The following is a 57671-nucleotide window of genomic DNA, read 5'->3' as shown; positions in this document are numbered from 1 at the left end:
CACTGGAAATGCCATGGTGACCGAGTGTTATAATACCTGCTTCGCGATTAAAAATGGAAAAGAATATTTTATGGTGGACGCCGGAGGCGGAAACGGTATTCTCAGGCAATTGAAAAAAGCATCGGTCAACCCCGCGCATATTCACCATCTCTTTATCACTCATGGTCATACCGACCATGTGCTTGGCGTGGTTTGGCTCATACGGCAAATCGCCTCGATGATGCTGGATCAAAAATATAAGGGCACCTTTAAAATTTACTGTCACGATGCGCTCATTAAAACCGTAGTGACCATCTGCGACCTGACCCTTCAGAAAAAGCTCACAGCCCTTTTTGGCAGCCGTATCCTTCTGGTCCCGGTTCAAGACGGGCAGACCGAAAAAATCCTTGATTATTATGTCACCTTTTTTGACATCCACTCCACCAAGCTTAAGCAGTTCGGCTTTACCACCATGCTGAGAAACGGGCAAAAGCTGACCTGCCTTGGCGATGAACCCTTCAATCCGCTCTGCAAAAAATACGTTCTGGATACAGACTGGCTGCTCAGTGAGGCTTTCTGCCTTTACAGTGAACGGGATATTTTTGACCCCTATGAAAAGCACCACAGCACGGTCCGGGAGGCCTGCGAGCTGGCCGAGGAGATGAAAATTGCCAATCTGGTTCTCTGGCATACCGAGGAAAAAAATCTGCAAAACCGAAAGAAACGCTATAAGGCCGAGGGAAAGCAATATTTCAAAGGGAAAATCTATGTTCCGGAGGATCTTGACATTATTAAACTAAAATAAGAAAAGCGGCAGACGCCGCTCTTCTTATTTTTTGCCTTCTACACAAATCCAGTATTTTCCATCCTTTAAATGGATCTTTGTTTCTTTATAGCCTATCTTTTCAAAAAGTGCCTTAAACTCGTCAACTGTCAGGTTCCGCAGCTCAAATTTCCTGGCCATTTCAATGTGATGTTCATCCAGATCGTCATTTAAGTACATTTCTGCAATCAGCATAAAGGTGCCGCCCTCTTTAAGGACACGGAACACCTCACGCATATCTTCCTCAAGATCTGGCCAGAAGTAGTAGCTCTCTACTGTGATGATGGCGTCAAACTGATTGTCTTCAAAGGGCATTTTTGAGACAGAGCCCTGATGGATTTCCATTTTTCCGCTTTCAATATCCGCCTTATTCAGTTCCTTTGAGGCCTCAACCGATACTTCTGAATAGTCAATACCGTAGAGCCTGCCGCCGTCAATACGTCCTGAGAGACGTTTTAGCGCCGCTCCGCCGCCGCAGCCAACGTCAAGCACCTTATCGGTGGGCTTTAAGTTCAGTTTATCGAGCGCCCAGGCCGTCATTTCAGCATGGCTTTCATTCATGCGCTCAATCATCATTTTGCCCGCCTCGCCCTGGGGTTTTCTTGGGTTGCCAGCTTCGGTAACGGACATTCTCTCTTTACGTTTAGCGTCCTCATATTCAACCGCCAGCTTTTCATTCATCTCTGCGATATGCGTCTTATCTTCCTCGGTATAGCTTTCTTCATAATCCGGACTCATGATTTCAATGCTGTCCAGCTGGCTTTTCAAATTTGCCCGGACCGCCTCCAGATATTCGGCGCGCAGGCTCTGTTGCTCTTCCAGCTCCTCTGTGGTCAGGCCTTCGGCCTTTTTCTTTTTAGCTAAAAAATTAATGCGTTCTATTTTATCTTTATTGATCATATCCGACCTCCTGTAAATTTTTAATGATCCCTGCTTCCATCAGGCGCTGCAGGGTAAGCAGCAGACCAAGCTTTCCATGGTAATGGGTGAGCCCGCCCTGAAAATAAGCGATGTATGGTTCACGCATGGGGGCGTCAGCGCTGAGCTCAATGGACGAGCCCTGAATAAAAGCGCCGGCTGCCATGATAATCGGGCAGTTATAGCCCGGCATATCCCAGGGCTCTGGCGTCACAAAGGAATCCACCGGCGCAGCCTCCTGGACCGCGCGGCAGAATACCTTAACAGCCTCGGGGTCACAAAGCCTGATGCTCTGGATGATATCGCTGCGGTAATCTCCTACCCCTGGGCAGACCCCAAAGCCAAGCTTATCATAGACCGCCGCCATGAGCACAGCGGTTTTTATGGCCTGCGCGACTACTGTCGGCGCCAGAAAAAGTCCCTGGAGCAGAGTGCGGTTAATATCCAGCGTAGCGCCTGTTTCCTTGGCGACACCCGGCGCCGCCAGACGGCAGGCCGCCATATAGACATACTTTTCTTTCCCCGCAACATAGCCGCCAGTCGGAGCCAGTCCGCCGCCCGGGTTTTTGATGAGCGATCCGGCCATGAGATCTGCGCCCACGGCCACAGGCTCTTTATAATCGAGAAATTCGCCGTAGCAGTTATCCACAAACACCACCACATCCGGTTTAACGGCCTTTATCTTCGCGATAATTTCCTCCATATCCGAAATCTTAAGGGCCTTGCGCCAGCTATATCCGGTTGAGCGCTGCATATAAATCATTTTTGTGTTTTCATGGATACTGGACAGAACTTTTTCCTCGTCGATTTTTCCATCCTCTGTCAGCTCAATCTGCTTGTAGTTTACCCCAAAATCCTTAAGGGTACCATTTCCGGCGTCCGCTTCCTCAATACCGATAACGGTGCGCAGGGTATCATAGGGGCTTCCCGTAATGGATAGAAGCTCATCCCCTGGCCGCAGGACACCGTAAAGGCACAGCGAAATAGCGTGGGTGCCCGATGAAATATGGGGCCTCACCAGCGCGTCCTCCGCGCCAAAGATATCAGCGTAAATGGTTTCCACCACCTCGCGGCCCACATCGTCATAACCATAGCCTGTGGCCGGATGGAAGTGGCGGTCGCTCAGGTTTGCGCGCTGCATTGCCTTGATCACCTTATACTGGTGGTACTCTGCCTTTTCGTCGAGCTCTGCAAGGCGCGGTTCTATCTCTGCCTCCACCTGATCGACAAAACAGATAACATCCTTTGAAATATTAAATTCTTCTTTTAAATAAGCGTTTTTCGTGTTCTCCATATTTTCCTTCATTCTTGTACTCTGAACCAAATTCTCAGTTCAGTCTAACATATTTTTAGTTTTTTGTGTAGTCCCTTTTAGAATTCTTCATTGAGATCGCTGTCTTCTGTATAAAGCTGATAAAGGTCGTGATAAATACCGCCCCTTGCCATCAGCTCCCTGTGGGTTCCCTGCTCTACAATGCCATCCTCTGTGAGCACCAGAATAATATCGGCGTTGCGAATGGTGGTCAGGCGGTGGGCGATGGTAAAGGTGGTACGGCCGACGGTCAGTTTTTCAAGGGATTGCTGCACAATCCGCTCACTTTCATTATCCAGTGCTGAGGTGGCCTCATCGAGAATCAGGATCGGCGGATTTTTTAAAAAGACCCGTGCGATGCTGATACGCTGTTTTTGACCGCCGGAAAGTTTAACACCACGCTCACCAACATAGGTATCGTAGCCTTCTGGCAGGCCCATAATAAAATCGTGGGCGCCCGCCTGTTTTGCCGCCGTCTCAACCGCGTCTTTGTCCGCTCCGGGCAGACCGTACGCAATATTCTCAAAGACCGAGCCCGCAAAGAGGTAGACCTCCTGCTGTACCATACCGATTTCAGAACGCAGCGAATGCAGGGTTAAATCTTTAATGTCCTGCCCGTCAATGAGAATCCGACCAGAGGTCACATCATAAAAACGTGGGATCAGGTTACAAAGCGTACTCTTTCCGCTGCCAGAGGGGCCGATCAGGGCAATGTTTTTTCCCGGCTCCACATGCAGGTCAATGTTGGACAGCACCTCGGTATGATCGTCGGAATACATAAAGCCCACATGGTCAAACCGGATATCCCCTTTTACATTTTTCAGCTTTTTGGCGCCCGGTGTGTCCACAATTTCCAAAGGCTCGTCCATAATCTCGATAAAGCGCTCGATACCCGTCATGCCCCGCTGAAACTGCTCGGTAAATTCAACAACCCGGCGGATTGAGGTGAGCAGTGTCGTGACGTAGAGCAGATAAGCCATCAGGTCACCCGGCGTAATCTTTCCGCCGATCATAAACAATGAACCAGCTACAACGACCACAATATACATCACCCCGTCAAACAGACGGGTCATGGTCTGGAACCCGGCCATATAGCGGTACATCATTTTTTTAATGTTCAGAAATCCCGCGTTGCCCTCATTAAATTTTTCTTCTTCAATGGCTTCATTGGCAAAGGATTTAACGACCCTCACTCCCAGCAGGCTGTCCTCTACCTGCGCGTTGATATCGCCAGTGACCACACGGCCCATTTTAAAGGCCCGGCGCATCCGTTTATTAAACCAGATGGAGCACAGCAGCATAATGGGAATGACCGCAAAAATAATCAGGGTGAGTGTGACATTCACATTGGCTAAAATCACGAAAGATACGGTGATTTTCAGGGCGGCGATAAAAAATTCCTCGGGACAGTGATGGGCAAACTCTGTCACGTCAAACAAATCGCTGGTAATCCTGGCCATAATCTGACCCACCTTTGTATTGCTGTAATAGGAAAAGGAGAGCTTCTGAAGGTGCTCAAACAAATCCCGCCGCATATCCGTCTCGATCCTCGCGCCCATCACATGTCCAATGTTCGCCATAAAATAGTTGGCAGCCGCGTCAATCAGCCTCAAAATCAGATAAAAAAGCCCCACATATAGAATGAGCTTGACGGACAGGCTGGCCATATCATTCATGCCCTTGTCGGTAATAAAACGCACGATCAGCGGCAGCACCAGCTCACAGATCGTCGTCAGCGCTGCGCAGAAAAGGTCCAGCACCAGCACCCAGCGGTACTTCTTAAAATAAGGCGCAAACCTTTTGATCAGGTATCCTGTGCTTATTTGTCTTGTCTCTTCCATAGATTCTCCCTCCACTCCAGCATTAAAAAATTCCAAAGGCTGTCAGAGCCGTTGGAATTTTCAAATTAACAACAACCTGATTATAACACAAAAAACTTTTTTGATAAATGGTTATTCTTAAATAAGAGAGGGTATATATCATTGCAGATAAATTGAAAGGAGTGAACAGATTATGCCAGCATTTGGAGATCCGTTTGCAGGAAACGTAGAAAGAAAAATGACCAAGAAGGAATTGGCGCAGGCTATCCGTCTTGATCTCGCAGGAGAACTGGAAGCCATTTATTTATATGACGCCCATGTACAGGCAACTGACAATGTCGTTGCCAAGAAAGTACTGGCCGATATTCGTGATGAAGAAAAAGCCCACATTGGAGAATTAACCACTCTGATGCGTTACTTAGACCCTGAAGAAGCAAAACTTTTTGAAGATGGTGCCGAAGAAGTACATGAAATGATGGAAGAATTAGGCATCGCAACCGGAAGCAGCGACGCTCAGTCCCCTGAAGGTGCTACCATCGGCAGTCTCATTGAGTAGGAGGCGTTTTACATGGATTATTTAGCAAGAACAACTGCTCCCTTCGGAGATGACCTTTGGGAACAGATTGACAGCACTGTAGTGGAAGCCGCCAAGAAATGTATTGTCGGCCGCCGCTTTTTACCGCTTTACGGCCCTTTAGGCGCCGGAATACAGGGCGTTAATGTTGATGCCCAAACAAAAGAAGAAGAATTTGAAGATGACTTTGTGCGTACTACTGGCAGAAAATTTGTTGAGCTGCCGCAGCTCTACGCCGATTTTATGATTTTATGGCGCGATCTGGAAGCCAGCCAGAGAATGGGTACTCCCATTGATCTGTCCGCTGTCTCCAGAGCCGCACAGGCTTTAGCCAAAGCTGAAGACAAAATGATTTTCTTTGGCAACAAAGCCTTAGGCCTGGAAGGTCTTTTAAACGCTCAGGGCATTACCACCATGAAGCGTGAAGACTGGGGAACCGGCGAAAATGCCTTTTCAAACATTGCTGCCGCTGCTGCCCTTTTAGATGAAAAAGGCATCATCGGCCGTTATTCTCTGGCTATGGGTCCAGACCTGTATTACCAGCTGCAGCGTATCCAGCCAGGTACCGGAATGATGGAAATTGACCGTATCCGCGAGCTGTTAGGAGGACGTGTATTCAAGAGCAACACACTGGCAGGCAAGGCCCTTCTGGTCTGCTCCGAAGCACAGTACATGGATCTGGCCGTTGGTCAGGATATGGCCGCTTCCTATCTCGAGCTGGTTGACTTGAATCATCATTTCAGAATTCTCGAAACAGTTGCGCTCCGTGTTAAAAACGGAGAAGCCATTGTCGTTTTTGAATAACTTAAATTTAGCATACTACTTTCCCTTAAAGATTAAAAAAGCATGGACTCCCCCAAGTCCATGCTTTTTATTTATTTTTAGTTTTTCCATGTGTGTGGCGCAAACAGCATTAAAATCGGAAAGATTTCAAGGCGTCCAGCCAGCATGTTAAAACAGAGCACCAGCTTGGATACCACTGAAAAATCCGAAAAATTCTCAATGGGCCCAATGGCGTTAAAGCCCGGGCCGACATTATTAATACAGGTCGCTACCGCTGAAAAGTTTGTCAGAAAATCATACTGGTCAAGGGAAAGCACCAGCAACGAAGCCGCAAAGATCAGAATATAAACAGCCAGATAGGTGTAAACACTGGCAACCACCTGCGCTCCCAGAGGCTTGTCCTCAAATTTGACTGTTGTGACCTGGCGGGGACGGATCATTTTTTTAAGCTCATTGGCCGCTGTCTTAACAATAATCAGCCAGCGCGAAACCTTGATCCCACCGCCGGTGGAACCGGCGCAGGCGCCGACAAACATCAGGAAAAGCAGAATATATTTTGAAAAGCTCGGCCACAAGTCAAAATTGGTCGTGGCGAAGCCCGTCGTTGTGATAATAGAGGCAACCTGAAAGGATGAATACCTCAGCGTCTCCAAAACACGGTTTCCATACTGCGGCAGAAGGTCAATGGTAATCAGCGCAATGGCCACTGCCACAATGCCAATAAACCAGCGAAGCTCCTCGCTTTTGAAAAAGTCTTTTCCCTTTTTAATGAACACCAGATGGTAAAGATTAAAATTCACAGCGAACATGAGCATAAAAATTGTCAGGACCACATCAATATAAGCGCTGTTGTAATAGGCAATGCTGTCATTCTTTAAAGAATATCCGCCTGTACCGGCTGTCCCCATAGCGTTGATAATGCTGTCGAACAGTGGCATACCCCCGACAACCAGCAAAAGGATCAGCAGGATTGTCATTCCCAGATAAATCCCATACAGAATCCGCACTGTCGGACGCACCTTGGAAACCAGCTTTTCCACAGAGGTGCCGGGCATTTCCGCCCGCATGAGATAGATGGAATTCCCTTCTGTTTTCGGCATGATGGTCAGGACAAAAACCAGTATCCCCATGCCGCCGATCCAGTGGGTAAAGCTGCGCCAGAACAGCATGCTGTTGGGCAGAGCCTCTATGTTCGTCAAAATGGTGGAACCGGTTGTGGTAAAACCCGAAACTGCTTCAAAAAAGCTGTCGACCAGCGAGGGGATCTGGCCGCTTAAAAAGAATGGCAGCCCGCCAAAAAAGGACATGACAAGCCATGAAAGCGCCACCACCACAAACCCCTCTCGGGCATAAAAATTCCGGTATTCCGGCATTTTATTGCTGAGTATAAAGCCAAGGGATACCAGTATGAACATGGGAATAACAAACCAGACAATGGTGTCGGCCTCTCCGTAGACAAGCGCCACAATGATTGCCAGCAGCATCAGCGCCGCCTCGCTCTTCATCATATTCCCAATGACGTAAAAAACCATTCGATAATTCATATTGCCGTCCTATTCCCTGCTGTCCAGTATGTCCTTAAGATGCTTCAGGCTCTGGGTCGTGGTGACCACCACCACATTATCCCCCGTTTCCATGACAGCATCACCGTTCGGAAAAATAATGCGCCCCTTTCGGATAATACAGGCAATCAGGTTATTTTTACGGATATTGAGCTCGCGAAGAGGGTGGCCCACAAAGCCCGAATCCCGTGTTACCGGAAATTCGATGGCTTCGGCCTGCCCGTCGACAATTTTATACAGGGTACGGATACTGTTATCCTCTGTGGTCTCCATGGCCCTTACATAGCGGACAATATGGTTGGCCGTCAGCATTTTAGGCGAGATAACACTCTCGATCCCCACATCCTGCATAATCTTGAGCAGCGGAATCCGGTTGACCTTGGTAATAATCTTTTCAACCTTCTGGGTGCCTGCGTACATGGAAAGAATAATGTTTTCCTCGTCGTTATCGGTCAGCGCCACACAGGCGTCCACATTGCGGATCCCCTCCTCGGTTAAAACCGCCTGGTCTGTCCCGTCTCCATAGACCACGGTCGCCTTTGGCAAGAGCTCACTGAGCTCCCGGCTCCTCTGCTTGTTCAGCTCGATAATCTTGACATTGACCTTCAGGCTTATGAGCTGTCTGGCCAGATAATAGGCAATTTTTCCACCGCCGATGATCATCACCTTGCGGATTTTATGGCTGATAATGCCCGTTTCTCTAAAAAAGCGATCCAGCTCTTTAGAGGTTGCAGAAATAAAAATTTTATCACCGCACTGCATGACAAAATCGCCGTCCGGTATGATCACCTCACCCTTGCGCTCAACCGCGCAGATCAGGATATTGGCCTTAAAAAAGTTCGAAAGCTCAGCAATGGCCTTTCCGTTCAGCTTTGAGTTTGGCTGAATCCTCACTGCGACCAAATCTACTCTGCCCTTTGAAAAGGAGTCAACCTCCAGAGCCTGCGGCAGCCTTAAGACACGAAAAATTTCATTGGCCGCCTCAAATTCCGGATTAATGGACATACTGAGGCCCAGCTCGTCCCTCATGTAAACCAGCAGCTTTGTGTACTGTGGATTACGGACTCTCGCGATGGTGTGCTTCGCGCCCATTTTTTTGGCCAGCATGCAGCTTAAAATATTCATCTCATCGCCGGAGGTTACGGCTATAAAAAGATCGGCCGTTGCCACCCCCGCCTGCTGCAATACATCGTAAGAACCACCGTTGCCACAGATTCCCATCACATCATAGGCATTGACAACATTCTCAATAACCCGTTCATCGTTGTCGACGATAATAATATCGTGTCCTTCTCTTGCTAGCTGAACCGTCAGTGTGGTGCCGACTTTACCATTTCCCACAACGACAATTTTCATTCCATTCCTCCGTCATTTTTACGTTATTTTTATGCAATCTTTATATGATTTTCAATTTTCTTTATACTATCTTAACACAAAACAAAAAATAAACAAGGTATTGACAGCTACTACTTTTTTAATGATGATCCGAAAAAAGCCTGCCACTAAAAAAGACAGTGAAAACCATGTTCTCACTGTCTTTCTGTATTTTTTAAGAAGCCCGAAGCTCCCGATCCTGTGAATATCCCATTTTCCATTCTGGGATATGGCAGTAGCCACCGGGATTTTTATCCAAATATTTCTGGTGGTATTCCTCGGCGTCATAAAAGTTTCTCAGAGGTTTGATTTCTGTCGCGAGTGGCTTACGGCCTCCAAGCCTGCGGAAGGTCATGGTTGTCACATGCTCAATAACAGGTAAATCATCTGAATTGGTATAATAGATGCCACTGCGGTATTGTGAGCCCACATCAGGACCCTGTCGGTTAACACTGGTGGGATCTATGACATTGTAAAAAGCAATCAGCAAAGCCTCCAGGCTGATAACGCCAGGGTCATAGACGACCTTTACGGTCTCCGCAAAGCCGGTACGGCCAGTGCAGACCTCTTTATAAGTAGGTTTTTCCTTGTTGCCGTTGGCATAGCCCACACGGGTTTCCACCACGCCGGTAATATTTTCCATGAATTTTTCCAGGCCCCAGAAGCATCCGCCGGCCAGATATATTGTTCTCAATTTTTTCATCACTGTTCACTCCTTTCATCATTGTATCATCTCATATACCCTGAGTTAAGGATACCAAACATTCCTTAAAGATAAGTGAAACGTGTTTCAGTGTACTGAGAAATAAACGCTCATGTCCTCTGCCATATCCACCCTTGTGTCGTAGTTTTCCACCTCAAACCAGCGGATACGCTGGTCCTTTCTAAACCACGTCAGTTGGCGTTTGGCAAAGTGGCGGGTATCCCGTTTCAGGATATGCAAAGCCTCCTCAAGGGACATTTCTCCCTTAAGATAAGGGAAAATCTCTTTATAGCCAATGGCTTTCATGGAAAGGAGCTCCTCGGTATAGCCCTGGTCTAAAAGGGACTTCACCTCGTCTATCAGCCCATCCCTCACCATGAGATCAATCCGCCGGTTGATACGCTCGTAGAGCAACGGGCGTTCCATGGATATTCCCATCAATACATAATCGTAGGGCAGCTCCTCTTTGGCAGCTTCCATGTCCAGACAGGATTTAGGCTTTCCGGTTACCTCGTAAATTTCATAGGCGCGGATCATACGCTTGACATTGTTGGGGTGCAGGGCCGCTGCTGTGACGGGGTCGACAGCTTTCAGGCGTTCATAAAACGCCTCCCTGCCCATCTCCTCCACCTCCCGCGCCAGACGCTCCCGTACCTTTTCATCTGTATCTTTTTCGCGAAAACCCCAGGGCATCGTAAGCCCATTGATGTATAATCCCGTTCCTCCTGCCACGATTGGCTGTCTGCCTCGGAATAAAATATCTTCGATTCTCCTGAGGGCTTCCTCCTTAAACCGCGCGACACTGTACTCTTCATCCGGGTCCACACAGTCGATGAGATGGTGTGGAATACCCTGCATTTCTCCCTGAGTAGGTTTGGCGGTGCCAATGGTCATCTGACGATAAATCTGCATCGAATCCGCAGAGATGATTTCGCCGTCAAGCTTTTTAGCCAGCTCGACCGCTGTGTCTGTTTTTCCGCAGGCGGTGGGTCCCACCAGCACGGCAATCTTTGGTTTTGTCATTTATACCACCCGTTTAAATAATTTTTTAAGCTCATACTCACGCAGCTTCAGGATAATCGGCCGGCCATGGGGGCAGGTATAGGGATTGTCCAGACGGCTCATTCCGTCAAGCAGCGTCTCGATTTCTTCCCGCGAAAGCTCCTGATGCCCTTTTACAGCCCCTTTGCAGGACATGGTAATAATGCGCTCAATAAGATTTCTTGGGTCCGAAACGTCCTCATAGACGCGGCCCTCAATGAACGCTTTTAAAAGCGATACATCCTGGGGTTCTCCCAAAATAATAGGCACACTGCGGACCATAAGTGTATTTTCGCCAAAAAGGTCACAGTCAAATCCATAGCGCATGAGCTCAGGCTGCAGCTCATCAAAATGGTCCGCCTCCCGCACGGAGATCTCCACAGGCTGGGGGACCATGAGGCTCTGGGCCGGAAAATCGGACTTCTGGTCAAAGCGCTCCTTCAGCTCCTGGTATAAAAAGGCCTCATGGGCTGCGTGCTGATCAAGCATAATAATCTCATCGCCCTTTTCAAGCAGAATATAGGTCGAGAAAAGCTGACCGATAATTTTTGCGTTTTTGAAATCCGGCCCTTTTCGACGCGGGTATTCTGGGGCAGGCTCGGCAACCCTTGGCGTCTCATCCGCTGTGGACTGGGTCTCGGTAAACACCGGGAGCGGCTCTGGGACGTCCGGCTCAGGGGTACGCGCCTCCATTTTTTCAACCGCCGGCACTTTCTGCGTCTGTCTCTCTGCTTCCTCCCTTACAGCTCCCTGCCGGACCGCTTTGGTTTTTGGCAGCTGAGGCACGGGCGGGCGATGTTCCTGTGCCTTACTTGTTTCATCGACCGGGGTAAAGTTTTTGCTCTCTCCTGACAGAAAGCTGACTGGCTCCTCCACAAGCTTTGTCCGGGCGGTCTCCTCAGGCAGTTCCGTCGCTGCGGTCACATCGCTCACATCCACCACCAGATTCTGCGCTTTCAGACAATCCCGTATCCCCTGCTTAAACAGAATGGAGACCAGACTTTCATTGAGAATCTGGATTTCTGTTTTTGCCGGATGAATATTGACATCCAGCATGCGGCCGGGCAGATCCATAAACACAATGCCGACCGGGTGCTTGTGCACCATCATATAACCCTCATAAGCGTCCTCAAAGGCCCGCGAAAGACTCTTGTTTTTCACAAAACGGTTATTGATAAAGAAAATCTGTTCTTCTCTGGTAGAACGTGTCAGGGTAAGGTCGCTGATATAGCCCCTCAGGCGCATGGGCGAATTTTCCACATTCAGCTCCCGGAGCCCTTTAAAGAAATCCCGTCCATACAGGCTCTCGATCACATCCTTCAGATTTCCAGTACCCAGCGTTTTAAATACCTCGCGTCCGTCGCTGATATAGGTAAAGCTTATCTCTGGGTGTGAAAGCGAAAGCTTTTCCAAAATATCCCTGATCAGCTTTTCCTCGTTTTTATCCTTTTGCAGATGCTTCTGGCGGGCAGGCGTGTTATAAAAGAGGTCTGTCACCATAATCTCAGTTCCGCGGTCATAGGTGCAGACACGCTGGTTAATGAAAGCTCCGCCCTCAAAAAAGCTTTGGCTGCCGATTTCCTCCTCCGCGGTTTTCGTGGTGATCCGAACCCGCGAAATGGCCGAAATACTGGAGAGCGCCTCGCCCCTGAAGCCAAGGGTATCAATGCTTTCGAGGTCCTCAATCTTTAATATTTTGCTGGTCGCGTGACGTTTAAAGGCCAGAGGCACCTCATTATAGGCAATACCAACACCGTTGTCCGTCACGCAGATACTGGTTTTTCCGCCCTTCTCCACCGCTACGGAAACGCGGGTGGAATCAGCGTCGATGGCGTTTTCCACCAGCTCCTTAATAACCGATACGGGCCTGACGATCACTTCCCCGGCCGCGATCTTGTTAATGGTCTCATTATTGAGCATTTTTATTTTCATGTTTCACCTCTTGGCTGCGCGCCCTTAATTATCCTTCAGCTTGCTCTGCAGGCCGTAAAGCTGATTCATGGCCTCCATCGGGGTCATCTCATTTATGGACAGGTCTTTTATACTGTTGAGCACTGCTTTTTCTTCTTCTGACATAGCAGGAATCCTGTCGAAGAAATTTATCTGAGCGCTCTCAAAGGACGGTTTTTCAGCCGCGATCATTCCCTCGCGGTAGGTGTCCTCGCCCTGATCCAGAATATTCAAAATTTCCCTGGCGCGGTTGGTAACCGCCGGCGGGAACCCTGCGAGCTTGGCGACCTCGATCCCATAGCTCTGGTCGGCGCTGCCGGGCTTGATCTTTCTTAAAAAGACCACCCCCTCCGGGGTTTCCCTGACGCCAATGCTGAAATTTTTGATGCCAGACTTCAGATGCTCGAGTTCTGTGAGCTCATGATAGTGGGTGGCAAAAAGCGTTTTAGCTCCGATAATCTGCTCGTCCCAGAGATATTCCACCACCGCCCAGGCAATGCTGATACCGTCAAAGGTGCTGGTCCCCCGGCCGATTTCATCCAGAATGACCAGGCTGTCCCGGGTGGCGTTTTTGAGAATATTGGATACCTCGGTCATCTCAACCATAAAGGTGCTCTGCCCGGTCGCCAGATCATCGGAAGCTCCGACACGGGTGAAAATACGGTCGACAATACCGATTCTCCCGCTGTCTGCCGGGATAAAGGAACCAATCTGGGCCATAAGAGCAATGACTGCTACCTGGCGGATATAGGTGGATTTTCCGGCCATATTGGGTCCGGTGATCAGCATCATCCGGAGGTCCTTGCCGTCAAAGTGGCAGCCGTTGGTCACAAAATGATTGATACCGATGATCTCCTCTACCACTGGGTGACGGCCATTTTCGATTTCCAGCTCCGGTCCGTTTGTGATCTCAGGTTTTACATAGTTTCCCGCTATGGCAACCTGCGCCAGAGAATACAGGGCATCGATTTCGGCCACATCTCTGGCCCGTTTTTGAATTCTGGCGATCTGCGCGATGATTTTTTCCCGGACATCCTGGAAAAGCTCATATTCCAGCTGCGCCAGCCGCTCCTCTGAGCCGAGAATCCTGGTTTCCATTTCCTTGAGCTCCGGAGTGAAAAAGCGCTCTGCGTTGGCCAGGGTCTGTTTACGGATATAATCCTCGGGGGTCTGGTCCAGATTAGTCTTGGTAATCTCAATGAAATAGCCAAACACACGGTTGTACTTGACCTTCAGTGATTTGATGCCTGTGCGCTCCCGTTCTTTAAGCTCCAGGTCACGAATCCAGTCCTTCCCTTTTTCGCTGGCCTCGCGGTATCCGTCAATCTCCTCATTGTAGCCGCGCTTGATGACCTTGCCATCCTTCAGGGCAAAGGGCGCGTTATCATCAATGCTGGCATCGATGAGCTCGTAAATATCGGTTAACAAATCTGCTTCTCCGTAGCGCTTTCTGAAAACCGGAGCGTCGATGCCGGCAAAAAACGCCTGCAGCAGCGGCAGGGCAGAAACAGACTGCTTAAGCGACAGCATATCCTTGGGGTTACAGGTTCCAAAGGATATTTTCCCGCAGATACGCTCAAGGTCGTATACTTTTCCCAAAACGCCCTTTAAATCCTTCAGAGCTCCCGGATGGCGGTACAGCTCCTCCACCATATCCTGCCGGGCTTCAATGGCTTTTTTTTCGAGCAGCGGCGCTTCCAGCCATCTTCTCAGCATTCGCCCGCCCATGGCGGTGACCGTCTTATCCAAAACCCAGAGCAGGCTTCCCTTCTTTTCCCCGGAGCGTATGGTTTCGGTCAGCTCCAGGTTGCGTCTTGTGGACAGGTCCAGAATCATATATTCATCATTCTTATAGTAGGACACATGGTTAATATGTGTGAGCACCCGCTTTTGGGTCTCGTCAATATAGCGCAGGAGCGCTCCGGCAGCCCGAACACTGTGCTCCCGCCGCTCCAGATCCAGAGCTGTCAAAGAATAAACGTCAAACTGCTCCTTGAGCCTTGACTCTGAAGCCTTGAACTCAAAATATCTGGCCGGATATAAATTGGTCATAATCCCAAATTTTTCTTCCAGCGTTTTAATGGTTCCGGTGTCCTTAAAAAGCGTGGGATTGACTAAAATCTCCGAGGGGCCGATTTTTCCGACTTCATCCATCAGCAGCGCCAGCGTATTTTTCCCTGAAATTTCCGTGACAAAAAAATCTCCGGTGGAAATATCCAGATAGGCCAGGCCGATGGTGTTTTTTTCCTGGTACAGAGACATCAGATAATTATTCTTTTTTGATTCCAGCAGCTTCCCCTCAGCGATGGTGCCCGGGGAGATCACCCGGATAATCTCGCGCTTGACGATCCCCTTTGCCACCGAGGGGTCCTCCATCTGTTCGCAGATGGCTACCTTATAGCCTTTTTCCACCAGTTTGGTAATATAGCTTTCGGCCGCGTGGTAAGGCACCCCGCACATGGGCGCTCGCTCGTCCAGTCCACAGTCTCTGCCGGTTAAGGCGATCTCAAGCTCCTTCGAGGCCTTTAAGGCATCGTCAAAAAACATTTCATAAAAATCCCCGAGCCGAAAAAATAAAATCGCGTCCTTTACCTTCTCGTGGGTTTCCAAATACTGCTGCATCATTGGTGTCAGGCCCAAATGATCACCCCTTTCTTGATTAATTGAAAATGGAGAATGGAAAATGGAAAATTTAAGACCCCTTTTTCTATCGAAAAAGCGATTAGACAGCGGCCGGCGGGCCGCTATTTTATTCAAAATGCGAGAGCATTTTGTTCCTATAATTCTCCATTCTCAATTCTTAATTCTCCATTGCATTAAATTTCCACTCCGGTCAGGCTAAAGCTGCCGGCCTTGGTAATTTTTACATTTACGATCTTCCCGATGTTTTCAAAGCTCCCTTCAAAATTGACCAGCTTACCCGTTTCGGTGCGGCCGCTGAGGCGGTCGCTGTTGTTTTTGCTGGGTTCTTCCACCAGTACCGGGAGCACTCTGCCCTCATATTTACTGTTGAGGCCAAAGCTGATATCGCGCAGGACGTCCAACAGACGGTTTAGCCGGTCATGTTTGATTTCATCCGGAATCTGGTTCTCCATGGTGGCGGCCGGGGTGCCGGTTCTTATGGAATAAATGAAAGAAAAGGCGGAGTCAAATTTACAGGCCCGCATCACTTCCAGCGTATCCTGAAAATCCTCCTCGGTTTCTCCCGGAAAGCCCACGATAATATCGGTTGTGATGGCCACATCTGGTATTCTGCTCCGTACCCTGTCCACCAGATCAATGATCTGCTCCTTGGTATAACGGCGGTTCATGGCCTTTAATACCCGGGTGCTCCCAGACTGGATGGCCAGGTGGATCGCCGGGCAGACTTTGTCACACTGGGCGATGGCCTCAATGACCTCGTCAGTCAGATCCTTCGGATGGGAGGTCATAAAACGGATGCGCTTAATTTTCTCGATTTGGTTCAGATCCCTGAGAAGGTCGGCAAAATGGTAACCTGTTTTCAGATCGTTACCGTAAGAGTTTACATTCTGTCCTAAAAGTGTGACCTCAAGACAGCCCTCATCGGCCAGGCGGGTCACCTCTTCAATGATCTTTTCCGGCTGGCGGCTGACCTCACGGCCTCTGGTATAAGGGACGATACAGTAGGTGCAGAAATTATTGCACCCGTTCATAATGGTCACAAAGCTTTTAAAAGGATATTTCCGGTCCACTGGCAGATCCTCAATAATCTCATGGCTGTCGTCCCAGATTTCAAAAATCCGTTCGCCTCTTTGCAGATAATTTCCCAGCATCTGCGGAAACTGGTGAATATTGTGCGTTCCGAAAACCAGGTCAACCTGGGGATATTTTTCTTTTATTTTTTTGACGATCTCCGGCTGCTGCATCATACAGCCGCATACTGCCAGCACAAGATCAGGATTTACTTTTTTGACGGATTTAAAGGTGCCCAGATTTCCAAACACACGCACATCCGCGTTTTCACGCACGCTGCAGGTATTCAGGATAACGACTCCTGCCTTATTGACATCCTCCTCGGGCGTGTAACCCATATTTTTCAGCAAACCCGAAATCTTTTCAGAATCATTTTCGTTCATCTGGCAGCCAAAAGTCATTATTTTATATGTCTTATTCATTAACCCTCCTAATTGAGTACATATTTAAACGAATCAATGATATTTCTCGCTGTCAGGGTGCTTTCACCATAACGTTTAGCGTAGTAATCGCCAGCGGCGCCGTGGTAAAAAACGCCGGCCTTCGCCGCCTCAAGCAGGTCCACGCTCTGTCCCGCAAAGCCTGCGATCATCCCGGCCAGCACATCGCCGGAACCGGCGGTCGCCATTCCCGGGTTGCTGGTTGAATTAAAAAAGACCTCGCCCTCCGGACTGAATATCATGGTTCTGTAGCCCTTAAGCACCAGCACTACCTGGTATTCCTCTGCAAACCGACGGCCATAGCCGATGGGGTCTTCCAGAATGTCTTCCCGGTCTACGCCGGTAAGCGTCGAAAATTCTCCAAAATGGGGCGTCAGGATCACCGGTGTTTTAGACTCTTTGAGTACGTCCAGGTTTCTGGACAGGTGGAAAAGCCCGTCAGCGTCGATGACTACCGGGACTGTGGTATTGTACAGCAGGTCGTTTAAAATAATACTGTAATTCTTTTTGCGGCCAATCCCTGGCCCGATGAGCACCACGCGCTTGCGGTCATGCTCGATATCCTCCCCGGTAATATTGCAGTCGTAGGTTTTGATCATGACCTCAACCGGGGAGCGTGCCGCCACTGGCAGATAAACCTCCAACGGGACATAGCTGGTAACCAGGCCTGCGCCGCTCTTCAGGGCGCCTTCGGTGGCCAAAAGTCCTGCGCCAATCATCCCCTTTGAGCCTGCGATAATCACCACTGAGCCATAATCGTATTTATGGGAATTCTTTTTACGCTTTACCGGACAGCGCAGGTTTTGCTTCTGCACAAAATATTTGTTGTTTTCGATGCAGTTTTCGTCAATTCCGATGTCCACAAGCACCGGCTCGCCCACACAGTCCGGACCGTCGTTCAGCAGACAGCCCACCTTATAGTTCTGGATAATAATGGTCTGATCTGCCTCCACAGAGGCCTCCAGTGTCAGCCCGTTATCCCCCCGCAGGCCAGAAGGAATGTCAATGGCGACAATGCGTTTTCCACACGCGTTAATGGCGTTCAGCAGCTTTTCGTACCATTCTCCCAGCGGGCGGTCCTTAAGCCCTGTTCCAAAAACAGCGTCCACCACCAGATCTGCTCCGGCCAGAGAGGCCTCAAAGCCTTCAAGGCCAGCCTCATGCGACAAAAACTGGACGACTGCGCTGGTCTCCTGAAGACGGCTGTAGTTGGTCTGGCTGTCCGGAGACATCTTATCCGCGGGTTCGGTGAAGAACACCTGAACCGAAAAGCCCTTTTCGCTGAGCTGTCTGGCAATGACCTGACCATCGCCGCCGTTATTGCCTGGACCGCAGATTACACAGATCAGCATATCCTCTTTCAGCGTGCTTTCAATCACCTGGGTACACTCGGTACCGGCTTTTTCCATCAAATCAATTCCACTGATACCGGAAGCAATTGTTTTCTGGTCCATTTGTGCCATTTCCTGTGGCGTTACCACCTTCATTTTAGTCCTCTTTTCTTTATCGATCCTCCGGCCTGTAAGCTGTAAACGAAGTACGCGCAAACGCGTTTTTTTCATAAAGGCCGGGCGTCTTTATATCTTAAGATGATTAGATTATATCAGACTTTAACGTCTTGTAAAGCATAAAAAAGTAAGAACCGGTGAAAGTCCTTACTTCTCTTAAACAACCTTTATTTTTACTCGTTCTCTGCCGGGGTCGGCGTCGGATTTTCCTCTGGGGTGGCCTCCGGCGTCGCTGCTGTAGTCGGCTCAGGCGTTACCGTCGGCTCTGCTGTCGGCTGTGCTTTCTGTGTGGTCGTGCTCGAATTGTTTTTTTCCTTCACTTCTTCCACAAAGGTTGACTGGCCTATACTGGCCGCATATACTTCCTTCACACCTTCCGGCGTCATGACAATACGGTCTGCATAATTATAAACATCCTCCACAATAAAGGATGAGGTTAAAAAGACCATGACGAAAGCAATGATGATAAAGACCAGAAAGTCCTTACCCTTTCCCTGTTTCTTAACCTTTGGCTCTTTTACCGGCTTTTTTTTCTTTTTACTCATCTGGGTACCTCCAAATCGGCCCGCGGGTATTTATTCTTCGTTCCAGTTGTGCCATACTTCCTGGATATCATCGTTATCGTCAAACATATCCAGCATTTTTTCCATTTTTTTAGCGTCCTCTTCGCTTAATGAGGTTTCGGTAGATGGGATCATGGCAATCTCGCCGGATAACACCTCGATGCCGTTATCTCTCAAGGCGTCCATAACCGCCGCGAAATCCTCTGGGGTGGTGGAGATTTCGTAACCTTCATCTGAAGTTTCCATATCCTCCGCACCTGCGTCCAGGGCAACCATCATCAGTTCATCCTCGTCGATGGCGTCGCTCTTTTCAATCATGATACGGCCTTTTTTGGTAAACATAAAGCTTACACAGCCGCTGGTTCCAAGGTTTCCGCCGTTTTTATCAAAAGCGTGGCGCACATCGCCCGCGGTTCTGTTTTTATTGTCAGTCAGACACTGCACTATAACCGCAACACCTGATGGGCCGTAGCCTTCATAGGTAATTTCTTCATACACAGCGCCCTGAAGCTCACCGGCACCCTTTTTAATGGCGCGGTCAATGTTATCATTCGGCATGTTGGCAGCCTTTGCCTTTGCCACGGCGTCGCGCAGTTTCGCGTTCATTTCAGGGTCTGATCCGCCTTCACGCGCAGCGACAGCGATGTATTTTGCCATTTTAGTAAAAACCTTACCTTTGGCAGCATCCTGTTTCCCTTTTCTGTTTTTAATATTGGCCCATTTTGAATGTCCTGACATATTATTCCTCCGTTTAAAGTTCAATCATCACTGCAACAAAGCGCGTTATACGCCTTTACTGCAATGCTTTATATAAATTCTTGTTCCGACTATTAATTGTATCATACACGTTTCGGTTCATCAACGCTTAATTTAAAAAAGGTATGTCCACGTAGCGCTGTTCCACAACCGCGTAATCAAAACGCCCGTTGGTAGTTTCCCGGATCAGCGCCAGGAAACCCTCGGTTTTCTTTACCTCGATTTCAAAGTCCAGACCCACCTTTTCGCCAAAGCTTTCGGCGGCTGGCTTATAGCCTGCGGCGGCCAGTACATTCATCAGTCCGCCGTAGCTCGTATAGTCGATCTCAACTTTAATAATGTCAGAAAACTGCTTCTTGACCACCTCGCACTGGTTCAGAACTTCGGCCGCTGTCCCGCTGTAGGCCCGGATAAGGCCGCCAGCGCCCAGCTTGATCCCGCCAAAATAGCGGATGACCAGCACCAGTACATTTTTAACCGCGCGCTTGTTAATGACCTCCAGAATCGGCTTCCCAGCCGTTCCCGAGGGCTCGCCGTCGTCGCTTGCCTTCTGGCGGGCCGGAACCGTGTTCAGAACCCAGGCAGAGCAAACATGGGTGGCCTTGTAATGCTCTTTTTTTACCGCGGCGAGAATCGTATCCGCCTCGGTTTCATCCTGAATGGGGTAAACCCGCCCGATAAAACGGGATTTTTTAATCTCAAGCTCTGTCTCAAAGGGGGTGAGCACTGTCAGATAATCCTGCTGTTCCATTCTATCCTCCTGTTACTCAGCTTCTACTTCATACTTTTCATATTGATGCGCTGGAAAGTCTGCGTTTATGGAAACCCGGACCCGTGTGCCGCCCTCATCGTACCGGGTATCCAGAACCGTACTCTTTTCATGGAGCACGGCCATGGCGCGGCTGTCCTCATAAGGAATACAATAGGTCTTTTCAAGCGACATGCCCCTGAGATCACCGTCAATTATTTCTGTCAGTGCCCCGATATGCCATTTCTCCCTTGCAGAAATGCAGATGGCGTCGCCAGCCCGGGCGGCTCTGTTCTCAAAGCGCTCCCGCTCTTCAGGCGGCAGCCTGTCCATCTTGTTATAGACCATCAACACCTTCTTATGGCCTGACCCGATATCCCGCAGCACCTGATTGACCACCTCGATCTGGCTTTTATAATTAGGGTTGGAGGCGTCCACCACATGCAGAAGCAGGTCGGCGGTTTCCACCTCTTTCAAGGTCGTTTTAAAGGCCTTGATCAGCTCATGGGGAAGCTTCTCGATAAAGCCTACCGTATCGGATACCAGGTAGTCCCCGGCCTCGGGGCGTACCTTTCGGATGGTGGAGTCCAGGGTGATGAACAGGCCATCCTTGATGACCGCGTCGCTTTCTGTGAGCACATTAAACAGTGTGCTCTTGCCCGAGTTGGTATAGCCAATAAGGGAAACGGTACGGATATTGTTTTTCTTGCGTCCCTTGGCATTCAGCTCATTGGTCTGGTTGATTTTGGCGTTTTTGCGCTCCAGCTCGTCAATCTGCCTGCGGATATGGCGCCTGTCCGTTTCCAGCTTCTTTTCACCCGGACCGCGGGTGCCGATGCCCCCTCCGGTACGGGACAGCACAATCCCCAGGCCCTTCAAATGGCTGAGGCGGTACTTCTGCTGGGCCAGCTCCACCTGGAGCTTACCCTCCCGGGTTTTTGCCTGGCGGGCGAAAATATCGAGAATGATGGTGGTGCGGTCAATGGTTTTGACGCCGGTGATGCCCTCAATATTGCCGATCTGGTTGGAGCTGAGCTCATCGTTGGCCACAATCAGGTTAATATCCTTATTCTGGATTATTTTCAGAATTTCCAGAAGCTTTCCCCGACCAACATAAAAGACCGGATCAACCTGTGGCCGGTGCTGGGTTACCACCTCAGCCACATCGCCTTCAGCCGTTTCGACCAGCCGGGCCAGCTCTTCCATGGATTCCTCAAGGTCGATACCGCCGCGGCTGCCGTTCACCTCTACACCGATGAGAAGCGCACGCTCCCTCTCACCCTCAAGGTCGAAGCCCGCACCCGGATCCCGCCGCAGAGCGCGGTTAGCGGCCAGCACATAATTTTCCAGCGGGAAGCGGTTCAGCTGGCCCAGAGACTCGCAGATGCCCATGCCATAGACCACCTGCCCATCTTTGACCACCGGCGCGCCAATACCGAACAGTACGGGCTTATCTTCCCCCACGCCCACGCCCACCATACATTCCACTGACAAATGATCCGACGCTGAAAAATCCTCCTCTGACAGATGCGGGTTTCCGCCGGGATGGGTATGGATAACCCGGATGCGGTTCAGGCTTTTCCGGTTTTCCTGAACCCTGGAGTGGTCCAGAGGTACCTTGGATGCGTCGCCGATCCCCACATATTCAATTTTGCTTTTGTCATTGGTCATCACCAGAATTTCCCGTCCCAGGGTCTTCGTGAGCCGGACCAGCACTGCAAGCACATCCTCATCCAGGAGTACCTGGTTCTCCATGGTATAGCCAATCAGTTTATTCAGTTCTTCCAGGATGCTCCGGCGCACCCCTTCTGCCTTTACTTCAGTCATAAATACTTCCTTAATATATAGTAATCGCCGCTGCTGCCGCAGACAGTCTGCACAGACAGCGAGTTTATTATAACACGAATGCCTTAAAAAAAGGTCGGTAATTTACTTCATCTATTCTACCCTGGAATTCTCCATTGTCGATTTTATTGCTATTTTTTTCGTTTACAGATATAATAGTACGGTCAGAAACTTAAGTAAGTAGGAGGTTTTATAATGTTAGAAGATAAAACACCCCCTGAAAATGAACCCCGGAAAAAACAAAGTTCAAAACCGAAAACACCGCTCCGAAAAGACGCCGCCCCAAACGGCAGAAAAACGGAGAAACCAGTTTCCAAAAACCCTAAAAAAAAGAAAAAGGGCTGGGATGACCGGACCATTCCCCAAAAGGTCGGGTTGATTTTTATCATTCTTTTTGTTTTAGCGCTCGCAGGCGGCGGCGCTGCCTTTGGCGTGCTTTATGCCCAGACGCCGCCCCTTGACACCGACAATTTTAATTACATCGAAAACGCCCGTATCATGGATGTCAATGGCAATTTCTACCAGGACCTCCAGGGTGCTGAGCGGCGGGAGATCGTCTCCATCGACACCATTCCAGACCATGTGCAGAATGCCTTTATCGCCATTGAGGACCAGCGTTTCCGCAGCCACCACGGTGTGGATTACAAACGCTTTGGCCGGGCCCTGGCCGGTGTGCTTTTTTCGGGCGGAAGCCTGGACGGGCCGGGCGGAAGTACCATTACTCAGCAGCTCATAAAGCTCACGCACCTGACCTCAGAAAAAACCGTCACCCGCAAATTTCAGGAAATGGTGCTGGCCACTAAGCTGGAACGGGTCTATACCAAAGACCAGATTCTGGAGGCCTACCTGAACAAGATTAACCTCTCCCACGCATGGGGTGTTCAGGCCGCTTCCGAAATTTATTTCGGCAAAAGCGTCTCCGACCTGAATGTGGCCCAGGGGGCCATACTGGCCTCCATTGCGAACTCGCCGTCCTATTATGACCCTTATGTCTATACGACCGATGAGCAGGGCAATGATGTTTTTGCTACTGAGCCAGACGGCCGCTATACCCTGAACCCCAACAACATGGAACGCTCACTGCTGGTCATCGATAAGATGCTGGAGCTGGGTTATATTGACCAGGCTCAGTACAACGAGGCCAGTGCGGAGCTTTCTGGCAATCAGGTAGGGCTTGTCTATAATGAACCAGACAACACCTATTCCTATTTTACCGACGCCGTCTATGAACAAGTCGTAAATGATCTTCAGACAAAATACCGCTATACCGAAAACGAGGCGACGGATATGCTGCTTGGCGGCGGGCTCACCATTTACGCCACCGTCGACCCAAAGGTCCAGAGCGCCATGGAAGCAGAATCTCTGAACGAAGATCTCTACCCTTCCCAGTCTGGCTCGGCAGCGGCGGCCTCTGAGGCTAAAACGGCTGATACAGGCGTGGAAACAAACTATATTCCTGAAGTCGGCATGACCGTCATTGACAACAACACCGGCAATGTGGCCGGTATTGTTGGCGGCCGGGAAGAAAAGACCAACCTGTCTCTGAACCGGGCCACCCGGAAATTCCAGCCTGGCTCCTCAACCAAGCCCCTGACTGCCTATGGCCCCGGGATTGACACCGGAGCCATCACCCTCGGCACTGTTTTTGCCGATGTGCCAATCGCCTATCAGGGCTGGCGCCCAAACAACTCCAGCGGCACCTTTGAAGGCCTGACAACTGTGCGCGAGGGGATCACCAGCTCGGTGAACACCATTGCCGTCCAGGCCAATGTGGCGACCGGGCTCACCCAGTCTGCTCTCTACGGCACCCGTCTTGGCCTGGACATTGTACAGGACGGCGACGCCAATGACATGACGCCAGCAGCTCTGGCTCTCGGAGGCTATACCCACGGGCAGTCCTCACTGGCTATGGCCAGCGCTTATTCTACCTTCCCAAATATGGGCGTTCACAAAAAACCATCTTTCTACACAAAGGTCGTAGACCGAAGCGGAAAAACCCTGCTTGAAAAATCAGACAGCTCTGAACAGGTCTTTAAGCCCCAGACCGCCTATCTGATGACCGACGCCCTGAAAGGGGTTGTAAACGGCGGAACCACCAATATTTATGTGGACGGCCAGCCTGTGGCAGGAAAGACCGGTACCACCGATGAAAACCGCCATGCGTGGTTCTGCGGCTACACCCCCTATTATTCCATGGCGGTATGGTATGGCTATGATGAAAATGTCGTGGAAACCAACGAAGGCACCTATTATCTAAATATCGGTATCTTTGGCGGCAGCAAGCCCGGTCCCGCGTCCATGTTTGAGGCCGTGATGAACGATATTCACGAAAGCCTTGAGCCGGCTGCTTTCCCGGATAACCCTGGCGGCATTGTCACCGCGGCCATTGACCGCGTCTCCGGCAAGCTGGCCACCGATTTATCGGCCAGAGATCCAAGAGGGTCCATGGTGTTTAATGAAATGTTTATCGACGGCACCGCCCCTACCGAAAAGGATGACTGCCATACACTGGTTACGCTGGATGTCACCACAAACAGCTACGCGACTCCCTACTGCCCGGCCAGCTCGGTGCAGAGCGTGGTGCGCCTGCAAAAGGTCAACCGGAATTTCCCCCAGGGGATCACGCCGGTAGATTCGGACTATATTGCCTCCTCCGAGGCGTCCGTCATGGTCCCGCCCGAATCCCAGACCTGCCCGGTACACACCACCGCTCCCGGGGTTGAGATCACATTCCTGGTAAACGGCGGCGCTGTTGGGGGCACCCTCAACATGCAGTCTGGAAAATCCATCACCGTTACTGCCAATGGCCCCAACAACCCGGCCACAGTGGTTTCCGCAAGCGGCTCCTCCGCCTCGGTTTCCCAGAACGGCAATCAGATTCAAATTACCGCGGTCAGCCCCGGCGTTACCCAGGTCACTGTATCCCAGAAGGTCTCTGTCAACTATCAGCAGGGCAGCCAGGTGAAAACCTACGAAACCACCTATACACGCACGTTAAACATCAGCGTCACAAGCTAAAACGGCTTCTCAGCCCTTTTCAGGCTGTCAAAAAACCGAAAGCTTGATTCAAAGTTAAAGCAGAAAACTGTTTCAGGTGGAAATTGGAAGATGGAAGGTTCATGACCCCTTTGGCTGACGCCAAAGGGATTAAAAATGCGGCCATAGGCCGCATCACATCAAATCTTCCAGCGGCAGATTTGCACTTGAACTTTCCACTAGCCACTTTCAACTGAACCGTCCTCTCTTTAACGCTTCACCTCTTCATGACAACATTTGTCTACATGTTAAAAAGGGCTTTGCAGCCCTTTTTTTATTTCTTCAAAAGCCCGCCCATCAGTATAAAATAATCGGGCAGCCTCTCCTCAGACATCCACTGTATTTCCTGTTTCAGGTATTTCTTAACCGACAGCCCCACATTGCCGCCTACAGATTCTACCGAATGGCGCATTCTTTCCGGTCTCCTGCAGGGCTCTCCCAGAGGTCTGCTGCAACCTGCTTCTCCACAGACATCGCAGCTGCCCATCGACAGCGCCACACTGCCCGGATACTGGGCTTCAAGCTTTATGAGCTCATCCTCGAGAGCGTGGCTCTCTTTTTTAAGGATCTGCCTGGAAATCTTTTTAAAATCTTCCACCGCATATTTCCGCCCAAGCTCCTGGGTATCAAAGACAATTTTCTTGCCGCTCATGTAAAAGCTCCGGTAGCCCAGCCAGAAATCCTGAACCGAAAAATCAAAGGGCGGGCAGGCCCAGGTTTTTTCATAGCTTGGACAGGCCTCGCAATAACCCAAAAAGGTGGGAATATCCACGCAGCTTTCCATATATTCGGGAACGGGTACCTCAGCCACGTAGGCCTCCACCCGGTATTCCGGCAGCTCAGCCGTCTCAAAGGTCCTGTCTTTAGCGTTATCTGCCATTGTTTTTCCTCCTGTAATCATTTACCTGTACTCAGTATAGTGACAAAAAGCCCGCTTGTCAAACCTTTTCAGTTTTTTAAAAAACGCATAAGGAACCGCCTCAGACATAAAAAACACCCTCTGCCAAAAGGCAGAGGGTGTCTTAAATATTGTTTTATTCTCCCAGATCTTCCTTAACCGATACAATGACCTTGGTATCGTAGGATGCAAAGGCGTCGTCCACCAGGCGCTTTCTGGGCGCTTTGGTCAGAAGACTGATGACCGGCACAAAGATCAGGCCCATGATCATGGCAAAGGCGCCCGCGTTGATGGGTGACTGCAAAATCGACGGGAAAGCCGTGCGGAAGAGCATATTGCAGATCATGAGCACCGTGCTGAAAATAAAGGAAACCCAGACTGCTGCTTTGGTTGTCCGCTTCCAGTACAGGCCGTAAAGGAACGGCGCCAGAAACGCACCGGCTAAAGCACCCCAGGATATGCCCATGAGCTGGGCAATAAAGGTGACCGAGCTCTTGTACTGCACAATGGCAATAATCACTGAAATCAGGATAAAGACCACAATCAGGCACCGAATCGTAAAGACCTGCTTTTTTTCATCCATGTTCTTAATCAGGTTGTCCTTGATCAGGTCAAGGGCCAGGGTCGAGCTGGACGCCATGACCAGCGAAGACAGTGTGGACATGGACGCCGACAAAACCAGGATCACCACAATCCCAATGAGCAGGGACGGCAGATCCTCCAGCATGGTTGGGATAATGGCGTCATAGCCTCCTGTCGCAATGTCGATCCGGTCAGAGAACAGGCGGCCAAAACCGCCTAAAAAGTAGGAGCCGCCAGCGACAATAATGGCGAAAAAGGTGGAAATAACCATGCCCTTATTGATGGAGTGCTCATCCTTGATCGCGTAGAACTTACCGACCATCTGCGGCAGGCCCCAGGTTCCCAGGGAGGTCAGGATAATGACCCCCAGCAGCGACAAGGGGTCTGGGCCAAAGAAGGACGTGAAGGCCCCTGCCTGGCTGGAAACCGCCGGGTCATTGACATGGGACAGGGTATTGAGGGCCTCCATAAAGCCGCCGTTATTGCTGAGAACCACTGCCACTACGGCGATGATCCCAAAGATCATAATAATCCCCTGGATAAAATCATTGATGGCTGTGGCCATATATCCCCCAGCTATTACATAAATCCCTGTCAGCACTGCCATGACGACAATACAGACGGTATAGTCAATATTGAAGGCCATTCCGAAAAGACGGGAGAGCCCATTATAAAGCGAGGCAGTATAGGGGATTAAAAACACGAAGGTAATGATAGACGCCCCGATTTTCAGCTTATTTGATTCAAAGCGCTTGCCGAAAAATTCCGGCATGGTGGCGGTATCCAGATACTGGGTCATGATACGGGTGCGCCGCCCGAGCACTACCCAGGCCAGCAGCGAGCCCAAAACCGCGTTCCCCAGGCCAATCCAGGTGGACGCAATCCCAAATTTCCAGCCGAACTGTCCGGCATAGCCCACAAAGATAACTGCGGAAAAATAAGAAGTCCCGTAAGAAAAAGCCGTTAACCACGGACCCACGGATCGGCCTCCCAACACAAACCCATTGACATCGGTGGAATGCTTCCGGCAGTAGAAACCAACGATCACCATACTGGCAAAAAACGCCACGAGTAAAACAATCTTTTCTGTCATTTTAAACCATAATCCTCTCCTTTTAATTTGCGGATAACCCGCTTTACCAAAACGCCACAGAAACATCCGTCGGACAGGAAAATGCCAAATAAAAAAATCCCGTCCTCCAGACAGAGGACGGGAGCTAATATACCCGCGGTACCACCTCAATTTCGCGCCGCTTCACAGCGGACACGCTCACAGGGTACGGCGCACACACGCTTATACCCTTGCGCTCTAACGGGCGCTCCCGTTGCAGCCTACTCGGAAAACCCTTTCGGTACACAGCTCACAAAATGTATTCAAAACGCCGTTCTCACCGCCTCACACCAACCGGCAGCTCTCTGGGAGACTTAAGCATTCCTACTTCTTTCTGGTCACAGCCTTTAACATTGCAGTTTCGATTTTTAAATTCTATCATGTTAAAGTGTGTCTGTCAATCCATCAAAAGTAATTTTATGCAGGAAATCTTGGTTTTTCGTTATAAACCGTGCTATAATGGGCATATCAAGCATTGAGGAGGCCTTCTGATGAACCTTTTTACCAAAAGATACGACCGCAACTTTCCGGCCTTTTCGCCGGATGATTTTGCCATTATCCAGCGCAGCACCGTCAGCGTGGTGGGCTGCGGCGGCCTGGGAGGCTATATTATCGAGGCGCTGGCCCGCATTGGCATCGATGGGCTCATTCTGGTTGACGGCGATATTTTCGATGTCTCCAACCTGAACCGCCAGCTCCTGTGCACCGAGGAAAACATCGGCTGCCCAAAGGCCGAGGCTGCTGCCGCCAGAGTTCACGCCATTAACAGCGGCGTTACCGTCACCGTATATGATGTCTTTCTAAATGAGAGCAACGCTGAAGAATTTATTGCCGACAGCGACGTTGTCATCGACGCTCTGGACAACATCCCGGCGCGCTTCGCGCTCCAAAAAGCCTGTAAAAAGCTGGAAAAGCCTCTGATACACGGCGCCATTGGCGGCTTCAACGCCCAGGTTACCACCATTTTCCCGGGAGACGATACCCTTTCACTGCTCTATAAGGTAAAGGAGGGCGACGAGGCCTACAAACCCCAGAGCGGCGGGAATCCGGCGTTTACGCCCGCTTTGGCCGCCGCGGTGGAGGTCAGTGAGGCCCTGAAGGTCCTGACCGGAAAAGGGGAAATCCTGCGCAAAAAACTGCTGTATATCGATCTGCTCGACAACGAATTCACAACCTTTGAACTTTAAGGAGGACACCATGTTTACTGTAGCCATTTTAACCCTCAGCGATAAAGGCTCACGCGGAGAACGTGAGGATAAAAGCGGCCCGGTCATTGCCGGAATGCTGGACAAAGACCTGTACGAGGTGGTGCACACCGCCATCCTGCCCGACGAAAAGCACATTATCGAAAGTAATTTAAAGTCTCTGTGCGACGCCATCGACCCGGTCAATCTCATTCTGACCACGGGCGGCACAGGCTTTTCACCCCGAGATGTTACCCCCGAGGCCACCATCTCGGTCTGTGACCGGCTGACACCGGGCATTCCGGAAGCCATGCGCTATGAAAGCCTGAAGATCACACCAAAGGCCATGCTGAGCCGGAGCGCTGCCGGCATCCGCGGGCGTACCCTCATCATCAACCTGCCCGGCAGCCCAAAGGCTGTCCGCGAAAACCTGGCCGCTATCCTGCCCGCGCTGGATCATGGGCTTGAAATGCTGCTGAGCTCAGGCTCAGCCGACTGCGCCGCATCGGAAAAGTAAAGCTTCCTAGCCGTTGACCTCGACGTGCACATACCCCTGCCTGTAGTAGGGCAGCACATTCATGCCCAGCTCCTTGGCCGCCAGCGCCAGATCGCCCACCGCCACGCCCGGGCAGTACAGGTCTGCCGCGCAGCCACGTTTATGAAAGGACCAGCTTACGCCGCCTACCTCCTCGTTCCGCGCAACGCAGCGCACACCCGAGGTAATGATGACCGGACAATCGAAAGTGCACCGCAGCGCCTCTATTTTTTCAAGCAGCTCTGGATTCATGTCCACAGGCCAGCCATCGCAGTAGCCCGCACAATCGCAGGCATATTCCGACATCAGAAAATGTGTGGACGCGCGAGGCTCCAGGTCTTCAGGCGGCGCTGGAGCTTCCGGCGCAGATGGTGTCTCCGCGCCCATCTCCTCCGCAGGCCGGGGGGCCGTAGTTTCCGGCTCCGGCATTGATACCTCTGGCTCCGACTTCGGCATGTCCTGAAAATTTGCGAAAAACACCGCGCTGGTAACAACGACCAGCGCAGCGGCCAGTGTGATAAAAATACGTTTATAAAATTTTTTCATATATTCCCCTTCCACACTTCTGTCTGTAATCTCTAATCCCATCTAAAAAAGGGGCTTTCGCCCCCTTTTTATGCCGCATCCTCAATGACCACATCGGTTTTAGTGGTATCGGTTTTGACGGCTCCGGTTACTTTTGCCAGGGCGAAGCCATCGGGCTCAAAGGCGCCCTGGTCGACGATGGCCTGTGCTCCAGTCTGGATCTCGGTATTAGTGATGCCTTCTTTATAATCTGGAATGGTAATCTTATGAGGATTTCCATCGGTCCGCTGAAAGGTAATGGTTAAATCTTTGCTGGTTGTTACTGCCATGTTTTGATCTCCTTTAATTTTAAATTTTGATGCCTGTTTGCGGCACGACGAGGACGTCGTGCCCTACCTTTAGGCTGTAGGGAACCACGCCCACGGGATCTGCCCCCGAGGCTTGACGCCTTATGGTCAAGCCGAAGAGGGTATGGTTCCTCGCCCATTAATTTTTAATTGTGGAAGTCCACTACGCCACTTCCACCAAATCCTCTGCTGTCACCTTTACCTGCTTTTCCCTGATGGGCTCCTGCATGCTGGTGATGGCGGCGGCGGTTGCCAAAAAGGCTTCGTCTGTCACGCCCTCCTTGATGTCACCGTAGGTTTTTGAAGTCTTTACAATTTTTCCGTCCACTTCGCCATGATTGACGGTGATCTTCATTCCCACCGATTCTACGCTTTTCTGAATGGTTGCCATATTGTTTTCCTCCTGTGTTCGATTCCGGCAGCGCTGCCTTACACCTTACAATATGGCAAATTCCCAAAACACCCAACCCGGCTTTAAGTTTTATTTAAGTTTCCTCAACACCATAGGCTTTGCGCAGACCCTTCATGGCTTTATTCAGGGTCTTCGCCACACACTGCTCGCTGACGCCGCGGTCTTTTGCGATGGCCCGGTAGGTCTGCCTCCTGTAATAATGGGCTTCAATGCACTCCCTCTGAGCCTTTGGCAGCTGGGCCACCCGCAGCTTTAAAAAAGCCCGGTGGCGGTCTTCTCTTTTTTCCCTCGCGCACCGTCTTTCATCGGTCTCTGCGCTCTCCTCAGCCGGCAGCGCTTCTGCCAGGCTCACGCCCTCCGCTGTCTCCACGTCCAGCGAAAACGCCGCCTGAACCGAGGTTCCCGGCCGTTTTTTAGCGTTCTGGACAAAGGCGTAAAAGAGCTGTTTTTTGATATAGGCTGGAAAATAACCGGGCTGCTCTGATTTAAAATCCTTTAAACGTTCCATAAAAAGGACGCAGGCCTCCTGATAGGCATCCTCCATCTGGGTTTTATCGTAAACATACTCGCTAATGGTGGCTAAAATCAACGGTTTAAAGGTCAGCAGCAGCGTTTCCGCTGCCGCCTTGCTTCCCGCCTGAGCCCTTGTGACCAATGCAGCGATCTCTGCGTATTTTTTACTCAAGCACACCCTCCTTTACTCACCTTCGCAAATGGATATAATCTCCAAAACGGCCTCGGGGAAATGATCCTCCACCGCGCCAGCCTCCTCGTAAAAGAAATCCTCTGCCTCCTCGCGGCTTCTGGCCGGCAGCACCTTGCGCACCCGGCATGCCGCTTCCACTGTGTAGGGTCTTATCCGCCCTGTGCAGGGTCTTCCTGCTCCGTATCGGTTTGTGTACAAACGCACCTCCTGAATTAATAAAGATTAATATATAATATTATTTATAATATTACTAATGGCGGACACCTGTGTCCGCGATGTTGCCGCAATATGGCTCTTTTTGTCCACATTGCGGTCATATCTGGCCGCTTTACCCTATCCGGCGTACTTATCCACAAGGCCGAAAACCGACACTGTTTCATCCGCCAGATTCTTCAGGCTTGTGGGCGCCACATTATCGGCAAAAGGAACCAGGGTATAAAGTCCCTTGCGCCGGTTTTTAACCGCCTTCTGATATTTCAGCCGTCCGGCGTCTACCAGCTCCTTGCGATAGCGGCGGATATTGCGTTCGCTCCGCCCAAAGAAGTGCTCGATGCCCTCTGGCCGCACAAAGAACTCCACCCGCCACAGCCACCGTCCATCAATGGACGGCAGCGCGCAGCAGTTGCACCGGTAAAGCAGGTAAATCCAAAGCGCCACAGCGCCCTCCGAAAGCTTGCGGTCTGCAGGCAGATCGGATTGCCATTCGATGAAAGATTCCAGCTCCGAAAAAAAGTTCATGAGGCCCCTCAGGCAGCTGCTGTTTGCAAAAGGCGCTCTTCCACTATTTCGAGCCGCGTTTCAAGCTCCTGATTTTTAATGACCTGGAAGGCCAGAGCGCTTGAGAGCATCCGGATGGCCTCCTCCATATTCTCTTTTTCCTCCTGATCCTTGTGTGTTTTTTCGCTTTCAGGCAGCATGATCCGGGCTGTGTCGATCTCACGCCGGATCACGGGGATCACACAGGTTTCAAGGTACCGCTTAAACCCTGTGGCTGCCTTATGGCCGCAGTGTTTTAACAGGGCCAGAACCCCCTCCTCGCTAACCAGCAGCATTCTGTGCATCCGCCCACCACTGTTCTTAATCAATCGTTTCTGGACCGCTGACGCCGGCAGTTTTTTCAAAAGCCTGTGATAGCTTTTACAGCCCATGTAACTGCCGATCTCTTTCAGGACAAAATAGCTCTGACTGCCCTCCTCGTAAAGATCGGTATATACTCGCAGTTTATGAAAATCACTTCCAAAACACTGTTCCAAAGTCGCTAAAACGGGTTTGTTCATCTGGTTCTACCTCCGGTTATTATACATTCAATAAAGACAGGCCGCCGAAAAAACGCTTTGCCATCTGCGGCATCCATTTAAAATAAGTCCGGCTGATCCACTTCCAATCATTGCTAAAGAAACGCATCCGGTCCTCGGCTTCAGCCTTTTCAAAGCCCACAAGGGCCATCCGCCGCACGCCGTCAGCCGTCATGTAAAAGTCTCGGGGGCCATTATCCCGCCGAGGCACCAGCATCTGGAGAAAATCCTGCTTTTTGATATGTTTAAGCAGAAACATTTCTGTTTCATGGAACTCAAAGCCAAAAACATTCCCCATGTCGTGTACATTGTAGAGCAACGGATCCTCAATGAGCCAAATATTGTTCAGCCAGATCATTCGTACCTCCCTGAAATCTGGCGTCTCTGCCCTGAGCAGACGCTTTTCAATATCGCTCATTTCCCGCTCGATTTTGCGGCTCACAAAGGGCTCTCCCTCCCTGTGAAAACACCGGCACTGCCCCTGCACGTCTAAAAAGCGGCAGTACAACCTACAGTGTGTTTCATCTGCCCGGTAAGCGCATTCTTTGCAGCCCTCAGACATCTGCTTTAAATCATACCAGGGCTCTTCATAAAACGCATTTCTTTTTAAATCTTCGTTCATACCATTTCCTTTCGGTTACTTTCGCCAGCGCTGACGTTAGGTTTCATTATAGCGTTTTTTTGAGAAAGTGCATCTCGCCTTCAGGGGATGATAAGCAGTAAAAAAACATAAAACGCCACGTTTTATGCCTTTTTATGGCAATATTTTTCTCTTTAAAGTTTAAAAATTACCGTTTTTTTAAATTCTTGTAAACCTCTGCATCTCCGTGGAACAATTTTTTATTTTATGCGCTTCCGGTAAAACCGAAAAAGCTTCGTTGGGCGACGCTGTTTGATGATGCCACTCAAGGCATACGCTTTGAATCCCGCATGTTTTACAGTGCAGCCATTCCCCGTAAACGGGCCAGTGCCGCTCGATAAACATTTCCCGGACACGCCAGCCCTCGTCCAGCTTTTCCTGCACCCTGCCAGGCCGCTGCCGGTAAGGGATCACAAGGCCCGGGGCGGTGACCAGCGCTCTGGCCCTGCGGTCATGCCCTCTGTATACCGCGTGCCAGTTTAGATAGCTGAACTGTTTTGCGCTCACCCAGGGCACATCCACCTTGACAGGGACATACTCAAGACCCGCCCCCAGAAAAATGACGTTGTTGCTTTTCTTGCCCACCAGCCCCGTGGTGGTCTTCCGCCGTCTTGCCATGTTCATATCCAGATACTCCCCGATACAGTCCAGAAAATAGCTGGTCTCCACCGGGATGATAAAGGCCTGTCCATCCCCATACAGAACCACCGTGCCGCTGCCCTTTGCCTCACAGCACCGCAAAAGCCCCAGCGGCGCACCCGAAAACCGCAAAATCCTGCCAATGTTTTCGTCTGTCAGTCTGACCTGCCCGTTGTCAAAACCCATGGGAAGGGATTCGTATTTTAATTCTGTTATCGGTTTCATATTAATCTCTACTACTCCTTTTCTACAATCTGTTTATATCCAATGGTAATTTCAAAAACTTACCTCTCAAAGTTGATCTATATTCATATAACATTATTAACTTCATTGAAAGCAGTGCTACATCGTAATCAATTACAAAACGACACTAGAGTGCTCATCTCGTTTAAAAAAGCATCAATGATTTTGATCCAACTCTGCAACTCATGTACCTTATACTATTTATCTGCTCTAAAGTGGTTATTATATCCATTTTAGCCTAATGTTAAGATTAAAATCTATGTCGATGAAGTTTCTCCGATTTCGTTTTTTAATCACTTGTCTATGGAAAAATTTATATCCTAAAGCTTTTGTAATATCTACAATACAACAGACAAAAATATCTGCCAGTTAATCTTCGATTATAGTTTTCCGCTGGACTTTTATGTCTGTCATTACACTCAACAAACACGGTTTTGAAAATGATGCCTTTAAATCTAGATAAATCCAAAATAACTTTTTCTGTTTTTAACTAATACTTTATTTCTATAATATAAAAAGCCTCCAGTTTTATTATTTTAAAATTGGAGGCCTTTTTATTCGAATTAACAAAGCCAAATTTCTAAGTTAGTACAAAAATTTTAAACGTAAAACAGACAAGACCAAACATCTCCTCCACGAACTACATTCGCATGACTCGTTACCTGACTGGCTCCTACTTCTGAAAAACCTGTCGAGTAGTCAAAATAGAATCCTGATGGATACCACTCTGCACGTGAACCACCTGTCCAAGCAATTATTCGTCTATCAGTAATCTGCATTGAACCATCGTACAAATCCCAACCACCAGTTACACGATATAATGTTCCATAATTTTTCGTTCCAGTAAAATAGATAGTTAGATACCCTTTTACACCACTATGTGCAAACCAATTTTCTCCATAATCTTCGCCATATGTTGTGACTCCTTCTCGTTCCATGTATTTTTCATCCAATTTAAATACATATGTTTGAGATTTTATGTCTTCTCCAGAAAATGTGGATAATTCTGGATCATTTAAAGGAAAAACTTTTATTTTATAGCTTATTGAATTATTTTCATTTTTTACCGTTCCATATTTTATACCAGGATCTTCATTTTCTGACAGCTTTTCTTCGTATCTATTTAAGGCCTGCTCAAACATCTGATCTAATTCAGAATCCGTTTTATTTTCATTTGCGAATACCGGAAAACAAAACAAAGACATTATAAAGATTAAGCACACTGATATCGAAAATATTTTTTTCATTTCTTACCCCTTTTATTTTTAGTTTCTAAACACTATACTATCGTCATTTTACAAATTTAGAAAAATCCAACTTTAAATTCCAACCACTATCTAAATTATCGTTCTGGATAAAACTTAACCATAACGTTGTGTCAATACGATAGCCAAAACGTTTAAAACCTGTTATAACTAAACAGTGGCTGTCATTTCCATTGATTTCTTTTGTACCGCTTATTTGTTTGTTATTCGTATATTCATGATAATACATATAACCATATACTTTTTTTATTTTTTCAGTTTCGGGTTTCCACCCCGATGAAATTGCTGCTATCTTTAGCTTTCCAAGAGGTTCTCTAGCGTAATAAACGGTAATATAAACTTTAGACTTTAATTTATCATTTATATTAATTCCTTGCTCGATAGATTGATTGTTATCTTCTAAACTAACAAAATAAGTTTGACCAATAAGAGAACCTTTTCTTACAGTACTAACCTTTTGAATTGGGATATCGATTATAACATTAGAATTAGCTTCACAAGAAGCAGAAGGAATTCTCGGTGCGTTAGGTGCTGGTATCGATTATAACATTAGAATTAGCTTCACCCTCAAGATTCATTAATTGACATTTAACCTCTTCAGAACAACCCACATTTTGGATGCTTTTTTCCTCTTTCTCAGAAGAAAGTATTTCAATGTCTTGTATAGGCTTTATTGAGTTTAGTATTAAAATCTCTCCCAAAATATCTGCAATAATAGCAAGCACTATAATAAAAGCTAATAAAACAACTATTTTTTTAAAGCTTTCGCGATTAGGTTGCACAATGGAATCCTCTCCTTTCCTGATCTTTTATGATTCAAATCATATAGCACATGTCTAAAAGATTCAATATCTGTTACATATTTGCCACTTTTTTTTCTCATTTGCCAAGTTGTCTTAATTTGGAATATTGATATTTACTGTAAAAATTCGATTTTTTTGGTCAGTTACTAAAACCCCACCATATTTTTCTATTACTTTTCTAACATTAATTAGTCCAACACCATAATGACCCACTTTGGTAGAACTGTATTGTTGGGAGAATTGTTTGACAGTGTTTTTACATTGATTTTTTACTGTTGCTAAACACTGGTCATTAAAATTTATAATTGTTATATCAATGAAGCGCTCTTTTTCCTGAACTTCACATGAAGCTTCAAATGCATTTTTAAATATATTTGAAAAAACAATTGTTGTTTCATAATCCGATAGAACACACTTTATTTGGTTGTCAATATTCAACCATAATCTAATTTTATTTTCAGTACACTTATCTGCTAAATCATTGATTAAAATAGTTAGCACCTTATTCTGGCAAGAGAATATTAGTTTCTCTACACTGGATAAGTTTTTTTGAAATTCCTCTTTATAACCAATCGATAATTGAAAGCTTTCTTTTTTATAAAGTTGTTCAAGAATTATTAGATGCTGATTTGCATCATGCAAAAATTTTTTTGTATTTTCAAACTTTCGTTCCATTTCATTATATTGATCTATCATTGTTTTCGTTTGTTCTCTTTCATACGATAGTATTCTTTCTTGTTCTATTTTATTAGATAATAATGAAAAAATATAAGAAAAATACATATCAAAAATCAGTAAAGCAATGAGAATGATACTGAAATAAAAAGCTTTTTTGGTAGTACTTACGTCACTTAATATTGTTGAGAGAAGAAATAATTGGAAGACACAAAACAAAAGCATCATAAAAAAATGTTGGCTTTCTAGTTTCTCTATTTTGTATCGAAGAATAGCTTTTATATAAATTTTATACGTAAAAATAATTAAAATCGGCTTTGCTAAAGTAAGCAACAGCTCTTTTTGATTGTAAGAAATATAATTTTCATTAATATTAGGAAGTACCAAACAAAGAAACTGTCCTGAAAAATGTATACACATTAAATAAAGGAAAAAAAACAATGTGTGATAAATTAATTTCTTAACAGAACAATCAAAACCAATATACCCAATCAAAAAATAACCTAATACTGAAAAAATTAACCATAAAAAACTATATTCGTAAAACGAACTATATATACCTAGAAAAGCAAACAATATAATCATCATATAGTAAACTGTATTTTCATAAATTGCCCTAAAAGTTTTTTTTAAAAATTTAATGATTACAAAACTTGTAATTCCCCATAAAATCAAGTCATTTAATAGAAATTGTATACCCATAGTTTGACCCTCAAGATAAGAATGAATATTTTTGCAAGTATTCGTTCCATAATTTACGAAATACTGAAGCTTTTTTTTGCGCAACAGGAATTGTTAAACCATTTTTAAGCATAATCTCAAATCCGATAATTTTTTTAATCCAGAAAAAATTAACAATAAAACTCTGATGTGGCATATCAAAACCAAAGGGCTTTAACCTTGTTAACATATCTCCAATTTTTCCTTTGCTAAAATAAACATCTTTTTTTGTATAAATTTTTAATGATCTAAATTGATACTCAATGAAAACAATATCCTTTGTTAAAACATTTTTGGGGCCTTCTGTTGTGAGAAATTTTATGAAATCAGATTTTTTGATAGGATAAAAAACTAAAATTTCTCTAATTATCTTTTTAATTTTATCTTGATTTAGTGGTTTGTTTAAATATGCAAATGCATGGACTTCAAATGCTTTATTATAATATGAAGTAAAATTTGTTATATATATAATAGGAAAGTAAAAATTTTTATTTCTTAAAATTTGTGCAATTTGGATACCATTTAATTTGGGCATTTCAATATCAAGAAAAAGAATATCTATTTGGTCAGTTTCTATTTCTTTAATTAATATTTCTCCGTTTACAAAAGTTTGGACATTAATTTCTATGTTTTCGCCAATACTGATGTTCTCACAAATATTTTGAAACTTCGTTAATATTTCTTGATTATTATCACAAATCGCTATTCTAAGCATTTTATACCCCTAACTATCTAATAATTAAAAAAGTTGGTTTTATTTTACTCAAAAAGAATAAATTTTCCTTACTATATTTAAAAAACACTTGAAAATTAAAGACACCACTCACCTTTTTATTTATGTCTCTAATTACATTATATCAGCCAATACTATCTAACACAATAATACAGTACTTTTTTATTTAGAAAAATTTATTCTTAATATGATTACTTAAATAAATTAATCTGCAGACTTTTCTCTCCTGACAATATCTTGCTCTTCTAGTATCTCGCAGATAATGCTTTGTTTTTCTTCTGTTTTTCAACTCTGCGTATATATTTCTTTTGCCTTATTATAATTAATAGCTTCCCATAATATTATTTTTTATAGAAAATTTTATAAATGCTAATTCTAGAAAAGCATCCAGGCTCTCAAATCTCTGCGAACTTTTCCTACTTAAAAGCAACGTAAAAAACGGACCCTCTCGAGTCCGTTTTTTCTCTTTTTTATTCGTTTTTCTAATAAAATTAAAGCTCTAATTCATTCAAAATGCTGCGCAGCTCTACCAGCTCATCGATGGTCAGGGTTACGCCCTTGCGCATTTTTTCATGGTTTGCGTCCCATTCACGAATATCGTATTTGGGTTCGCGGTCATTCCAGCTGACCAGGTTTAATTCCTTCTGCCAGCCGTTTGCTCCTTCGGATAATACTCCAACTTCTTCTACTACTTTAAACGAAAATGCCATACTTCCTCTTCTTCCTTTTAATTATTTATCTTATCCCGCTTATGCGAGCATTTTATCAAAGTCTCCCTGATTATCAAGCTCGGCCAGCTCGGTATAGCCGCCGATAAACTTTTCATCGACAAAAATAAAGGGAACTGTGTGCTGTCCGGTCTTTTCGGCCAGTACCTGTTTCATTTCATTATTGCCATAAATGTCGACATCTTTGTAAGTCAGGCCCTTTTGGTCTAACAAACGCTTTGCGTTATTGCAAAATGGGCAGTGGGGCCAGGTATATAATCTTATTTCTTTCATAATCAAACTTCCTTCCGTTTCTTATGTTTATATCCTGATTGGCTATTTTTATTCAAGCTTTGATAATATCGGTCCTTTTCTTTACCATTTTACCTTATTCTGGCAGAGTGTCAAGAATTAAAAGTAAAAAACAATGGCCTTTCAGCTTTTTTTAATGTATTATAGTGTTTAGTAAACAAGACAAAGGAGCTTTTTTTATGAATGAAGTAACTACCATTGACCATCCTCTGGTCACCCATAAGCTAACCTTACTCCGTATGAAGGATACACCGTCTAAGGATTTCAGAGAGCTGGTCAAGGAACTGGCCACGCTCATGGCCTATGAAGTCACCAGGCGCTTTCCTCTTAAAGATATTGAGATTGAAACCCCGATCTGTAAAACCACCAAGCAGGTGCTGGCAGACAAGGATGTGGTTATCGTGCCGATTCTGCGCGCTGGTCTGGGCATGGTCGAGGGCTTTACCCATGTTATCCCTAATGCCAAAATCGGACACATCGGCTTATTCCGCGATCCTGAAACGCTGGAAGCCGTGGAGTATTACCGCAAGCTGCCCACGGATATCGCTGAGCGTGAGGCCATCATCACCGATCCCATGCTGGCCACTGGCGTCTCCTCTGTCCACACCATTGACATCTTGAAGGACGCGGGTTGCAAAAATATTAAGTTGGTTGTTATTTTAGCTTCTCCAGAGGGTATAAAGGCTGTACAAGCAAAACACCCCGAGGTACCTATTTACTGTGCTTGTATCGACGAAGGGCTGAACGATCATTCCTATATTGTTCCAGGCCTTGGCGATGCGGGAGACCGCCTCTTCGGGACTAAATAGGACAGGAGGTCTGTTACCATGACAACAGACACAATCAAAAAACGTTATGGACTGTTTACAGCCATTGCCATGATTATCGGAATCGTCATCGGTTCCGGTATTTTTTTTAAAAGCGATAATATTTTAATTGCCACCGGCGGCAATGTCGTTCTGGGTGTAATCATCTTCTGCTTTGCGGCCGTCAGCATTATTTTTGGAAGCCTGACGGTGGCGGAGCTGGCCTCCCGGACCGACGAGCCCGGCGGGGTACTCACTTATGCCCGGATTTTTATAAACCCCATGGCGGGCTCGGCCTACGGCTGGTTTCAAACCTTTGTCTATCTGCCCACCATCACCGTTGTGCTGTCCTGGGTTTCGGGCATTTACTTTTGTATTTTCTTTAACATCAATGCCTCTCTGGAGCTTCAGTGTCTCGTGGGTTTTGGCCTGCTGACAGGTTTGTACCTCATGAATATGCTCTCGGCCAGGCTTGCCGGGCTTTTTCAAAACGCTGCGACGGTTATCAAGCTGATTCCACTTCTGATCATTGCGGCAGCGGGCCTGCTCCACGGGAATACGGAAACCGCCACAGCCGCCATGCCGGCCCCGGCCACAGGGATGCTTCACGTTTCCTGGATTATGGCGATCCCCTCGGTGGCCTTCTCCTTTGACGGATGGATCATCTCCACCTCGGTGGCTCATGAGATCAAAAACAGCCGGCGAAACCTGCCCATTGCGTTGGTCATCAGCCCCTTGTTTATTCTGCTCATGTACATCCTCTACTTTGTAGGTGTTACCAACCTGCTGGGCGCCCCGGCCATTATGCAGCTGGGCGACGCCCACCTGGACCAGGCGGCGGCCATGGTTTTTGGCCCCTTTGGCGCTAAGCTTATCGGCTTCTTTGTTTTAATCTCTGTGCTTGGCGGTCTGAACGGTCTGGTCATGGGGATTTCGCAGATGCCCTACTCCCTGGCGCTTCAGAAAATGATCCCAGGCGCGGATAAGCTCAAGGTTCTCACACCAAAGTCGGATTTTCCGCTCAACTCGACCATTGCATCCTACCTGATTGTTACCTGCTGGTTTGTCGTCCATTATTTCACACAGCGCTTTGGACTGCTGACCAACTCCGATGTGTCAGAAATCGCCATTGTGGTCTCTTACCTGCTCTACCTTCCTTTATACTACCAGGTCTTTAAACTTGGGAGAAAACAGCAGATTGGGGCTTTCAGAGGCATTCTGTGTCCGGTTCTAGCAGCGGTCGGCTCGCTGATCATCTTTTCAGGCGGTCTGCAAAGTCCCCTGTTTATTCTCTACATTGCCATCTGCCTTGTTTTTCTGGCTGCCGGCATGGTTTATTACCAAAAAATAACAAAAGCGCAGGTCTGATGCCTGCGCTTTTTCTTATTCTTCTTTTGAATCGTCTTTATCCTTGGTTTCTTCTTCCTCGATTATTTCCGCGTCAGAAACGGCTTCTTCATCTGTATCTTTGGCTGCTTCCCCGTTTTCTTCCTTTGTTTCTTCCTTTGTTTCTTCCTTTGTTTCTTCTTTGGCTTTCATTTCTTCTTCTCTGGCCTCAAGCTCTGCGATCTTTTCTTCTTTTTCTAAAATTTTGCGGCACAGCACATCACAAGGATCGTCACTGTTTTCAGCCAGATTTTCTTTTCGGGCTTCATAAACCGTTTTACCCAGCTCGGCAAAAAGCGCCTCCAGCTCGTGCTTTTCGGACACAATGGTGGTTTTTACCTTTGCGGCTTCTGCCAGGTCGCCAAGCATATCGGCTGTTGCGGCGGCCACGTCATTCAGGGTTTTTCCCAAATCATCAAAAATTGTCATTCTTTTTCTCCTTATATGTTAGTTTTAAAAAATCAGGGGTATATATCTTTCTGGCAGGGAAACCACACCGGTCTCCTTTTATATAAATTAATTTTTTACTCCTCTCAAATCCCCGGCCAGCGCCAAAGTGGCCGGGGGTCTCCTTTTTTTGATGATTCTATTTTAGCATGAAAGCTTTAAAGAAAGATTTATCTTTTCCACAAAATCCGGTATTACGGATTATCTTTTTTATAAATATCCAGATCTCCCCGGCTGTAGTCATCATATTGACGCAGGTGCTTCATAGCGCGGTAATAAGAAGCCATCATCAATACCATTAAAAGCGCAATGGGCAGGCCGCATACAATGGAAGCCGTCTGCAGAGCCTCTGTTCCGCCCACACTCAGCAAAACAGCGGCGGTTACCGCCATTATGCTCCCCCAGAATATACTGATACTCCTGGGCGGTGCCGCCTCTCCGGTTACATCTTTAAACTGTTTCATAGACATGGCGGATATGGACATGGTCATCGACTCGGCCAACGTGACAAAAGACAATACCACGATAACAAGGGCTACCACGTTCATGACGGTACTCCACGGCAGCTGTTTAAAGAAAGCGTACAGGGCCATGTCTGATCCGGTTTGCTCAATGAGCTCACCGATATTGGCGCCGTAAAATTTTTCAAGAAGAATGCTTCCTCCGCCAAAAATACCAAACCAGGCAAAGGAAAACACTACTGGCGCGATGAGATTTATGACCACAAATTCCCGTATGGTGCGCCCATAGGCCAGCTTTACTAAAAACAGGCCGATCAGCGGCGCAAAGACCATCCACCAGGTGTTAAAGAATACATTATTAGCTCCGATCCACCCTGTTTTCTCAATGGGGTCAAGAAACAGGGACAGGTTGATAAAATCATTAAAATACTGCCCCACAGCCGTAATGGTCAATTCCGTTACACCTACAGGGTCTACTGCAATAAAGGCAAACACCAAAACGAAAAAGTACAGCACGGTATTCAGGTTGCTGATGTATGTAATCCCCCGGTGCAGCCCCGAGATGCTGGACAGCGTATAAAACAGGGTGATCACTGCTATGATCACAACCCAGCTGTACAAATTGCTTGTAAATCCCATAATAATATCGAAGCCCCGGGCGATTTGCAGTGTGGCAAATCCGAGTGAGGTCGCAATTCCTCCAATGATCGCGAAAATAACCAGTGCATCGACGGCATTTCCGGCCGCGCCATAGATTTTATCCCCCGCCAGAGGGTACAGCGCCGTACAAACCCGATAATCTTTTTTGCTGTTATAGATTAAGAAGACAAGGCTCAGGCCTGCCGCTGTATAAATTGAGTAGGGATGGATACACCAGTGCAGAAAGGTATATTTCAGGGCGCCGAAAACAGCGGCGCTGGATAAAGGCGCAGCGTCTAAAAATGGCGGAGGATTATATATAAACTGTATCGGCTCATAGACACCGTAGTAATTAATCCCCACTGCTATTCCTGAGGTCAAGGCGATTGCATACCAGACAAATTTATTTATCCTGGGCACTGCCTCCGGGCCTCCCAGCCGGATTTTTCCATATTTGCTAAAACCAGCCCACAGGCAAAATATAATGGCCGAAAACGCAACAAGCGTGATAAACCATGTGAAATATTTCAATACAAACGCAAGTGCTGTGTCAGCAGTTCTTGAAAATGCATCTGGCGCAATGCAGGCAAAGGCCACAAAGAAAATAAGGGCGGCTCCGGAAATCAGCAGCACATACCAGTTGACCATTTTCAGTATCTTTCTGTTTTTATACATAGCGATTCCTCTCCTTTTAAAAAAGCAGAGACAAAGCTGCCTCTGCTTTTTAAACTTATATCCCCAGCCTGTAGCATTCCGGAATATACGGTTCAATGACAGATAAACGGTCCTTTGAAATTTCCGGAGGCCGATAGCTCTCCAACCGTTTTTTTACAGCTGGCTCCATCGATTCCTTTAAAGATTTTGAGCCGCTGTTTTGCCATTGGTTTGGGTCTTCCTTGTTCATGTATTGCGACTGGTAGAATTCTTCCCGGTACATTTTGGGCGTCCGTCCCTTTAAGAACGTTCCTCTCGCACCTGTCGCCTTGATTTCCTCGAAACAGAAGCGGTCTTCTGAACAGTTTACTCCCCTCAGCAGATGTGTGGTCATTTGTATGATCTCTTCATCCATCAGAAACTTTTCAAAATTTATGACATTGAAAGTTCCCAGTGTCCCGCAGGCATGCTCGATAAAATTAGACCCACAGTCCAGACTTGCATAAAGCATCATCATGCTCTCAATGCCTGACTGGGCATCAAAATCTTTTGCGTCACTGAGCCCGCCGCCTGTCCTGAAGGGTAAGTGATAATAATCCGCAAGCCCTGCCGTTACATAGCAGACCAGCGCCGTCTCGGGCGACCCAATGCTCAGCTGAATGGTGTGCATATTCGTTGATGCCGAGGTATTACCATAGATTACCGGTATACCTGGTCTCAAAAGCTGGGCCAGCATAATCCCGGCCAGCTGCTCGGCGTTTGTCATGGCCATCATCGAGGCAACAGACGGCGGCGCTGTCATCAGCGGCATAGCGCAGGGCACAATCCACAGGGGCTGGTTCGCTTCACAGGTCGCAAACAATTTCTCGATGGGCGCATTATCGAAGGTAAGCGGGGACAGGGAGTTCAGCATTGGCAGAATATGGTATTTGTCATTGCCCTCAAAACGGTTGACAATCTGTATGGTTTCTTTAAACAATGCCCTTAAGTGGCTCTCTTTTCCGGAAGCCAATGTGTTGGGATAAAGCGTCACGGTCGGCTTATTGGCATATTTCATTTGAAGCGCCATATTGGCAAAAGTTTTTTGTTCGGGTGTAAAATTTTTGGTTTCCGCCAAAAGGTTAATATGCGACCCTGTGATCACCGGGCTGGTATCCGCCAGCTTAAACTGATCAAATATATCCGCATTATCCATTTTTCTTATTTCTTTGCCTGTCTGAATATAAATGTTGCTCCCAAGCGGCCTGAAAACAGTATTATCTCCCCCTATTACCAAATCGCCCTTAAAGGAAGAAAGAATGAACTGAGACGGGATATTCTGCAGGGCCTCCATCAATGTTTTTTCATCTATAAATACCGTGTCATTTTCCACCCGGACGCCGTGAGCTTTAAATACCTCCAGCGCTTCCTGGTTTTCAAACTTTACCCCAACCTCGCTGAGAATGCGCAATGTCTGTTCATGGATTTTTTCAATCCCCTGTTTTGAGATGTATTTTTCATAGGATTTCATCGCTGTTCCCTTACATCCCGCCTTAAATTATTTCCTTATACGCATCGGGCAGATAAGGCTGAAGCAGATCGTTCTGCTCTTTTGTAATTTCCGGCACTGTGTAGGATGCCAGGCGCTTTTCAACGTCCTGCTGAGCGACGTCCGCCACGCTGATACTTCCCTTATTCTGCCATTGGTTCGGGTCATCCTTATTAAAATATCGGGCGAGATAAACCTCTTCACGGTACATCTTGGGGGTACGGCCTGTCAGGAAGGCGCCCCTCGGGCCAACCTTTTTAAGAGTATCCATGCAGAATTTTTCATCACTGCAATCAATTCCCGCAAATAACCGCTGATTCATTCTCTGAATTTCTTCATCGATCAGGAACTTACGAAAGTCGGTTACATTAAATGATCCCATGCAGCCGCAGGCATGTAAAACAATATCGGCGTTGACGTCCTGTGTCGCTGTAATCATCATCATGGATTCAGCCCCTGCCTGAATATCTGCATCTTTCGCATCGCTGAGCGAGCCGCCGGTTCTGAAGGGCAGTCCATAGTAGTCTGCCAAACCGGCGGTCGCGTAAACGACCAATGCGCATTCGGGCGCTCCGATTGCAAGCTGAACGGTCCGCATATCTGTCGCGCCCGAGGTGTTTCCGTAAACAACCGGCACATTCGGATTTAATAATTTCGCCAGTACATAACCACCCAGCACCTCGGCGTTTGTCATTGCCACCATCGAAGCAATGGAAGGCGGCGCTGTCATGAGCGGCATGGCGCAGGGAGCGAACATGATGCCCTGATTTGCCTCACAGAGGACAAATACCCGCTCTAACGGATCATGATCCATGGTGAGCGGCGATAAAGTATTTAAAATATAAACATTATGTACCGCGTCGTTTCCTTCAAAATCATTTAAAAGCTGTACGCTTTTTTTAAAGGCTTCTTTGATGGCTTTTTTATCGGACAGCGCAAAGGTGTTAGCGGTTGTCAGAAACAGCGGCTTATGCCCGTACTTTAAGATCAGGGCAATGTTGCTGAATATCTTTTGGTCTAAGGTAAAGCCCTTGGAGTAATCCTGGAAATAATTGATGGTTCCAAAATCAAGGATATCGCTGGTATCTTCGAGCTTAAACTGATTAAGCGTATCCTCATTGCTCATTTTCCGAATGGCCCCATCCGGATAATGACAATACACATTGCCGCCGATGGCGCCATTATATTGTTTGCCGCTGCCGATTTCCAGATCCCCTTTACAGGATTTTACCGTAAAGGAGCGCTGCGCGTGGCAGAGAGCTTCATTCACCATTTTTTCATCAATAAAAACGGTTTGCCCTTCCACACGGGCCCCATGCTTCCTGAAAACCTCCAGGGCTTTCTCATGCTCAAACCGCATACCGATTTCTGATAAAATTTTTAATGAGTATTCATGAATTTTTTCAATTTCTTCTCTGGATATAAAACGTTCATAGCTTTTCATTTTTCATTCTCCCATCTGGATATCTATCCGGAAATTTTATATTTTCTCATTTTATTCTGTAAATTCTGTCTTGAAATATTCAAAAGCCTTGCCGCCTGGGTCACATTGTTTTTATTTTGTTTTAATGCCTTAATAATGGTTTCTTTTTCAAAATTATCGACCATCTCCCTGAGATTTTTGTTGGCGCCTAAGCTCAGCGAAGCCGTCTGTTTTTCTTCGATCGCCTTGTAGCGGTCCAGCAGGTATTCAGGCAGACATGCGCTTTCCAGCGCGTAACAGTCGTTTCCGGCCAAATACAGGCTTTGTGTAATGACATGCCGCAGCTCCCTTGTGTTCCCGGGCCAGTCATGCTTCAGCAGAATTTTTCTGCTTGTTTTTGACAGGCTGTTTACTTTTTTCCCAAGGAAGGCCGCGACCTCAGAAATATAATGGTTTGAAAGAGCGATAATGTCTTCTTTTCGATTTTTCAGTGGCGGCAGCTGAAGATTAAATACGCTGAGCCGGTAATAAAGGTCTGAGCGCAGCCGGTTTTCCTTGATGGCCTCAAGGGGATCCTGGTTAATGGCGGCGATGATACGGACATTCGCAATGATCTCTTTGTTTCCGCCCACTCTTCTAAACCTCTTCTCTTCCAGTACCCTCAGCAATTTGGACTGGATTGTAATGTTCATAGAATTCAGCTCATCCAGAAAAAGCGTGCCGCCTTCAGCCTCCTCAAAAAGCCCCTTCCGCTCCTTCGCACCAGTAAAGGAGCCGCTCCTCACGCCAAAAAGTGTGCTCTCCAGAAGATTTTCTGGAATAGCGCTGCAGTTAACAGCCACAAAATGGTTCTTTTTCCGATCACTGATATTATGGATGCTCTGGGCAAAGACCTCTTTTCCCGTTCCCGTAGCCCCGGATATCATAATCGGCACGTCCGTCTTTCCAGCCAACTTTGCCTTTTCAACGCACTGCTTCATTTCATTGCTTTCTCCTATGATATCCTCAAAGGTATACTGTGTGTTATTATTCAGCCTCACAGCGCCCAGCGTCCCGTTGTCATGGTTTTTCTTATTGATTGTATCAATCAGGTTAAAATACTCGGATATCTCCCGGTAGGTGCCCACGCTCATTTCAATATTCCCATTTTCATCAAAAACAGGAAAAGAATTGAAGAGCACTGTGCACTCCTTGCCGTTTTGTGTTTTATAATAGGAAAATGTGTCTTTATAGCAGCGTCCATCCTTCAGGGTATTCAACAGTAAAGACCGGCCCTCATTCTCCAGACTGATGGTCTTATCCGGATCGTTCGGCTTATAGATTTCATTGGGGTTTTTCCCGATCGCGTCCTCTCGTTTCATTTCCTCAATGCGTTCACAGCCTTTTGAATAAGCGATAATCTTTTTGTTTTTATCGACAACCAGCACACAGAAATCCTCTATTTTTTCAAGACATTCCGCCGGCATCAATTTTTGATCTGTTTTCCCATTTTTCATAAAGCACCTCTTGTTTTTTGGTGATGGTATTTTAACCTAAAATACTGGTATGTCAAAATGGTTTTGTTCTTCATTAAGACTCACTATTTTGTCTATATTTTTTCTCTATACTCAACAGGAATATAGGGTGTAAGCAAGTCATTTTGTTCTTTTGTAATATCGGGCGCCTGATAGGAGGCAATGCGCCGCTCAACCTCCTCTCTGCAGATTTCATAAACACCTGGGGCCCCTCTGTTCATCCATTGATTAGGATCTTCTTTATTCAAAAATTGAGGAAGATAGAACTCCTGCCGATACATCTTTGGCGTTCTGCCTTTTAAAAAAGTGCCCCGCGCGCCGGTTTTTTCGATTTCATCAAGGCAGAAATGGCTTTCATCACAGTCAATACCGCTAATAAGACGGTCACACATGGCTGTTATTTCCTCATCAATAAGATACTTCTCAAAGCTGATAACATTAAACGAGCCCATAATTCCACAGGCGTGCGCGACCAGATCGGCGCCGCAGTCCAGCGTTGCAAAGGTGAGCATCTCCGACTCGATTCCTGCCTGAATGTCAAAATCCTTGGCGTCACTCAGCGCTCCCCCTGTTCTGAATGGCATATGATACAAATCTGCCAGCCCTGCTGTCGCGTAACAGATCAGCGCAGACTCCGGAGCGCCGATGCTCAGCTGCAGAGTCCTCAGATTTGTACCTGCCGAGGTGTTTCCGTAAACAACCGGCAGACCCGGCCGGCAAAGCTGTGTGAGGACAATCCCTGCCAGGGTCTCAGCATTTGTCATGGCCATCATGCCCGCAATTGACGGAGGCGCTGTCAAAAGCGCCATCCCGCAGGGGCTGATCCACAACGGCTGGTTTTCATCACAATGCGCTAAAATGCGCTCAACGGGGTCATGATCATAGCATAGCGGCGACAGCGTGTTCACCCCGTAAGAAATCACATATTTTTCATCCTCCTCCACGCCTTCAAAACGTTTGACCAGCCGGATTCCCGCCGCGAAGATTTCCCGCACGCTTTCCTTCTCAGATAAGGCAAAGGTTCTTGGCATAAGCGCCACAGGCGCTGTATGGCTGTATTTTAAAGCGATCGCAATATTTGAAAATATCTTTTGTTCTTTGCTGAAATGCGCTGTTTCCAGAAAACCGTTTACGTCGTTACTGTTGACAACCCTGCTTGTCTCACCTAATTTAAACTGCCTGATAATATCGTCATTGTGCATTTTGCGAATGCGGCCGTTCTCCGATAAATAGATCGCCCCGTCTGCCGGACGCATGATTCTGGCTCCGCGCCCTACCTCGTAGCTTCCTTTTAAGGAAAACCGCGTAAAGCTCTCCGGCACTGTAGCTAGCGCGTTTTGGACCATTTTTTCATTCAGATAAACCGTATCATTCTCAACCACAGCGCCATTTCTTTTGAAAATATCGAGAGCTTCCGGATGCTCAAACCGGATTCCTGTATTTTTTAATATGTACAGGCTTTTTTCATGTATCTTTTCAATTTCTTCTTTTTTTATGTACTTTTCATATGCTTTCATCGGGCTATATCCCTTCCCTGTATGCTTTCGGGATAAATGCGTCCAATAATCTGCATTGGTCTTTTGTCCGGTCTGGCGCCTCATAGGCCTCCAGACGCTTTTGAACCTCGTTCCCGGCTTTCTCCTTAATACTGATGCCCCCTTCATTTTGCCACTGATTTGGGTCCTCTTTATTGAACAAAGACGTTTTATAAAACTCTTCTCGGTACATCTTCGGTGTTCTGCCCTTCAAAAACGTTCCCCGAGGCCCAACCTTTCGGATGGCGTCAAAGCATAATTTCTCTTCCGAACAGTCAATCCCGCTTCGCTCACGCTCAAGCATGCCGATAATTTCCTCATCCATAATGAATTTTTCAAGGCTCAGTACATTAAAGGTGCCCAATGTCCCAATGGTATGGTAGATTACATCCGGCTGAACATCGATTGTTGCCTTTAGGAGCATCATCGTTTCAGCGCCAGCCTGTCCGTCTAAATCTTTGGCGTCTGATAAGGAGCCGCCTGTTCTGAAGGGCAGGCCATAGCGGTCCGCCAGCGCAGCAGTTCCGTAGGCGATTAACGCTGTCTCGGGTGTGCCGATGGTCAGCTGAAGTGTTTTTAAGTCTGAAGAGCCAGATGTATTCCCATAGACAAAGCCCGTTCCTGGCCGTATCAGCTGTATGAGCACCAGCCCTGCCAGTATTTCCGCATTGTTCATTGAGAGGATGCCCGCTACCGAGGGCGGTCCTGTCAGCACTGGCATTGCGCAGGGTGATAAAATCAATGGCTGTTTCTCATCGCAGGCCGCAAAAATCTTTTCGATGGGCGCGCTGTCATAGGTCAAGGGCGACAGCACGTTCAGGCTTCGGTAGCACACATACCGGTCCCTGATCCCTTCAAATTCCTTAATCAGCTGGATACCTTTCCGCGTCAAATCATAAACAGCTCCTGGGTCCAGGCCCAGGGTCATTTCATTGGCATTTATATGGCTTTTCCCCGAATATTTTAAGTCCATGGCGTAAACGCCAAATATTTTTTCCTCAGCTGTAAATTGCTTTGTATCCGGAAACTGGTTCAGTACGGCGGAGTCGATGACAGGACTCATGATTCCCATTTTAAACTGATTAATATTGTCTTCATTCGTTGTTTTTCGAATTCTTTCCCCATCCTGAATGTAAATGTTGGAAGCAAGGGCGATTTTCATCATGCTGCCGCCGCCAATTTCCATATTTTTATAAGAACTGGAATAAAGCATAAATTTTTCAGGCGCTGCTTGTAAGGCTGCATCCAGCATTTTCTCATCGATAAAAACGGTCTCGCCCTCTACTCTTGCACCGTGCTTTCTAAATACCTCCAGAGCGCGCTCATTTTCAAAATTAACACCGATTTCAGATAATACCCTCAACGTATTTTCATGTATTTTTTCAACCGACGCTTTAGAAATATACTGTTCATAGGCTTTCATATTCTATCTTCTCCCCATTTCATACAGAAGTCTCTGTGTTTTTTTTATCCGCAATTTTCCCTTCTTTTTGAATCACTGCCAGCTTTGCGATGGTTTCCTTATTTCGTTTATGAAAAATAATGGAGATAATACATGCAAATATGGCGCCTGCCGCTGCCGCTATAAAAATAAAGCGGTACGCCAGCTCCGGCGGGTATGTGTCCAGCCAGTTACCGATGATGATCGGCATAAAACTGTCCGGTAAAAAACCAATGGTCGAGATAATCCCAATGACTGTGCCCGACATATACATTGGAATATCCGCTTCTGGCAGGGTTGCAAAATAAATGCCTCTGGCTGCCCCAAGGATAATATATCCCAGCGCTGTTCCGATAAATACCAGAATCACAAGAGAGGCCTGCTGTGGAATAATCGCGATGAAAATATTGATCACTGCCAGCAGCGCGGTCACAATAATCAACAATTTTGAAATCCCGGTTTTATTGCTGACGTTCCCTGAGATCAGGGCCCCGATGGGCTGCATATAATCCCTGAACATGCCCAGAATCGCTCCCAGGGTTATTGACAGGCCAAACATCTGCGTCCCGTATGGTGTCATGTAAGGCGTTGTCGTGCAGGAAATAAATGCGCCAAAAACAATAAAGGACATCAGCCAGACATTTGGGTTTTTCAGACAGGTTAAAAGGATCTTTCCAATGCCGAGATTTTGGTCCTTATCTGGTTCATCTCTTTCAAAGAAAATCCAAATGAGAATTCCGATTAATATACAGGCGCCGCCAAAGATAAAAATAACCACCTGCATACCTGTTACAATATTGGAAAACTGGCTGAAAATAAAAATGGCTATTGTCCCAAGAACTGCTGCCAGAATACTTCTGGTCCCCTCAACATCTCCCTGGGCTTTCCCCTCTTCACCTGGTCTGGCAAAAATACGGATGGCTTTGATCAAAGCCGACCAGAAGGTTAAGGTGGTGGTAACCCCTAAAATAGCAAAGAGCACTACCGCTACACGATAATCGGGAATTGTGCCAAACCCTACGCACAACAGCCCTGAAGCCATATATGAAAAAGCCAGCAGCTTTCTTGCTGAAAATTTATCCGCTACCAACCCTCCTAAAAAATATGTGGCAATTGTCATGGTTGTGTATGCGCTTGTCATAATTCCAAGCTCTACGTTTGTGACATTGAACGCCTGAATTAACGCGTCATAAAAGCTTGCTTTCATATAGGGCACATAATAGATAATGCTTGCGCCACACAGGCAAATAAATTGAATCGCTCGTTTAAAATCAAATTTTTTCATTTTTTCCCCCTTGGATTATTATAAAAACATTGTTACCGCGAGCCTTCAGCCTTCTTCTTATTGTTCCCCCTTTCATATAAGATGGCTTGTAATTAATATTTGCAAATTTTATGCCAAGCATATTTTTTATTTTTTTACGAAAATTTACTTAAACTCTTTTTTTTATATCTTTTATTCTCTTATGACAATGATAAATATAGATTTCAAATTTTTTATTATTCTTTTTACACAAAAAATTGCGCGCAATTTTTTGTGTAACTTGTTTTAAAACCTTTACATATTAAGTTTGTATTTTATTAACCGCAATATTTTTTTGCATTCCATTTAAAATTTTATATATTTTTGTAAATTAAATGTTTTTGCCAAATAAAAAAAGACATCCATTCATGAAAAACAAGAATTAATGCCTCCCAAAATAAAAAGCTGCCTGATTATTCAGGCAGCTTTTTCACTATTTTACTTCAATTAATTCATACTGTCTGGTTCCAAGCCCGATTTTTTCTGCGTGCTCCAGACATACGCGCCAGTCCGTTTCCGGGTGTGTGCAGATAAAACGGTCATGGTCTTCAGGATCATGGACATGGTTTTTATGGATCTGGTCTGCCAGATAGCTACCGGGGATGATGGGCGCTTTGTTGCAGGCATCGGCGCATGCCATGTCAAGAGCGACCGGATCATAAGAAGCAAACATGCCGACGTCCTGAATAATCGGCAGGTCATTTTCGGCATGACAGTCGCAGAACGGCGAAACATCCATTACCAGGCTGATGTGAAAATTCGGGCGGCCTTTTACAACCGCCAGACTGTACTCAGCCATCTTCTTGTTGAGCACATCAAAGCTTTCGTCATTTGGCGTAGCGATGGCGTCAAAGGGACAGATCCCGATACAGCGTCCGCACCCTACACATTTGTCATGGTCAATCACGGCTTTTTCCGGATAAGAGATTGCATTCATCGCACAGATATCCTTACAGACTTTACAGTCACGGCATTTCTTTTCAATGACATGGGGCTTTCCAGCATTGTGCATTTCCATTTTTCCGCGTCTGGAGCCGCAGCCCATCCCTATGTTCTTAAGAGCGCCACCAAAACCAGTGTTCTCATGGCCTTTAAAATGGCTCAGTGTAATGAAGATGTCCGCATCCATAACGGCACGTCCTATTTTTGCCTCTTTGATGTATTCACCATTCACTGGCACCTCCACCTCATCGGTTCCCTTAAGGCCATCGGCAATGATCAGCTGACAGCCGGTAGTAAATGGATTATAGCCATTTTCATAGGCAGCGTCGAGATGCTCCAGGGCATCCTTCCGGCGGCCTACATACAGGGTGTTGCAGTCTGTCAGAAACGGCCTGCCTCCCTGCTCCTTAATCAGCTCCACCACCACACGGGAAAAATTTGGCCGGAGATAGGCGATATTTCCGGGCTCTCCAAAATGGATTTTAATGGCTGTAAATTTATTTTCAAAATCAATTTCGGTCATTCCTGCCTCAATGATCAGCTTCTTAAGCTTTTGCAGGAGATTCATTTTTGGATTTGCCCTGAAATTCGTAAAATAGACCTTTGCTTTTTCGTTCATATTTATTTAACGCCTCCTTGAATTGTTCCAAATTATTTTATCATAAACCTGTCGGTTTCGGTACTTGTTTTAATATCTTGTAATCGTAAAGTAAAACAGCTATTCGTTTCCCTCAAACTGGCTGTTATAAAGCTTTGTATAAAAACCGTTCTGCGCCATCAGGGTCTCATGGTTTCCCCGCTCAATAATACGCCCCTGGTTCATAACCAGAATTGTATCGGCGCTGCGGATAGTGGACAAGCGGTGGGCAACCACAAAGCTGGTCCTCCCCTTCATCATGTCATTAAAGGCGTTCTGGATACGCACTTCCGTCCGTGTGTCAATGCTGCTGGTCGCTTCATCCAGAATCAGCATCGGCGGTTTGGTCAGCATCACTCTGGCGATACAGAGCAGCTGACGCTGTCCTTGGGAAAGATTGTCGCCGCCTTCGGCAATCTGGGTATCATACCCTTTTTCAAGCTGCCTGATAAAGCTGTCCGCATAGGCTTTTCGTGCCGCCTCTACGATCTCCTCATCGGTGGCGTCCGGCCTGCCATAGGCTATATTTTCCCGGATCGTTCCAGAGAACAGCCAGGTGTCCTGAAGCACCATGCCATACTGCCCCCTGAGGCTGCTGCGGGTAACGCTTTTTACCGGGTGCCCGTCCACTGCAATACTGCCGCGGTCCACATCATAAAAGCGCATGAGCAGGTTGATAATCGTGGTTTTTCCGCAGCCTGTCGGTCCGACCAGCGCGATCCGCTGCCCTGGCTCAGCAGTGATGTTCAAATCCTTAATAAGGCGCGTATCCGGCTGGTATGAAAAGTCTGCATGCTCCACGCACACCGCGCCTTCTGCCGGTGGCAGTGCCGGCAGCTCTGCATCGCTGGGCTCAGGCCGTTCATCCAGGAGGGCGAAGACTCTCCGCGCCGAGGCAAAGGCTGTCTGGATTTCTGTCAGCACGCCGGTCACCTCGTTAAAGGGCTTGGTGTACTGGTTAGCATAAGATAAAAAGCTTGACAGCTGTCCGACGCTCAGGCCACCCCCAATGACTGAAATAGCCCCTGTTATACCCACAGCGGCGTAAACCATGGCGTTGACAAAACGTGTGGAGGGGTTGGTCAGCGATGAGTAAAACTGGGCGCGCACGCCGCAGCGGTAAAGACGCTGGTTGATGGCCTCAAACGCCTGCTCTGCCTTTTCTTCATGGCTGAAAGCTGTAACGACCTTCTGGTTTCCAACCATCTCTTCCACAAAACCACTCAGGTCACCGCGCACCACAGACTGCTCTTTAAACTTACTGTATGAAAGCCTCGCGATGATCCCTGCCACAAAGATGGATAAGGGCGTTACCAGCACCACAACCACTGTGATGCTCATATTGATTGACAGCATGAACGCCAGCGTTCCCAGAATCGTCACCACTCCGGTAAAGAGCTGGGTCAGGCCCTGCAGCAGGCCATTTGAAATCAGCTCAATATCATTGACAAAACGGCTCATCAAATCGCCGTGAGAATGGCTGTCGATATATTTCAGCGGCACAGTGTTAAACTTCTCAAAAGCATCTTTTCGGATATTCTGAATCGTTTTATAGGTAATCTGGTTGGTGCACAGGCTCATGAGATACTGGAAAACAACAGTGACGCCGATATTGACCCCGAGAATGATCACATAGCGCATAACGCCTGAAAAATCCACCTGTCCCGGCCCTACGATATAATCGACCCCTCGGCCGATCAGGATAGGCATCCATAAGGACAGCGCGATGCTGATTACCGCACAGACAAGGCCCAGAAAAAGAAAAATGCCATATGGCTTTGCGTAAGCCCATAATCTTGGAATAACCGGTACTTTATTTTCTTTTCTCATTGGCTGGCCTCCTGACTGCTCAGCTGTGAAAGGCAGATTTCGCGGTATACACCGCAAGTCTTAAAAAGCGTTTCATGGCTGCCGAATCCCGCCATTCTTCCCTGATCCAGCACGATGATCCGGTCGGCGTTTTTTACAGTGGTAACCCGCTGCGACACCATAAGCACCGTCATGCTGCCTGTTTCCCTGTTTATAGCCTTTCTGAGAGCCGCATCTGTCGCAAAGTCAAGGGCGCTGGCACTGTCATCCAAAATCAGAATTTCAGGACGGCGCACCAGTGCTCTGGCGATGGTCAGGCGCTGCTTCTGGCCTCCTGACAGGTTCTTTCCGCCCTGGTATATCTCAGTATCTAACCCCTTTGGCATTTTTTGAATGATTTCAGCCGCCTGGGCAATTTCCAGCGCCCGACCGATTTCCTCATCATTAGCCCTTGGATTTCCCCATTTCATATTCTCCCGGATCGTTCCGGTAAAAAGGACTGGTTTTTGAGGAACCATGCCGGTTTTTAAGCGCAGCTGCTCCAAAGGGTATTCCTGTACCCTGATCCCATCTACGCGGACGCTTCCCCCCGTTACATCGTAAAATCGGGGAATCAGATTGACCAGTGTACTCTTCCCGGCACCTGTACCGCCGATAATACCGATGGTCTCGCCCTTTTTGATCGAAAAGCTGAGATTTCTCAGGGCATATTCATTATTTTGATTGTAAGAAAAAGAAACATTCTGAAATTGTATTTCATCATCCGTTTCGGCGGATACTTCGGATAAGCGCGCACTGCCTGGGGTGATTGAAGGCCTGGTATCAAAAACCGCGTTAATCCTCGCCGCGCTGGCAGCTGCCTTGGTAAAGATCACCACAAGATTGGCCGCAACGATCAGCGCCAGCAAAATCTGCGTCATATAATTGATAAAGGCAATCACCTCTCCCTGGCTCAGATCACCGGCGTTGACACGGATGCCGCCAAACCAGAGGATAAAGAGAATGGCGACATTGACAATGGCATAGGTAAGAGGATTGAGCAGCGACGAAATACGCCCGGCCTTCAGCGATGCTTTCATCAGATTCTCATTTGCCGCCGCAAAACGGGCTGTCTCGCTCTCCTGCTTTGAAAATGCCCGGATTACCCGTACCCCGTCCAGATTTTCACGGGTAATGAGTGATATCCCATCAATCTTTGACTGGATTTTTTTGTAGACGGGCACGGCGCGGCTCATGACAAAATAGATGGTCAGCGCAATGAGCGGCGCCGCTACCAAAAAAACAACTGACAGCTTCAGATCAATGGTCATCGCCATAATCGTCGCGCCGATAATTAAAAAAGGCACCCGAAGCAAAAGCCGGATG

At 47.3% G+C, this 57671-nt stretch carries 51 protein-coding genes, 1 pseudogene and 1 other annotated feature (2 of these 53 running past the window's edge); of the genes and pseudogenes, 8 read left to right on the top strand and 44 right to left on the bottom strand.

What is annotated here, in order from left to right; translation table 11 throughout:
• Window positions 1-784, top strand: partial view of an MBL fold metallo-hydrolase gene (locus tag FYJ53_RS17075; RefSeq protein ID WP_148430169.1) — the 3' portion only. 29 nt of this gene lie to the left of the window's left edge; 784 of the gene's 813 nt are visible here — the last part of the coding sequence; the start codon falls outside the window, past its left edge; it ends in the stop codon at window positions 782-784.
• A 24-nt stretch (window positions 785-808) separates the two neighbouring features.
• Here the strand turns inward: FYJ53_RS17075 and FYJ53_RS21925 are convergent, their stop codons facing one another.
• The 4 genes and pseudogenes from FYJ53_RS21925 to FYJ53_RS17060 form a co-directional block, all read right to left on the bottom strand.
• Complete coding sequence (locus FYJ53_RS21925; protein ID WP_371720680.1) at window positions 809-1378, bottom strand: class I SAM-dependent methyltransferase; 570 nt, start codon at window positions 1376-1378, stop codon at window positions 809-811.
• A gap of 209 nt (window positions 1379-1587) precedes the next feature.
• Window positions 1588-1702 (bottom strand): annotated as a pseudogene (locus FYJ53_RS21920) (DUF896 domain-containing protein); the annotation flags it as partial.
• Window positions 1692-3014, bottom strand: coding sequence for a methionine gamma-lyase family protein (locus FYJ53_RS17065; protein WP_227930325.1), 1323 nt, complete (start codon window positions 3012-3014; stop codon window positions 1692-1694). The pseudogene FYJ53_RS21920 and the gene FYJ53_RS17065, both read right to left, overlap by 11 nt.
• Window positions 3015-3091: 77 nt before the next feature.
• On the bottom strand, window positions 3092-4873 hold the full coding sequence (locus FYJ53_RS17060) for an ABC transporter ATP-binding protein (RefSeq protein ID WP_013380950.1): 1782 nt from the start codon (window positions 4871-4873) through the stop codon (window positions 3092-3094).
• A gap of 172 nt (window positions 4874-5045) precedes the next feature.
• On the opposite strand from FYJ53_RS17060, the gene FYJ53_RS17055 reads away from it, so the two are divergent.
• Entirely contained in the window at window positions 5046-5408 is a 363-nt protein-coding gene (locus tag FYJ53_RS17055; protein WP_013380952.1) for a demethoxyubiquinone hydroxylase family protein, read from the top strand.
• Between the two features lie 12 nt (window positions 5409-5420).
• Window positions 5421-6230: a family 1 encapsulin nanocompartment shell protein gene (locus tag FYJ53_RS17050; RefSeq protein WP_013380953.1), complete on the top strand. Its 810-nt coding sequence runs from the start codon at window positions 5421-5423 to the stop codon at window positions 6228-6230.
• Window positions 6231-6307: 77 nt separating this feature from the next.
• Here the strand turns inward: FYJ53_RS17050 and FYJ53_RS17045 are convergent, their stop codons facing one another.
• The 12 genes from FYJ53_RS17045 to hflX form a co-directional block, all read right to left on the bottom strand.
• A complete protein-coding gene (locus FYJ53_RS17045) occupies window positions 6308-7753 on the bottom strand; it encodes a TrkH family potassium uptake protein (protein WP_148430164.1) in 1446 nt (481 codons plus the stop codon).
• Window positions 7754-7762: 9 nt separating this feature from the next.
• Window positions 7763-9127 (bottom strand): Trk system potassium transporter TrkA, encoded by a 1365-nt coding sequence (gene trkA / locus FYJ53_RS17040; protein WP_013380955.1) that lies wholly within the window; start codon window positions 9125-9127, stop codon window positions 7763-7765.
• 193 nt (window positions 9128-9320) lie between these two features.
• Window positions 9321-9839 carry a peptide-methionine (S)-S-oxide reductase MsrA gene (gene msrA / locus FYJ53_RS17035; protein WP_050814109.1) on the bottom strand — a complete coding sequence of 173 codons (519 nt, stop codon included), beginning with the start codon at window positions 9837-9839 and terminating at the stop codon, window positions 9321-9323.
• A 96-nt stretch (window positions 9840-9935) separates the two neighbouring features.
• Window positions 9936-10871: a tRNA (adenosine(37)-N6)-dimethylallyltransferase MiaA gene (gene miaA / locus FYJ53_RS17030; RefSeq protein WP_013380958.1), complete on the bottom strand. Its 936-nt coding sequence runs from the start codon at window positions 10869-10871 to the stop codon at window positions 9936-9938.
• Window positions 10872-12821, bottom strand: coding sequence for a DNA mismatch repair endonuclease MutL (mutL, locus tag FYJ53_RS17025; protein ID WP_013380959.1), 1950 nt, complete (start codon window positions 12819-12821; stop codon window positions 10872-10874). It lies immediately after the preceding gene.
• A 24-nt stretch (window positions 12822-12845) separates the two neighbouring features.
• Window positions 12846-15464: a DNA mismatch repair protein MutS gene (gene mutS / locus FYJ53_RS17020; RefSeq protein ID WP_187367997.1), complete on the bottom strand. Its 2619-nt coding sequence runs from the start codon at window positions 15462-15464 to the stop codon at window positions 12846-12848.
• 191 nt (window positions 15465-15655) lie between these two features.
• Entirely contained in the window at window positions 15656-16975 is a 1320-nt protein-coding gene (gene miaB, locus FYJ53_RS17015; RefSeq protein ID WP_148430158.1) for a tRNA (N6-isopentenyl adenosine(37)-C2)-methylthiotransferase MiaB, read from the bottom strand.
• A gap of 8 nt (window positions 16976-16983) precedes the next feature.
• Window positions 16984-18480, bottom strand: a complete 1497-nt coding sequence (locus FYJ53_RS17010; protein ID WP_148430156.1) for an NAD(P)H-hydrate dehydratase — start codon at window positions 18478-18480, stop codon at window positions 16984-16986.
• Between the two features lie 194 nt (window positions 18481-18674).
• Window positions 18675-19046: a hypothetical protein gene (locus FYJ53_RS17005; protein WP_013380963.1), complete on the bottom strand. Its 372-nt coding sequence runs from the start codon at window positions 19044-19046 to the stop codon at window positions 18675-18677.
• A gap of 30 nt (window positions 19047-19076) precedes the next feature.
• Complete coding sequence (locus FYJ53_RS17000; RefSeq protein ID WP_148430154.1) at window positions 19077-19802, bottom strand: YebC/PmpR family DNA-binding transcriptional regulator; 726 nt, start codon at window positions 19800-19802, stop codon at window positions 19077-19079.
• Window positions 19803-19929: 127 nt separating this feature from the next.
• Entirely contained in the window at window positions 19930-20571 is a 642-nt protein-coding gene (locus FYJ53_RS16995) for a YigZ family protein (protein WP_013380965.1), read from the bottom strand.
• A 12-nt stretch (window positions 20572-20583) separates the two neighbouring features.
• Window positions 20584-22395: a GTPase HflX gene (gene hflX / locus FYJ53_RS16990; RefSeq protein WP_148430152.1), complete on the bottom strand. Its 1812-nt coding sequence runs from the start codon at window positions 22393-22395 to the stop codon at window positions 20584-20586.
• Window positions 22396-22608: 213 nt separating this feature from the next.
• Between hflX and FYJ53_RS16985 the strand changes: the two genes are divergently transcribed.
• On the top strand, window positions 22609-25431 hold the full coding sequence (locus FYJ53_RS16985; protein ID WP_148430150.1) for a transglycosylase domain-containing protein: 2823 nt from the start codon (window positions 22609-22611) through the stop codon (window positions 25429-25431).
• 292 nt (window positions 25432-25723) lie between these two features.
• Here FYJ53_RS16985 and FYJ53_RS16980 read toward each other — a convergent pair whose 3' ends face one another.
• Both FYJ53_RS16980 and FYJ53_RS16975 read right to left on the bottom strand, forming a co-directional pair.
• Window positions 25724-26329, bottom strand: a complete 606-nt coding sequence (locus FYJ53_RS16980; RefSeq protein ID WP_177190817.1) for a DUF2284 domain-containing protein — start codon at window positions 26327-26329, stop codon at window positions 25724-25726.
• 154 nt (window positions 26330-26483) lie between these two features.
• The gene (locus FYJ53_RS16975) at window positions 26484-28022 is read right to left on the bottom strand and encodes a sodium:solute symporter (RefSeq protein ID WP_148430148.1); all 1539 of its coding nucleotides are present in this window, start codon (window positions 28020-28022) and stop codon (window positions 26484-26486) included.
• Window positions 28023-28132: 110 nt separating this feature from the next.
• Window positions 28133-28391 (bottom strand) — a binding site (T-box leader).
• 140 nt (window positions 28392-28531) lie between these two features.
• Here FYJ53_RS16975 and FYJ53_RS16970 point away from each other — a divergent pair.
• Window positions 28532-29227 carry a HesA/MoeB/ThiF family protein gene (locus FYJ53_RS16970; RefSeq protein ID WP_148430146.1) on the top strand — a complete coding sequence of 232 codons (696 nt, stop codon included), beginning with the start codon at window positions 28532-28534 and terminating at the stop codon, window positions 29225-29227.
• A gap of 10 nt (window positions 29228-29237) precedes the next feature.
• A complete protein-coding gene (locus FYJ53_RS16965) occupies window positions 29238-29741 on the top strand; it encodes a molybdenum cofactor biosynthesis protein B (protein ID WP_148430144.1) in 504 nt (167 codons plus the stop codon).
• Window positions 29742-29747: 6 nt separating this feature from the next.
• Here FYJ53_RS16965 and FYJ53_RS16960 read toward each other — a convergent pair whose 3' ends face one another.
• From FYJ53_RS16960 to FYJ53_RS16890, 15 genes are all read right to left on the bottom strand, one after another.
• Window positions 29748-30305 carry a D-Ala-D-Ala carboxypeptidase family metallohydrolase gene (locus tag FYJ53_RS16960; RefSeq protein ID WP_227930326.1) on the bottom strand — a complete coding sequence of 186 codons (558 nt, stop codon included), beginning with the start codon at window positions 30303-30305 and terminating at the stop codon, window positions 29748-29750.
• Window positions 30306-30373: 68 nt separating this feature from the next.
• A complete protein-coding gene (locus tag FYJ53_RS16955; RefSeq protein WP_013380976.1) occupies window positions 30374-30613 on the bottom strand; it encodes a DUF2922 domain-containing protein in 240 nt (79 codons plus the stop codon).
• A 181-nt stretch (window positions 30614-30794) separates the two neighbouring features.
• Window positions 30795-31022 (bottom strand): hypothetical protein, encoded by a 228-nt coding sequence (locus FYJ53_RS16950; RefSeq protein WP_013380977.1) that lies wholly within the window; start codon window positions 31020-31022, stop codon window positions 30795-30797.
• A gap of 94 nt (window positions 31023-31116) precedes the next feature.
• Window positions 31117-31728 carry an RNA polymerase sigma factor gene (locus FYJ53_RS16945; protein ID WP_154557505.1) on the bottom strand — a complete coding sequence of 204 codons (612 nt, stop codon included), beginning with the start codon at window positions 31726-31728 and terminating at the stop codon, window positions 31117-31119.
• 12 nt (window positions 31729-31740) lie between these two features.
• On the bottom strand, window positions 31741-31953 hold the full coding sequence (locus tag FYJ53_RS16940; protein ID WP_371720675.1) for a hypothetical protein: 213 nt from the start codon (window positions 31951-31953) through the stop codon (window positions 31741-31743).
• 129 nt (window positions 31954-32082) lie between these two features.
• On the bottom strand, window positions 32083-32487 hold the full coding sequence (locus FYJ53_RS16935) for a hypothetical protein (RefSeq protein ID WP_148430137.1): 405 nt from the start codon (window positions 32485-32487) through the stop codon (window positions 32083-32085).
• A gap of 8 nt (window positions 32488-32495) precedes the next feature.
• Window positions 32496-33026 (bottom strand): hypothetical protein, encoded by a 531-nt coding sequence (locus FYJ53_RS16930; RefSeq protein ID WP_148430135.1) that lies wholly within the window; start codon window positions 33024-33026, stop codon window positions 32496-32498.
• A 19-nt stretch (window positions 33027-33045) separates the two neighbouring features.
• The gene (locus FYJ53_RS16925; protein ID WP_148430133.1) at window positions 33046-33666 is read right to left on the bottom strand and encodes a hypothetical protein; all 621 of its coding nucleotides are present in this window, start codon (window positions 33664-33666) and stop codon (window positions 33046-33048) included.
• 177 nt (window positions 33667-33843) lie between these two features.
• Complete coding sequence (locus FYJ53_RS16920; protein ID WP_148430131.1) at window positions 33844-34548, bottom strand: hypothetical protein; 705 nt, start codon at window positions 34546-34548, stop codon at window positions 33844-33846.
• A 617-nt stretch (window positions 34549-35165) separates the two neighbouring features.
• On the bottom strand, window positions 35166-35813 hold the full coding sequence (locus FYJ53_RS16915) for a hypothetical protein (RefSeq protein ID WP_154557504.1): 648 nt from the start codon (window positions 35811-35813) through the stop codon (window positions 35166-35168).
• A 542-nt stretch (window positions 35814-36355) separates the two neighbouring features.
• Window positions 36356-36613, bottom strand: a complete 258-nt coding sequence (locus FYJ53_RS16910; protein WP_148430128.1) for a hypothetical protein — start codon at window positions 36611-36613, stop codon at window positions 36356-36358.
• 114 nt (window positions 36614-36727) lie between these two features.
• Complete coding sequence (locus FYJ53_RS16905; RefSeq protein ID WP_148430126.1) at window positions 36728-38011, bottom strand: sensor histidine kinase; 1284 nt, start codon at window positions 38009-38011, stop codon at window positions 36728-36730.
• Window positions 38012-38021: 10 nt separating this feature from the next.
• Window positions 38022-38744 carry a LytTR family DNA-binding domain-containing protein gene (locus tag FYJ53_RS16900; RefSeq protein ID WP_148430125.1) on the bottom strand — a complete coding sequence of 241 codons (723 nt, stop codon included), beginning with the start codon at window positions 38742-38744 and terminating at the stop codon, window positions 38022-38024.
• 509 nt (window positions 38745-39253) lie between these two features.
• Window positions 39254-39472, bottom strand: coding sequence for a YdbC family protein (locus FYJ53_RS16895; protein WP_013381005.1), 219 nt, complete (start codon window positions 39470-39472; stop codon window positions 39254-39256).
• Window positions 39473-39511: 39 nt separating this feature from the next.
• Window positions 39512-39763: a glutaredoxin domain-containing protein gene (locus FYJ53_RS16890; protein WP_013381006.1), complete on the bottom strand. Its 252-nt coding sequence runs from the start codon at window positions 39761-39763 to the stop codon at window positions 39512-39514.
• Between the two features lie 197 nt (window positions 39764-39960).
• Here FYJ53_RS16890 and upp point away from each other — a divergent pair, with 197 nt between their 5' ends.
• Window positions 39961-40590 carry a uracil phosphoribosyltransferase gene (gene upp, locus FYJ53_RS16885; RefSeq protein WP_013381008.1) on the top strand — a complete coding sequence of 210 codons (630 nt, stop codon included), beginning with the start codon at window positions 39961-39963 and terminating at the stop codon, window positions 40588-40590.
• An 18-nt stretch (window positions 40591-40608) separates the two neighbouring features.
• The gene (locus FYJ53_RS16880) at window positions 40609-41955 is read left to right on the top strand and encodes an APC family permease (RefSeq protein ID WP_148430124.1); all 1347 of its coding nucleotides are present in this window, start codon (window positions 40609-40611) and stop codon (window positions 41953-41955) included.
• A gap of 15 nt (window positions 41956-41970) precedes the next feature.
• Here the strand turns inward: FYJ53_RS16880 and FYJ53_RS16875 are convergent, their stop codons facing one another.
• The 11 genes from FYJ53_RS16875 to FYJ53_RS16825 form a co-directional block, all read right to left on the bottom strand.
• Window positions 41971-42402: a hypothetical protein gene (locus FYJ53_RS16875; RefSeq protein ID WP_148430122.1), complete on the bottom strand. Its 432-nt coding sequence runs from the start codon at window positions 42400-42402 to the stop codon at window positions 41971-41973.
• A 212-nt stretch (window positions 42403-42614) separates the two neighbouring features.
• Complete coding sequence (locus tag FYJ53_RS16870; protein ID WP_148430120.1) at window positions 42615-44195, bottom strand: BCCT family transporter; 1581 nt, start codon at window positions 44193-44195, stop codon at window positions 42615-42617.
• Window positions 44196-44250: 55 nt separating this feature from the next.
• The gene (locus FYJ53_RS16865) at window positions 44251-45684 is read right to left on the bottom strand and encodes a trimethylamine methyltransferase family protein (RefSeq protein ID WP_148430118.1); all 1434 of its coding nucleotides are present in this window, start codon (window positions 45682-45684) and stop codon (window positions 44251-44253) included.
• A gap of 22 nt (window positions 45685-45706) precedes the next feature.
• Complete coding sequence (locus FYJ53_RS16860) at window positions 45707-47146, bottom strand: trimethylamine methyltransferase family protein (RefSeq protein ID WP_148430116.1); 1440 nt, start codon at window positions 47144-47146, stop codon at window positions 45707-45709.
• A gap of 23 nt (window positions 47147-47169) precedes the next feature.
• Window positions 47170-48621: a sigma-54-dependent Fis family transcriptional regulator gene (locus FYJ53_RS16855; protein WP_148430114.1), complete on the bottom strand. Its 1452-nt coding sequence runs from the start codon at window positions 48619-48621 to the stop codon at window positions 47170-47172.
• A gap of 92 nt (window positions 48622-48713) precedes the next feature.
• The gene (locus FYJ53_RS16850; protein WP_148430112.1) at window positions 48714-50156 is read right to left on the bottom strand and encodes a trimethylamine methyltransferase family protein; all 1443 of its coding nucleotides are present in this window, start codon (window positions 50154-50156) and stop codon (window positions 48714-48716) included.
• Between the two features lie 4 nt (window positions 50157-50160).
• On the bottom strand, window positions 50161-51597 hold the full coding sequence (locus FYJ53_RS16845) for a trimethylamine methyltransferase family protein (RefSeq protein ID WP_148430110.1): 1437 nt from the start codon (window positions 51595-51597) through the stop codon (window positions 50161-50163).
• Window positions 51598-51616: 19 nt separating this feature from the next.
• Window positions 51617-52900: a nitrate/nitrite transporter gene (locus FYJ53_RS16840; protein ID WP_154557503.1), complete on the bottom strand. Its 1284-nt coding sequence runs from the start codon at window positions 52898-52900 to the stop codon at window positions 51617-51619.
• Window positions 52901-53351: 451 nt separating this feature from the next.
• Window positions 53352-54479, bottom strand: a complete 1128-nt coding sequence (locus FYJ53_RS16835; RefSeq protein ID WP_013381018.1) for a DUF362 domain-containing protein — start codon at window positions 54477-54479, stop codon at window positions 53352-53354.
• A 99-nt stretch (window positions 54480-54578) separates the two neighbouring features.
• Window positions 54579-56327, bottom strand: coding sequence for an ABC transporter ATP-binding protein (locus FYJ53_RS16830; RefSeq protein ID WP_148430107.1), 1749 nt, complete (start codon window positions 56325-56327; stop codon window positions 54579-54581).
• Window positions 56324-57671: the 3' portion of an ABC transporter ATP-binding protein gene (locus FYJ53_RS16825; protein WP_148430105.1), read on the bottom strand. It continues 389 nt past the right edge of the window; the window shows 1348 of its 1737 coding nt (coding positions 390-1737); the start codon falls outside the window, past its right edge; its stop codon occupies window positions 56324-56326. The genes FYJ53_RS16830 and FYJ53_RS16825 overlap by 4 nt, the downstream gene beginning before the upstream one ends.

This window comes from Eubacterium sp. BL-380-WT-2B, assembly GCF_009696115.1.
Lineage (GTDB): Bacteria > Bacillota > Clostridia > Eubacteriales > Eubacteriaceae > Eubacterium > Eubacterium callanderi.
Note: the sequence above shows the minus strand (reverse complement) of the source record. Positions and strands in the feature narration are given on the sequence as shown.

What these genes read in the sequence shown, in the direction of transcription:
- FYJ53_RS16905 (WP_148430126.1), bottom strand. Translation starts at nt 38,011, where the DNA reads ATGGGTATACAATTTCTATTAAATGACTTGATTTTATGGGGAATTACA.
- FYJ53_RS16970 (WP_148430146.1), top strand. Translation starts at nt 28,532, where the DNA reads ATGAACCTTTTTACCAAAAGATACGACCGCAACTTTCCGGCCTTTTCG.
- FYJ53_RS16950 (WP_013380977.1), bottom strand. Translation starts at nt 31,022, where the DNA reads ATGGCAACCATTCAGAAAAGCGTAGAATCGGTGGGAATGAAGATCACC.
- FYJ53_RS21925 (WP_371720680.1), bottom strand. Translation starts at nt 1,378, where the DNA reads ATGATGATTGAGCGCATGAATGAAAGCCATGCTGAAATGACGGCCTGG.
- trkA (WP_013380955.1), bottom strand. Translation starts at nt 9,127, where the DNA reads ATGAAAATTGTCGTTGTGGGAAATGGTAAAGTCGGCACCACACTGACG.
- FYJ53_RS16960 (WP_227930326.1), bottom strand. Translation starts at nt 30,305, where the DNA reads ATGAAAAAATTTTATAAACGTATTTTTATCACACTGGCCGCTGCGCTG.
- FYJ53_RS16985 (WP_148430150.1), top strand. Translation starts at nt 22,609, where the DNA reads ATGTTAGAAGATAAAACACCCCCTGAAAATGAACCCCGGAAAAAACAA.
- FYJ53_RS16875 (WP_148430122.1), bottom strand. Translation starts at nt 42,402, where the DNA reads ATGACAATTTTTGATGATTTGGGAAAAACCCTGAATGACGTGGCCGCC.
- FYJ53_RS16900 (WP_148430125.1), bottom strand. Translation starts at nt 38,744, where the DNA reads ATGCTTAGAATAGCGATTTGTGATAATAATCAAGAAATATTAACGAAG.
- FYJ53_RS16975 (WP_148430148.1), bottom strand. Translation starts at nt 28,022, where the DNA reads ATGACAGAAAAGATTGTTTTACTCGTGGCGTTTTTTGCCAGTATGGTG.
- hflX (WP_148430152.1), bottom strand. Translation starts at nt 22,395, where the DNA reads ATGACTGAAGTAAAGGCAGAAGGGGTGCGCCGGAGCATCCTGGAAGAA.
- miaA (WP_013380958.1), bottom strand. Translation starts at nt 10,871, where the DNA reads ATGACAAAACCAAAGATTGCCGTGCTGGTGGGACCCACCGCCTGCGGA.
- FYJ53_RS17055 (WP_013380952.1), top strand. Translation starts at nt 5,046, where the DNA reads ATGCCAGCATTTGGAGATCCGTTTGCAGGAAACGTAGAAAGAAAAATG.
- FYJ53_RS16850 (WP_148430112.1), bottom strand. Translation starts at nt 50,156, where the DNA reads ATGAAAGCATATGAAAAGTACATAAAAAAAGAAGAAATTGAAAAGATA.
- FYJ53_RS17060 (WP_013380950.1), bottom strand. Translation starts at nt 4,873, where the DNA reads ATGGAAGAGACAAGACAAATAAGCACAGGATACCTGATCAAAAGGTTT.
- FYJ53_RS16840 (WP_154557503.1), bottom strand. Translation starts at nt 52,900, where the DNA reads ATGAAAAAATTTGATTTTAAACGAGCGATTCAATTTATTTGCCTGTGT.
- FYJ53_RS16995 (WP_013380965.1), bottom strand. Translation starts at nt 20,571, where the DNA reads ATGGAACAGCAGGATTATCTGACAGTGCTCACCCCCTTTGAGACAGAG.
- FYJ53_RS16980 (WP_177190817.1), bottom strand. Translation starts at nt 26,329, where the DNA reads ATGGCAGATAACGCTAAAGACAGGACCTTTGAGACGGCTGAGCTGCCG.
- FYJ53_RS16920 (WP_148430131.1), bottom strand. Translation starts at nt 34,548, where the DNA reads ATGAAACCGATAACAGAATTAAAATACGAATCCCTTCCCATGGGTTTT.
- mutL (WP_013380959.1), bottom strand. Translation starts at nt 12,821, where the DNA reads ATGAAAATAAAAATGCTCAATAATGAGACCATTAACAAGATCGCGGCC.
- FYJ53_RS16955 (WP_013380976.1), bottom strand. Translation starts at nt 30,613, where the DNA reads ATGGCAGTAACAACCAGCAAAGATTTAACCATTACCTTTCAGCGGACC.
- FYJ53_RS16845 (WP_148430110.1), bottom strand. Translation starts at nt 51,597, where the DNA reads ATGAAAGCCTATGAACAGTATATTTCTAAAGCGTCGGTTGAAAAAATA.
- FYJ53_RS17000 (WP_148430154.1), bottom strand. Translation starts at nt 19,802, where the DNA reads ATGTCAGGACATTCAAAATGGGCCAATATTAAAAACAGAAAAGGGAAA.
- FYJ53_RS16890 (WP_013381006.1), bottom strand. Translation starts at nt 39,763, where the DNA reads ATGAAAGAAATAAGATTATATACCTGGCCCCACTGCCCATTTTGCAAT.
- FYJ53_RS16880 (WP_148430124.1), top strand. Translation starts at nt 40,609, where the DNA reads ATGACAACAGACACAATCAAAAAACGTTATGGACTGTTTACAGCCATT.
- FYJ53_RS16930 (WP_148430135.1), bottom strand. Translation starts at nt 33,026, where the DNA reads ATGAACAAACCCGTTTTAGCGACTTTGGAACAGTGTTTTGGAAGTGAT.
- FYJ53_RS16935 (WP_148430137.1), bottom strand. Translation starts at nt 32,487, where the DNA reads ATGAACTTTTTTTCGGAGCTGGAATCTTTCATCGAATGGCAATCCGAT.
- FYJ53_RS17050 (WP_013380953.1), top strand. Translation starts at nt 5,421, where the DNA reads ATGGATTATTTAGCAAGAACAACTGCTCCCTTCGGAGATGACCTTTGG.
- upp (WP_013381008.1), top strand. Translation starts at nt 39,961, where the DNA reads ATGAATGAAGTAACTACCATTGACCATCCTCTGGTCACCCATAAGCTA.
- mutS (WP_187367997.1), bottom strand. Translation starts at nt 15,464, where the DNA reads ATGATGCAGCAGTATTTGGAAACCCACGAGAAGGTAAAGGACGCGATT.
- miaB (WP_148430158.1), bottom strand. Translation starts at nt 16,975, where the DNA reads ATGAATAAGACATATAAAATAATGACTTTTGGCTGCCAGATGAACGAA.
- FYJ53_RS17065 (WP_227930325.1), bottom strand. Translation starts at nt 3,014, where the DNA reads ATGGAGAACACGAAAAACGCTTATTTAAAAGAAGAATTTAATATTTCA.
- FYJ53_RS16865 (WP_148430118.1), bottom strand. Translation starts at nt 45,684, where the DNA reads ATGAAATCCTATGAAAAATACATCTCAAAACAGGGGATTGAAAAAATC.
- FYJ53_RS16870 (WP_148430120.1), bottom strand. Translation starts at nt 44,195, where the DNA reads ATGTATAAAAACAGAAAGATACTGAAAATGGTCAACTGGTATGTGCTG.
- FYJ53_RS16965 (WP_148430144.1), top strand. Translation starts at nt 29,238, where the DNA reads ATGTTTACTGTAGCCATTTTAACCCTCAGCGATAAAGGCTCACGCGGA.
- FYJ53_RS17010 (WP_148430156.1), bottom strand. Translation starts at nt 18,480, where the DNA reads ATGAAGGTGGTAACGCCACAGGAAATGGCACAAATGGACCAGAAAACA.
- FYJ53_RS16835 (WP_013381018.1), bottom strand. Translation starts at nt 54,479, where the DNA reads ATGAACGAAAAAGCAAAGGTCTATTTTACGAATTTCAGGGCAAATCCA.
- FYJ53_RS16855 (WP_148430114.1), bottom strand. Translation starts at nt 48,621, where the DNA reads ATGAAAAATGGGAAAACAGATCAAAAATTGATGCCGGCGGAATGTCTT.
- FYJ53_RS17005 (WP_013380963.1), bottom strand. Translation starts at nt 19,046, where the DNA reads ATGAGTAAAAAGAAAAAAAAGCCGGTAAAAGAGCCAAAGGTTAAGAAA.
- FYJ53_RS16925 (WP_148430133.1), bottom strand. Translation starts at nt 33,666, where the DNA reads ATGAACGAAGATTTAAAAAGAAATGCGTTTTATGAAGAGCCCTGGTAT.
- FYJ53_RS16895 (WP_013381005.1), bottom strand. Translation starts at nt 39,472, where the DNA reads ATGGCATTTTCGTTTAAAGTAGTAGAAGAAGTTGGAGTATTATCCGAA.
- FYJ53_RS17045 (WP_148430164.1), bottom strand. Translation starts at nt 7,753, where the DNA reads ATGAATTATCGAATGGTTTTTTACGTCATTGGGAATATGATGAAGAGC.
- FYJ53_RS16830 (WP_148430107.1), bottom strand. Translation starts at nt 56,327, where the DNA reads ATGAGAAAAGAAAATAAAGTACCGGTTATTCCAAGATTATGGGCTTAC.
- FYJ53_RS16915 (WP_154557504.1), bottom strand. Translation starts at nt 35,813, where the DNA reads ATGAAAAAAATATTTTCGATATCAGTGTGCTTAATCTTTATAATGTCT.
- FYJ53_RS16860 (WP_148430116.1), bottom strand. Translation starts at nt 47,146, where the DNA reads ATGAAAAGCTATGAACGTTTTATATCCAGAGAAGAAATTGAAAAAATT.